Here is a 53,832-nt window from a genome sequence, read left to right on the forward strand (position 1 = left end):
GTCGTACAAGGAGGCCGCGTCCAACTCAAACAGAATCATGCTTGCTGCGGTGCCGAACGCCTTGGCGCCTGCAATGCACTTGGCTTCTTGTTCTGCGTCTGGCAAGCGATGAGCCGCTGCGAACGGCAGGATGTCCAAGGTCTTGCCACCGGAGTGGATATCCAGCGCGTAGTCGCACAGCGGAATCAAGCTGCGCTGGAAATAGTCGGCAATCCGCTCGGTCATGCTGCCGTAAGGATTGCCGGGGAAGGACCGATTCATATTGCCTTTGTCGATCGGCGAAGTGCGGCTGGCGTTTTGCACGGCAGGGTAGTTCATTGCCGGGACGATAATCACCCGGCCTTGCACGTCTTCGGCGCGCAGTTCGCTGGCCAGCTTTAGCAAGGCGGTGATGCCTTCGTATTCATCACCATGGTTGCCCCCGGTCATCAGCGCGGTCGGGCCTGTGCCATTCTTTACCACGGTAATCGGGATCATGATGCAGCCCCACGCCGACAAGTCGTGGGAGTAGGGCAGCTTGAGAAAACCGTGCTGTACGCCGTCCTGGTCAAAGTCAACGGTCACGCTGATAGTGCTCGCCGCGAGCGTTTTGGCCCCCGGCGTTCGGGTCGTTTGCAACTCAGCTTCGGGTGAAATGTTCATGGCTGCAATACTCATCTCAAGCCTTCACAAACAATTGACGTGAATAATCGCAAAGTGGATTGGCGCCGGTTTCGGTAATCAGAATGCTTTCTGTGGTCTCCAGCCCCCAGTCGTCGAGCCACAGGCCCGGCATGAAGTGAAAGGTCATGCCGGGTTGCAAGACCGTGGTGTCGCTTTCACGCAAGCTCATGGTGCGCTCGCCCCAGTCTGGCGGATAGCTCAGCCCGATTGGGTAACCACAGCGGTTGTCGCCACGGTCATAGCCGTAACGGCGCAGGGTGCTGTTTAGTTCGCGAGCGATGTCGCCGCAGGTATTGCCTGTTTTAGCCACCGCAAGGCCGGCTTCTAGCCCAGCATTGATAGCTTCTTCAGCCTTGCGAAATGCTGCCGAGGGTTCGCCCAGGTAAACCGTGCGTGACAACGGGCAGTGGTAGCGTTTGTGGCAACCGGCGATCTCAAAGAATGTGCCTTCGCCCTTTATAAATGGGCGGTCGTCCCAGGTCAGGTGCGGTGCCGAGGCGTCTTTGCCCGACGGCAGCATCGGCACTATTGCCGGGTAATCACCGAATTTCCCGTCGTGACCGGCGCAGGCTACGCGGTAGATTTCACCCACCAGGATGTTTTTCGGCAAGCCGGGTTCGATCATGTCGAAGATAGCTCGGTGCATGTTTTCAACAATACGCGCGGCCACGCTCATGTATTCGATTTCTTGATCGGACTTGATTGCCCGGCACCAGTTGACCAGCCCTGTGCTGTCGACCAGTTGCGCCTTTGCCAAGCCACGTTGCAGCGCCTGATGAGCGGTGGCGCTGTAGTAATAGTTGTCCATTTCCACGCCGATCACGCCGCTGGTCCAGCCGCGAGCGGGCAGCACCTGCTCGCACAGATAATCGAGTGCGTGATGCGGCGGGTTCATCACGTAGTTGTCGCTGTAGGAGGCGATGTTTTCTTCAGCCAGGTAAACCGTGCGTCGCGCACCGTTGGCGTCGATACCGCGGCCGAACCACAGCGGCTCACCTTGCTCGCCCACTACCACGCATTGCGGTGTGTAGAACGACCAGCCGTCATAGCCGGTGAGCCAGGCCATGTTTGATGGATCATGGACAATCAGGGTTGTGATCCCTTTTTCGGCCATGGCAGCGCGCACTTTGGCCAGACGCTGGGCGTACTCGGCACGGCTGAAATTCAACGCAATTTCACTCATGACAGCATCTCGATAACGAACGCAAGCGCATTCAGAACTCAATCAGCCCACTGCTAGTGTCAGTCGGGCACCCGTGCTGCGATCCATTGGTAGGCACTCCATGGATCCTCCCTGAGCGCTCAGCTTGTATTAGTTATGAGCGCTTGCTGGAGAAATTGTACTGAAGCCTGCTAAAGTAACCGTGACAAATACAGGTCAATACGTTTAGAGATCAATATCGTGACCATTACAATTATCGTCAAGGAATTTATTGACCTATGACAATTGACCTAATTCCATTTATGCGCCCCGGCCAGCCCAAATACCTAGCCATTGGCAATGCGCTCACCGAAGCAATCAGCACCGGTGTGTTGCTGCCTGGCAGCAAGCTGCCAACTCATCGCGAGTTGGCTGACACCCTCGGTGTTAGCGTGCAGACCGTAAGCAATGCCTACGCCCACGCAGAAAAGCAGGGCGCGATTTATGCGCAGGTCGGCAGCGGTACCTTTGTTCGTAGCCGGCATATCAGTCATGAGTCGGATTACCTCTCGACCGATGAGCATGATGACCCGAGTCGTGGTATCGACCTGTCAACTGCGCATCCGGTGTGCACCCCGCGTCACGTCAAGCTTTACCGCGAGAGCCTTGAGCGCGTCGCGCGTGAAGGGCGCGATGATTTCATCACTTCATTCCATCCGACTCAGGGCCTGACCCTGCACCGCGAGGTGGTCTGTGGCTGGCTGGCGCAGCAAAAATTACCGGTTAACCCGGACAATATGTTGTTCTGCAATGGTGCAGCTCACGCCCTGACTATTGCCATGTCAACGCTGCTCAAGCCCGGCGATACCGTGCTTTGCGAGCATGAAACCGGCATGTTGCTCATGGCATTGGCGCAGACCCTGCACTTCAATCTCAAGGGGCTGGCGACTGATGATCAGGGGCTTTTGCCTGATGCGTTGGAGGCCGCCTGCAAGCAGGGTGGCGCGCGCGTGCTGTTCTGTACGCCGACGATGAACAATCCAACCACCGACACCATGGGGCTTGAGCGGCGTCAGGCCATTGCTGATCTGGCGCGCAAATATGACCTGATCGTGGTTGAAGATGATGTCTATGGCGCCTTGCAGCCTGATCGTCACCCGCCGTTGTCGGCCTTCATTCCGGAGCGCAGTTTCTATGCGACCAGCCTGACCAAGATTTCCCTGCCCGGTATGCGCGCCGGTTACCTGGTGACTCCGCCCAATATGGTCCAGCAAGCGATCGGGCGGCTGCGCAGCACGACTTGGATGGCGACCCTGATGCCCTTCGAAATTGCCAGTTGGTGGATGCAGGATGGCACGCTCGATCGTATGGTGAGTTTCCAGCAGCAGGAGTTTGCTGTGCGCCAGGCCATGGCCCGCGAGCACTTGACGGCCTGTGAGTTCAAGGCCGACCCCAATGGCATGCACATCTGGGCTGAGCTACCGGGGCATTGGTCGCCAGAGAAGTTTGCACGGCGTGCCCGGCAGGAAGGTGTAATGATTTTTCCAGCAGAACCCTTTCTCGCTGCTGTTGACCGCAGTAATCAACACATCCGTATCAGTCTTGGGGCCGAGCAGAGTCGCTCTCGGATAGAAACGGGGCTGACCATCCTGAATGGACTGGTGCTTGAAACGCCGCCGCCGATGCATTTCGTGTTCTAAAACAGCGCAAAATCATTACATGCGCTCGATTGTTGAGCATTTGTAATGATTCAAATATTTAATTGACATGATTTTTTGTCAGCGATAAGGTTTGGCCTCCACAACAAGAACAGTGTCCGCTCATACGAGCCGGACTGGAGGTCGCTATGGCTTGGCTGCGTAAGTTGGATTGGATGCTGGAGAAGCTTGAAGCCTTCATCCTCGCAAGCGGCATCTTGCTCATGGCGCTCAATTCGGTCAGCAACGTATTCGGTCGATACCTGTTCAACCAGAGCATCTACTTTTCCGAAGAGCTCAACCAGTTCCTGATCATTTTTGTCACGTTCGTCGGTTGTAGCTATGCCGCGCGGCACAGTCGACACATCAGCATGAGTGCTTTTATCGAGCACCTCACCGGCAAGCCTGCAGCGCTAACCCTGTTAATCATTAATAGCTTCACCGCCGCCTTGATGCTTTGGCTGACATGGGCGTCGGTGGGGTATGTGGAGTCGGCTGCGCGCGTGGGGCGTTCTTCATCAGCGCTGCAAGTACCGCTGCATTACATCTATCTGGTGATTCCGTTGGGGCTGGGCATGACTGGGTTGCAATTCGTGCGCCACGCCTTTGTTCAGTTGCAGGTATTGCTGGGCCTTCGTGAGGCTCCAGCTCTGCACGTCGACGCCACCATTCCTTCGCAGCACTGAGCCCGTACCCATGGATATGACGACCACGCTACTGATCATCATGCTGGTACTGCTGCTGTGCGGCTTTCCGATGATGACGACTCTGCTGGCTGCATCGGCGGCGGGCTTTACCCTGTTTTTCACCATGGGCCCGGAGTTTATCGTCCAACAGATGATCGCCGGAATACGCCCGGCCGCGCTGGTGGCGGTTCCGATGTTTATCCTGGCGGCGGATATCATTACGCGTGGTGCCACGGCAAACCGCTTGCTTGATGTGGCCATGGCTTTTGTCGGGCATGTGCGTGGCGGCATGGCGGTGACCACGGCCTTGAGTTGCGCGCTGTTTGGCGCGTTGTCGGGCTCGACCCAGGCGACTGTGGTGGGGGTGGGGAGTATCATGCGCCCGAAAATGCTGCAGCAGGGCTACAAAGATAGCTTTGCCATGGCCCTGATCATCAACGCCTCGGATATTGCGCTGCTGATTCCACCCAGCATCGGCATGATCATTTACGGCGTGGTTTCAGGCACCTCGGTTGCAGAGTTGTTTATCGCCGGTATTGGCCCCGGTTTGTTGTTGATGTGCCTGCTTTGCGGCTATTGCTATATCTACGCGCGTATCACCGGCATTCCCTCGGGCGAGAAATTTAGCTGGAGGCAGCGATTGGTCACCTGCCGCCGCGCAATATTGCCCTTGCTGTTGCCGGTATTGACCATCGGCGGCATCTACACCGGGGTTTTTAGCCCGACGGAGGCCGCAGCGGTGTCGGTGCTCTATGCGCTGATTCTCGAGGTGCTGATTTTCCGGCGAGTCAAACTCAGTGAACTGTCATCGATTGCCCTGTCTACAGGCCTGATTACTGCGGTTGTATTTATTCTGGTGGCCGCTGGGTCGGCGTTTTCCTGGGTGATCTCATTTGCTCAGATCCCCCAGCAGATTCTCAGCGGCATTGGCATCATGAGCGCGTCTCCGACTGAGTTGCTGGTGATCATTTCGATCGCATTCTTTATCGGCTGCATGTTTGTCGACCCGATTGTGGTCATGCTGATTTTAGTCCCGATCTTTGCCCCGGCAGTTCGAGTGTCCGGTCTTGACCCTGTGCTGGTCGGTACCATCATCACCTTGCAGGCCGCTATCGGTTCAGCCACGCCGCCATTTGGCTGCGATATCTTCACGGCCATCGCGGTGTTCAGGCGGCCCTACCTCGAAGTCATTCGGGGCAGCCTGCCGTTCTTCGCGATCCTGCTGCTGATGTCGGTGTTGCTGATTATGTTCCCGCCCATCACCTTGTTCCTGCGCGACCTAGCGTTCCGCTAGAACAGGTAGGGTGCGACAACGAGAAGCTTATCCACCAAGGCTTTGCGGGTAGTCAGCTCAGTTGTTTGCAGCTGCAAATGGTGGGTGAAAAAAGCGTCACCCACTCCACGATCTTGGTTCATCTGCATTGCATGGACGCCCGCGCTATTCGGGCTTGGCGTTTACCTGTTTTTTGATGACTTGTGCGGTGCCAATGCCGCGTGGGTCGCTGGCCGCTTCAACCAGGTTGCTTTGCTTATGCCAAAACAGTACCTGTTGGTTGCCATACTCGCGGTTCAGTGCTTTGAGTTGATAGCCGCGAGCCTGTAAGGCTGCGATTTGCTTGGCGCTAAAGGTATGTGGCTCATGCTCAATTACATCAGGCAGATACTGGTGGTGATAGCGCGCCACGCTCGGCCAACTGGTGATGGGCTGTTTATTCAGGTACTGCAAGATCGCGAGCAGGACCATGCTTGGAATGCGGCTGCCGCCCGGTGTGCCGAAGCTGGCGAAGTCGTCTTGGCTCTCGATAAAGGTCGGGCTCATGCTCGACAGCGGACGCTTGCCTGCATCCACTGCATTGGCGCGGCTGCCAGTCAGTCCGTAAGCGTTTGAACCCTCAATGTCAGCGGCAAAATCGTCCATTTCATCGTTGAGCAATACGCCGGTTCCGGGGGCGACGAAGGCGGCGCCAAAAGGCAGGTTGATCGACAAGGTGGCAGAGACTGCGTTGCCATCGGCATCAAGCACGGTGAAGTGGGTAGTGTGGTTGCCTTCATGCAGCTTGCCAGCCGGAGGCAGGCTCGAACTCGGGGTGGCGCGTTGCGGGTCGATACTTTGCGCAAGCTTCTTCAGATAACCGCGATCAAGCAACTGTGGGGCTGGGTTGCTGACAAAATCAGGATCACCTATCAGGCCGCGATCACGGTATGCACGACGCAGCGCCTCGACAACATAGTGCGTACGCTGCACTGGCTCGGCTTTTTGCCACGGCAGTTGCTGCAGCATCGCCAGGCTCTGCGCGATGGCAATGCCTCCCGCTGAAGGCGGTGGCGCAGTGATTAGTTCACGGCCATCTGCGAGCTGGAAGCGTAGCGGAGTGCGCTCGACCACCTTGTATTCGCTGAGGTCGCGCAGGGTCCAGATACCGCCAGCTTTACGTACGCCATTAACCAGTTTGTCAGCGGTTTCGCCGCTGTAGAAACCGGCTTTGCCGTAACGGGCGATACGTTCTAGCGTGCGCGCCAGATCGGGTTGGCGCAACAGGCCAAACTCGCTTGGAACCTCACCCTTGTGCAGGAAGATTCGCGCTGTTTCTGGGTCGTCACGCATGGCTGCCAGACGCCAGCGGGCTCGCTCACGGTAGACCCGGTCATAGGAAACACCGTCGCGGGCCAAACGAATAGCAGGCAATAGCGAGTCTTTCAGAGGCAGGCGGCCGTAGCGCTGGGCAAGTTCGACCAGGGCAGCCGGCAGGCCGGGAATCGCAGCGGCAAGCGGGCCATCGAGTGACAGTTCGGGCTGGACCTTGCCCTGGCGCCGATACATGTCTGAATGCGCTGCCAGAGGCGCGCGCTCACGGGCGTCGAGAAAGCGATAACTGGGTTGTTCGCCGGCTTGGCGCAGGAGAAAGAAACCGCCGCCGCCTAAGCCTGAACTATAAGGCTCAACCACCGCCAGTGCGGCGCTGACCGCAACTGCTGCATCAAATGCATTGCCGCCATGGGCCAGGGTTTCTTCGCCAGCAACAGTGGCCGCTGGGTGGGCGCTGGCAACTGCAGCCTGACCCGGGCGGGTTGCTGCTTGCAGATTGAAGGTGTTGAGGAGCAGTAGTGCGCAGAGAAATAGCTGTCGAGTCATGGTAACCGTCGGTTGTTGTCGCAGCGAGGGTCTGACTGGAGTCCCAGGCATCATTACCTGTGATCAGCCGTTACAGGGCAGGGCGACAAGATACCGCGATTGATCACGCCTTACCGGTAATAATCATGTATTTCTGCATCAGTTCATCTTTGCTCTCGACGTTGTTTTCGTCCAGAGGAATGCAGTCCACCGGGCATACTTGCTGGCACTGTGGCTCATCGTAATGGCCGACGCATTCGGTACACAAATTCGGGTCGATAACGTAGATCTCTTCGCCTTGAGAGATGGCTGCGTTTGGGCACTCGGGTTCGCAGACGTCGCAATTAATGCAATCGTCGGTGATGATCAGGGACATGCGGTACGGCTCCTGTCGAAGCGCATGGCTTCGACGATTTCAAACTTCGAGGCGTGAATTGTGCCGGATTGTCGCGATATGCGCCATTGTTCACGTCAAGCCAGTGCTCTTTAGCGGCGCTGGCTTGGACCCCATCGGCCTACTCAAGTATAGCTGGACAGTGGCTTATTTCTTGAAGCGCTGGTTGAGGGCTTCGGCCACGGCAGGATGGACAAACTTGCTGATATCTCCATCCAGAGCAGCAATCTCGCGAACCAGTGTCGATGAGATGAATGAGTATTTTTCAGATGGCGTCAGAAACAGGCTTTCGACATCTGGAGCCAGTTGGCGATTCATGTTGGCCAGCTGGAACTCGTACTCAAAGTCCGACACCGCTCGCAGGCCGCGCAGGAATACATTGGCACCTTGCTCTTTGGCAAAGTGTGCGAGCAGGCTGGAAAAACCCACTACCTCGACATTGGGCAGATGTTTGGTAACTTCCTGCGCGAGAGCAACACGTTGCTCCAGCGGGAACAAGGGGTTTTTCTTCGGGCTGGCCGCTACTGCAATGATCACGCTGTCGAACAATTTCGAGGCGCGCTCAACCAGATCACCGTGTCCTTTGGTGATGGGGTCGAAGGTGCCCGGGTATAACACTCGATTCATCGTGAAATCCTGGCGAGTCCGTTAGGGACTCGGATGGTAGCGCAGCAGTCCGCAGCGGCCAAGTCTGTGTACAGGACTATTGCGATTAATCCCCGTCCTAGAGGGCCTGATGGGCTTAAAAACTTTCCTGGGCAGTTCTCCTGATGGGCTTTAAGCGGTTTTTAGACGCTCGGCAAGCAAGCTGGAGAGTTGTGCTGTGAGCCCGTAAACAGACAACTGTGGATTGGCGCCAATGCTGGTCGGGAACAAGGAACCGTCATGAATTGACACGTTGCTCAGTTGGTGATGACGACCGAGGCTGTCTGTCACCGCTAGCTTGGCGTCCTCGCCCATGGCACAACCGCCCATGACGTGTGCACTGCCCAAACGAGTGCGATAGAGCTCCATGCTCAGGCTATCGATCTGGCTGCGGACTTGCGCCAGGGAGGTCGCCGATTTGGCGTCGGCATGCATTGGCAGCACCGATTTTGCCCCGGCAGCAAATTGAATCTCGGCCATGCTGTGAAATGCACGACGAATCCCGTCCCAGGTGTAATCGGTCATTTTGTAGTCGAGTACCGGGCTGCCGTCATCGCGTAGCTCAACCGTACCTTCAGCGCTTTCGGGATGGAACCCATCACGCATTAACGCCAGCATCATATTGGTGTGCGGCAGTTGCTCCATGCGCAGGGCATTTTCGCGGCCAAATTCGCCCACCAGCGTACTGGTAAGGGCCGGGTGCAGCGGCGGTACTTCGAGTTTGTAGGACAGTGGCCCGGCGCTGCCTTGGTCCCACTGGAAATTATCGGAATAAATCGATTGCGGTGCGCCATAGAAGGGGTTGATGACTTTTTCAAATAACGCTGTGGAGAAGTTGACCAAATGGATAAAGGTCCGCTTGCCCGTGCGCTCATAGGGGTCTGGCGCTTCAGAGCGTTTAAGGATCGCCGGAGTGTTGATGCCGCCACCGGCGAGAATATAGTGGCGTGCTTTGATTTTTATTTTGCGTCCAGTTGGCGCGACACAGCGCTCGTCCATCGCGACGCATTCAAGTGAGCTGACCTGGTTGCCATCATGTATCAGGCGTTCGGCGCGCGCCAGGTAAAGCAGTTCACCACCTTTTTCCAGCGTGGCCGGGATAGTTGTCACCAGCATCGATTGCTTGGCATTGGTTGGGCAACCCATGCCGCAATAGCCCAGGTTCCAGCAGCCGCGGACGTTACGCGGGATAACTTTCCAGCTGTAGCCCAACTTTTCGCAACCACTGCGAATCACATCATTATTGGCGTTGGGTGGCACCGCCCATGGGGCCACACCCAGGCGTTGCTCCATCTGCTCGAACCATGGGGCCATTTCGGCCTCGCTATGACCTTTGACGTTGTGTTCCTTGGCCCAGTGTTCAAGGGTTTGGTGGGGCGTACGAAAACTTGATGTCCAGTTAACCAGCGTTGTGCCGCCGACTGCCCGGCCTTGCAGAATGACGATTGCGCCATCCTTGCTCATGCGTCCGATCCCTTCCTGATAGAGCGTCGGGTAGGCTTCGGCTTCCTGCATCTTGAAGTCGCTGCTGGTTTTCAGCGGTCCCTCTTCGACTAGCAGGACTTTATAGCCAGCGGCGCTGAGGATTTCGGCGCTGGTGCCACCACCCGCGCCGGTGCCGACAATCACAATATCGGCTTCTAGAGTCAGGTCTTGCTCAAGGCGCGAACCGTTGTAGGTTTTCCAGCCGCGGCTCAAGCCTTCGGCAAATAAATCAGGTACAGGCATGGCAGGCAGTTCTCTGGTTGATTCTTATTAGATGGGTAGCGGGCACATGATTAAACGGTTGGTGGCCCTGGGTAACCACAGCTGGCCCAGGATTCGGGGCGGCTGTACCAGCTCATTTGCACCAGTTTGAGCAGCGATTCGTGCCCCATTTTCAGCAGGCTAAGAGAGCTGTTCTGCCAGCGTTCTAGAAAGTGGCGAACATCTTCTGCGCTGGCGTTTTCCCAACTGCCCCAAACACCAGTTAGCGGGCCGCGGGTGACCGGCAGTGCCAGGACATCGAACAGCTGTACCGTGAGCTTGAGCAGCTCGGGTGAAAGGTGGTTGAGACTGTTGTCGAGGCTTTGCAGTGTGCCAGCTATGGCTTGTGGCATTTGCGCCGGGGGCACAGCGCCTTCGATTATCACCGGGATGATTGCCGTGAGCAGCGCTATGTCGGATGCGCGAATAACTTTAAAACCATTGGCGGGTGTGCTGGCCGAGCAACCGCTAAGCGTTGCCGTCAGTCCGGCGGTTGCCAGAAAGGCGGTGCCAATCAGGCCGGTTTTCAGGAAGCCCCGGCGGCTGATTTCGGCAGTATTGAGGGAGGTGTTTGTCATTTTTATTGTTACCGTCAGGATTGCATGCCGCTCACAGTGCTGCTGTGAGCGGCGATGGGTTAAGAAATCGCTGAAAAACTACTGAGCTAGATATTACTGCGTTAAAAAACTGCTCAAAATGCTCATTTAGGCCACTAAACTCTGCTTTTTCGCACTTTTTTGCCTTGTACTACCGTCGCTCGCTACCTTTTTCAGAGGATCCTTAACGCACGAATATCTTGTAAATCATTTTCTGGATCGACTTGCCATAAGGTGGGTAGATGGTTTTCGCGGCATTGAGGCGCTGCTTGATCAGAACACCCTTGGCTTTACTGAAGGTCAGGAAGCCTTCATGGCCGTGATAATGGCCCATGCCAGAGGGGCCAATGCCGCCAAACGGCATGTCGTCCTGAGCAACATGGAGCAGGGTGTCGTTGATGCATGCGCCGCCAGAGTGGGTTTCATGCAGGACGCGCTGCTGTTCGCCCTTGTTGTAGCCGAAGTAGTACAGGGCCAGCGGACGCGGCCTTTGATTGATATAGGCGAATGCGTCTTCGATACGCTCATACGGCACTATGGGCAGCAGAGGGCCGAAGATTTCGTCCTGCATGATTTTCATGTCGTCATTCACGTTGAGCAGCACGGTTTGCGGCACGCGCCTGCCTTGCGCGTTGGGATACAGCGGGATCAGCGTGGCGCCTTTGCTCTCTGCGTCGCTTAGGTAGCTATTCAGGCGGGCTTGCTGGCGCTCATTGATAATCGCGGTGTAGTCCGGGTTATCTTCGAGTTTCGGATAAAACCGCAGCACGACCTTGCGATAAGCCTCAATGAAGCCATCAACCCGGTCTTTAGGTACCAGCACGTAGTCAGGTGCCACGCAGGTCTGGCCAGCATTCATGGTTTTACCGAAGGCGATACGTTCGGCCGCATCATCCAGCGGGACGTCATTGGCGACGATCGCCGGTGATTTGCCACCCAGTTCAAGGGTTACCGGGGTCAGGTTTTCAGCGGCGGCGCGCATTACATGCTTGCCGATGCTGGTTGCGCCGGTGAACAGCAGGTGATCGAAAGGCAGCTTGGAGAAGGCCATGCCCACCTCGGCCTCGCCCAGCGCAACGCTGACCAGGTCTTCAGGGAAGATTCGGGCCAGCAGGTCCTTGACCAGTTGCGAGGTGACAGGGGTCGATTCGCTCATCTTGATCATCACCCGGTTGCCAGCAGCCAGGGCGCCAATCAATGGGCCGAAGGCCAGAAACAGCGGATAGTTCCATGGCACGATTACGCCGACTACGCCCAGCGGCTGGTAGATGACCTTGGCCGATGCGGGCATAAATTGCATGCCGACACTGCGCCGCGAAGGCTTCATCCACTTTTTGATGCGTTTGGTGGCGTAATGAATGTTATGCAGGCTGGGCATGATTTCAGCGAGCAGCGTTTCATCTGCGGAGCGATTGCTGAAGTCGGTTGAAACTGCCGTGATCAGGGCCTGTTGCTCAGTCTTAATCAGGTCACACAGTGCGTTTAGCCACTGGATACGCTGCTCGGCCGGTGGCATGGGGTTACCCTGATAGGCCTTGCGTTGCAGCGCGAGGGTGCTGTCCAACTGGTTAATTTGCTCTTGGTTTTGTTCTAGGTAAGCGACGTTGGCGACCATGATTAAGTTCTCTGCGGTTCTGCGTGGACCTTGTTCGAGTAGTAGCACAGGGCTAAAACTGTTGAATTGAGATTTTTAGAGCAATTGCTCTATATTGTCAAATAGCCTACCGACTTTGCTTGAGCCTGTAGCTCTGTAAAAAGTTGGGTATTGCTGCCTGGCTTGCCGGTAAAATCGGCCAGCGGTAACACCTTTGCAGTGTCTGCGTGTACCTTTTGCTCAAACCCTCTTGCTCTTTGGAGCATTCAGTCATCATTAATGCAGTGAGACTTTGTCGCTTATGGCAGCTGTGCCGAAAACCCGCGAACGTATTATTCAGGTTAGCCTTGAACTGTTTAACAGCCAGGGCGAACGCAGCGTTACGACTAACCATATCGCTGAGTTCATGGGCATTTCCCCCGGCAATCTGTATTACCACTTCCGCAATAAGCAGGCGATCATCGCTGAGCTGTTTATCCGTTACGAAGCGGACGTCGACAGTTTCTTGCGGCTGCCTGAGGGTCGTGAACTCAGTCTTGCAGACAAGAATTTCTATTTTGAGTCGCTGCTTGATGCGATGTGGCGCTATCGGTTTTTACACCGCGACCTTGAGCATTTACTCGACACTGATCCCCTTTTGGCCGAACGTTACCGGCTGTTCTCCCAACGCTGCCTGCAGGGGGCGCAGGCTATCTATGAAGGGTTCTGCGATGCCGGTATTTTGCTGATGACGGCCGAGCAGGTGGAGGCGCTTACCCTTAATAGCTGGATTATCCTGACCTCGTGGGTGCGTTTTTTGTGCACCTTGCACGGCACCTCGGGCGATCTCAGTGAAGGGGTGTTGCGGCGGGGGATTTATCAGGTGATGGCGCTGGAGATCGGTTTTACCGCCCCGAAAGTGCGTGCCAAGGTTGAGGCGCTGCATCAAGGTTACTGCGTGCCGCTCCAGGCTTTTGTATAGCGGCTATCCGCGCTTGGCGCGCAGGCTAAACCACTGCGGGATGCGCCGTTCAAGGTAGTAGCCAGGGCGTTTGGGCGAGCCGTCAATGAAGCCAACGTGACCGCCTTTGGCGTGCAGTTCGAATTCGATGCAAGTGGCCAGCTCATGCGGTTCCGGCAGGCTGTGTTCGAATACGAAGGGGTCGTCCTTAGCCTGGATTAACAGGGTCGGTGTGCTGATTTTTCCGAGAAAATAGCGGCTCGAAGAGCGTTTGTAGTAGTCCTGGGCGTCACTAAAACCATGGAGTGGGGCGGTGACCTTGCCGTCGAAGTCCCAGAAGGTACGCATGCCGTCGAGCGGGCCGAGCTTTTCAAGTATTGATAACTGGTCGGCCTGGCCGCTGTGGCTGAACAGGCGCTGCTTGTCTTTGATGTAGGCCACCATCTCGCGCATGAAATGGGCCTGGTACACCTTTGAAAACCCCATGCCGATGCGGTCCGCGCACTGGTCGAGGCGGAAGGGCACCGAAACCGCCACCGCGCCCTGCAACAGGCTGTTTTCACCGGTTTCCCCAAGGTACTTGAGCAGGACATTGCCGCCGAGCGAATAGCCAGCGGCATACAGCGGTGCGGTTGGGCGTTGGGCACGCAGGTGAGCGACCGTTTCAGCCAGGTCTTCGCTGGCGCCGGAATGGTAGCCGCGGGGTAACAGATTGGGCTCGCCCGAACAGCCTCGCCAGTTCAGGGCAACACTGGCCCAGCCTTGGGCAGCAAGCGATTGTTGCACGCCAAGGATGTACAGCGAGTTGGATGAGCCGGTCAATCCATGCAGCAGCAGAACCAGCGGGGCGTCGATCTGGTGTGGGCCGTACCAGTCCATATCCAGAAAATCGCCGTCTTCGAGCCACATGCGTTCACGACGACGTTCAAGCTTGGGTGGGGTACGGCACATTGAATTCCACAGCGTCTGCGAATGCGCGCCCGGAAGCCACCATGCTGGTTTGAATGAATTATTCATGCGTGTTGCCGGCGGATGGACCATGAGCGCCTGTATTCGAGTCCCGTAAACCTAAGGCGCCAAGGCTTAGGCACTGCGCTCCCATAACGAGTAATACACCTGTCCAGATTTTTTCTCGCGATGTAAGCGCCAGTTACTCGGCAAGCCCAGTCTTGACGGTGCATTTTCGCTCTCGCAATAGACCCAGGCATCATCGCTTAGCCAGCCGCGGGACTCAAGCAGTTCGCAGGTAGGGAGCAGCAGGTCTTGATGGAAGGGTGGGTCCAGGAATACCAGGTCGAATGCTGTTGCAGTCTGGTTTTGCAGATAATTAAGTGCATCGCTTTGCAAGAGCTGGCCATTGTCACAGCGCAGGGTTTGCAGGTGCCCGCGCAGCGATGCCACCGAATCAGGATTCAAATCGAGCGCTAATGCGCTGGAGGCCCCGCGAGAGAGGGCTTCCAGGAACAGGGCGCCGCTGCCGGTAAAGGGGTCGAGTACGCGAGCGCCTTCAATGTATGGCGCCAACCAGTTGAACAGGGTTTCACGCACTCGGTCAGGGGTTGGGCGCAGGCCCTGTGCGTCCGGAAACGTAAAGCGTCGTGAGCCCCACTCCCCGCCGATGATACGCACCTGACCCAGACCGCCGTGGGCGCCCGTTCTACTTGCTTGTTTACTCATTAATGCTCCGGAACGCCCAGCGGCTGCTCGGCAGGGGTGTCAGTGGGTGGCGGCAGTGGCTTTTGATCGACTGTCGGGCCAGCGGTCACTACGACCAGTGCATCTGGGTCCAGGTGTTTGGCCATGGCCACTTTGACCTGCTCGACGGTCAGCGCCTGCGTCTTCTTCATAAAGGTTTCGAGATAGTCGAGTGGCAGATTATAGAAGCCGATCGCACCCAGTTGGCCGACAATTGCCGAGTTGCTTGCTGTCGATAGCGGGAAGCTACCGGCCAGTTCGCGCTTGGCATTGTCCAGTTCTTTCTCGGTTGGGCCATTTTTCAGGTACTGGCGCAACAGGTCCTTGACTAGCTTCAGCGTGCCTTCGCTGAGTTCGGCACGGGTTTGCAGGTTGATCATGAACGGGCCGCGTACTTGCATGGCGGTGAAGGCGGAGTACACGCCGTAGGTCAGGCCACGTTTCTCACGGACTTCCTCCATCAGGCGCGTGCCGAAACCGCCACCACCGAAAATCTGGTTGCCCATGTACAGCGCTGCGTAATCCGGATCCGCTCGGTCAATTCCCAATTCAGCCAGCATCAGGTGAGTTTGCTTGGACGGGAACTCAATATGGTTGTTACTGGCAGCTGGGGTTTGTGGCTCGGCGATAGCCGCCAAGGCAGGGCCTTTTGGCAGCGCCGCGGAGACTTTGGCGGTAATCGCCTCGGCTTCGCTGCGGCTCAGGTCGCCAACCAGGGCAATCACTGTGTTTCCAGCGGTATAGGCTTTTTTATGGAAGGCTTTAAGCTGCTCGATCGTGATCCCGGGGATTGATTCCTCGGTGCCGTCACTTGGGTGCGCGTAGGGGTGCTGGCCGTACAGCTTCTCAAACAGTTCTATACCGGCAAGGCTGCCAGGGTTTTGCTTCTGGTATTCGAAGCCGGCCAGAACCTGGTTCTTGATGCGAATGAAAGAATCTTGCGGGAACGTCGGCTCGCCGATGACCTGATTGAACAGGGCCAAAGCTGGCTCGCGCTCCTTTTTTGCGCTCAGGCTGCGCAGGCCTGTAACCGCCATGTCACGGTATGAGCCATTGCTGAAGTCGGCGCCGAGGTCTTCAAAACCGGCTGCAATCTGGCTGACATCCTTGCCTGGCACGCCTTCGTTGAGCATGGCGTTGGTCAGCATCGCCAGACCGTGAGCGTCGCCATCCTGACTGCTGCCAGCGGCAAAGGTCAGGCGCAGGTCGAACATCGGCAACTCGTGAGCCTCGACGAACAACACCTTTGCGCCTTCGCTGGTTTTCCAGGTCTGGATGTCCAGCTTGCGGTGGCTGACCGTCTCGCTCATTTCGCTGAGCGATTGCAGTTTGCCGCCGCTTTTGACCTCGGCAGTTTCTGCGTTGGCAACGAGGCTGGCGAGCGAGAGAGTCGACAGCAGGGCCAGGCTCAACAGGCCAGGGCGCAGGTAATTGCGCTTATTCATCGCTCTTCTCCTCTGGTAGAACATAAGCGACGCTGAGGCGCTCGCGGGTAAAGAATTTCTTGGCAGCTGCCTGGATGTCCGCAGGGGTCACGGCTTCAAGTTCACTGAGTTCCTTATCCATTAGCGTCCAGGACAAGCCGACCGTTTCCAGTTGGCCAATCGAGGTAGCCTGGCTGGTTATCGAGTCGCGCTCGTAAACCAGGCCGGCGATCACCTGCGCACGTACGCGGGCAACTTCTTCAGCCGAGGGTGGGTTGTTTTGCAGGTCTTTCAATTCCTTCCACAGTCCTGCCTCGGTCTGCTCGATGGTTTTGCCTTTTTGCGTGTTTGGCGTGGCCGTGAGCATGAACAGGCTATCGCCACGCGGGTAGGGGTCATACCAGGCTGATGCGCCAGAAACCAACTCTTGCTCACGCTCAAGATGAGTCGGCAGGCGTGCGCTGTAGCCGCCGTCAAGCAGGGCCGCGATCAGGCGCAGGGCGTGAACGTTGCGGGGTTTTTCGGCTGTGGCCAGGCCCGGTACGTTAAACCCCATCATCAGGCTTGGCAGTTGGGTCTTGAGGTGCAGGGTCAGGCGGCGCTCGCCCGGCTCGTCGAGATCCTTGGGGATCTTGACCGCTGGCACGGCACGCTTGGGGATAGCGCCAAAGTACTTCTGTGCAAGTTTTTTGACTTCGGCTTCACTGACATCACCAACAACCACCAGCGTGGCATTGTTTGGTGCGTACCAGGCTTGATACCAGTCGCGCAGTTCATCGATGCTCATGCGCTGCAGATCCGCCATCCAACCGATGGTTGGGTTGTGGTAGCCGCTGGCGGGATAGGCCATTGCCTTGAAACGTTCGTAGGCCAGGCTGGTCGGTTTGTCGTCCGTGCGCAAGCGCCGTTCTTCTTTGATCACTTCGATTTCGCGCTTGAACTCCTCGGCAGGCAGCTTCAGCGTGGCCATGCGGTCGGCTTCGAGCTCCATCGCCACGCTCAGGCGGTCGCGGGCAAGCACCTGGTAGTAAGCGGTGTAGTCATCGCTGGTGAAGGCGTTTTCTTCAGCGCCGAGGTCGCGCAGTACATGCGATGCCTCGCCAGGCCCGAGTTTGCTGCTGCCTTTGAACATCATGTGTTCAAGGGCGTGGGAAAGGCCGGTGCGCCCTGGGGTTTCAAAGCTGGAGCCCACTTTGTACCAGAGCTGGGAAACCACCACGGGGGCGCGATGATCCTCACGGACAATGACCTTGAGGCCATTGTCGAGGCTGAACTCATGAGTAGCTTGGGGCTCGGCGGCGAATGCTGTAAGCGGAATGCAAAGCATGCCAATCAGCAGGCCGGTAGCGCGGCGGGCAATGGTATTCATAAGGAGGTGGTCACCGAAGATAAGGGTTCGCCAGGTAAGGGTGGTGGGGCGCAAATCGGCGCGCCTGAAGCGTTTGAGGTTGATAGGCCAACAAGTGATTCTTCTCCAGCTCAATCCGGCGTCTTGGCAGATCATCACATACGAAGCATTCATTAATACAGCCGCGAGCAGCGACTGGTCAGTCTGATGCGCGAGGGCTTAGCGTCTGCCGGTACTGAGATGCTAGGATACTCATCCGTTTTACTGACGACCATGCCTGTAAACGTGACTAAAAACTACCATCAGAAGGTTTGCTGCGACTATTTGTCCTGCGCCGCCTGGGTTTTTAGCGTGGATACTGGCATGTCGCTTCTTTGAGATAGCCGGCCTCCATGTTTGGTTCCAACGACGAAAAGAAGACCCCAGCAGCGTCTGACACGGATACGCCCGTGCAAACTGCTGATACAACTGCCGAGAAGAAAGGCCTGTTTGGCTGGTTGCGCAAGAAAGCGCCAGAACCAACAGCTGTTCCGGCCGAACCCCTTGCGCCCGCTGAGCCGAGCGCACCTGCCGCTAAGCCTGATGAGCTGCCGACTGTCAACGTGGTTGAAGCGCCGCAAGACGCAAGCCCTGAGCCCGCTGTTGCACCGGCCGCGCCTGTAGTTGCGCCAGCCCAGCCAAGTGCTGGCGCTGTCACTGAGGCGGTTGCCTCATCGCCTGTCGAGCAAGAAAAGCCCGGTAACCAGGGCGGTTGGTTTAATCGCCTCAAGCAAGGTTTGTCGAAGACCAGCGCTGGCCTCGGTGAAGGCATGGCCAGTTTGTTTCTCGGCCAGAAAACCATCGATGACGACCTGATCGACGAAATTGAAACACGATTGCTGGTGGCCGACGTTGGCGTCGAGGCGACTACGCTGATTATCGAGAACCTGACCCAGAAGGTCGCGCGCAAGCAACTGACCAACGTCAATGCGCTGTACAAGTCCTTGCAAGACGAGCTGGCGGCGCTGCTCAAGCCGGTCGAGCAGCCGCTGAAGATCGACAGCAGCAAGACCCCTTATGTAATCCTGGTGGTCGGGGTCAACGGCGCGGGCAAAACCACGACTATCGGTAAAATCGCGAAAAAACTGCAGCAAGATGGCAAGAAAGTCATGTTGGCTGCGGGCGACACCTTCCGCGCGGCGGCTGTTGAGCAATTGCAGGTCTGGGGAGAACGCAACAATATTCCGGTCATCGCCCAGCACACTGGCGCTGACTCGGCCTCGGTGATTTTTGATGCGGTACAAGCCGCCAAGTCCCGTGGCGTGGATGTATTGATCGCGGATACCGCTGGCCGCCTGCACACCAAAGACAACCTGATGGAAGAGCTGAAAAAAGTCCGTCGGGTCATGGGTAAGCTCGACGACACCGCTCCGCACGAGGTTCTGTTGGTGCTGGATGCTGGTACCGGGCAGAACGCGATCAACCAGGCTAAACAATTCAACCAGACGGTGAACTTGAGTGGTTTAGTCTTGACCAAGCTGGATGGTACCGCTAAAGGTGGCGTGATCTTCGCCCTGGCCAAGCAGTTTGGCTTGCCGATTCGCTATATCGGCGTTGGCGAGGGGATCGATGATTTGCGTACTTTTGTTGCAGATGACTTCGTCAAGGCACTGTTTGCCGAGCGTTAGTTTACTGCCTAGGATCTTTCGAAAAGCACAGTTGCGGTTCGAAAGGTTCTCACTTGTTTTTGATTAGGACACACCCTCGATGATTCGATTCGAGCAGGTCGGTAAGCGTTATCCGAATGGACATGTCGGGCTCCACGAACTCAGCTTTCGTGTGCGCCGGGGTGAATTTTTATTCGTCACCGGCCATTCCGGCGCGGGCAAAAGCACCTTGTTGCGCCTGATTTTGGCGATGGAACGACCAACCAGCGGCAAGTTGTTGCTGGCCGGGCAGGACCTGGGGCAAATCACCAATGCGCAGATTCCGTTCCTGCGTCGACAGATCGGGGTGGTGTTCCAGAATCATCAATTGCTGTTTGACCGCAGCGTTTTCGACAACGTGGCCTTGCCGCTGCAGATCCTTGGCTTGTCCAAGGCCGAGATCGGCGAGCGGGTTGGCTCGGCCCTTGAACGTGTGGCTTTGTCGGACAAGGCCGAGCAGTTCCCGGGCGACCTTTCCACGGGCCAGCAACAGCGTGTCGGCATTGCCCGCGCCATTGTCCACCGCCCGGCGTTGCTCTTGGCGGATGAGCCAACCGGCAACCTGGACCCACGCTTGGCCGCAGAAATCATGGGCGTGTTTGAAGACATTAACCGCCTGGGCACCAGCGTGCTGATTGCGAGTCACGATCTGGCGTTGATCGCGCGCATGCGTCATCGAATGCTGACATTGCAGCGCGGCCGTTTGATTGGTGATGGAGACGCTGTCTAATGAGTGCGACTCGTATGCCCCCACCGCAGCCTGCACAACGTGTTGGTGCTGCGCCGAAAAAAGCGGAACACAACAGCCTTGATGATGGCCCGGATTTCAAGACCCAGTTGCATTCCTGGTTGGAGAACCACCGCGCCAGCCTGGCTGACAGCATTCGTCGACTGGCCAAGCAGCCGATTGGCAGCTTCTTTACCTGCTTGGTGATGGCAGTTGCTCTGAGCTTGCCGATGGGTTTGTCATTGTTGCTCAATAATGTCGAACGCCTTGGCGGCTCATGGCAGCGTGCGGCGCAGATCTCATTGTTTCTGCAGATTGACGCAAGCGACGCGGATGGCCAGGCGCTGCGCGAACAAATCGGCAAGATGGATGATGTGGCAGAGACCGATTGGGTCAGCCGCGAGCAAGCTTTGGCAGAGTTCCAGGAGCAATCCGGCCTGGGCCAGGCGCTCAAAGAGTTGCCTGAAAACCCATTGCCTGGCGTGGTGCTGGTCACCCCAAAAGAGGTCGATAAGGTGGCGCTTGAGGCGCTGCGAACGCGGCTTGCGGCATTGCCCAAGGTGCAGCAGGCGCAACTGGACTTGCTTTGGGTTGAGCGGTTGACCGCCATTCTCAAACTGGGCGAGCGCTTTATCTTTGGTCTCACCTTGTTGCTGATCATGGCGCTGTTGCTGGTGATTGGTAATACCATCCGCTTGCACATTGAGAACCGGCGAACGGAAATCGAGGTTATCAAGCTGGTCGGCGGCACGGACAGCTACGTGCGCAGGCCTTTCCTGTACATGGGCGCACTCTATGGCCTGGGCGCTGGTGTCCTGGCTTGGCTGGTGCTCGCATACGGCCTGCACTGGCTCGATGGCGCTGTGGTGCGCCTGGCCGATTTGTATGGCAGCGACTTCAGTTTGGGCGGGGTTGCGGTAGCCGATGGTCTGTCACTACTACTCGGCGCGGTGCTGCTCGGTTATATTGGCGCTTGGCTAGCGGTAGCGCGACATTTGCGCGAGCTGGCTCCCAAGTGACAAGTTATTGATTTGATTGATATTGACTATTAGTAACGGAACTCGTAAAGACGTTATAAGTCATATTGAGCAGTGCTAGACTGCACCTGTTTAAGTCGTTCGGAGGATACAAATGTCCACTTCCTTGCAACCTGTTCATGCGTTAGTTCCAGGCGCCAACCTGGAGGCTTATGTGCATGCGGTCAACAGCATTCCGCTGCTGACTCCAGAGCAGGAGCGCGAGCTGGCCGAAAGCCTCTTCTACCAACAGAATTTAGAGTCTGCTCGGCAAATGGTGCTCGCTCACCTGCGCTTTGTCGTGCATATCGCGCGTAGCTATTCGGGTTATGGTCTTGCGCAAGCCGACCTGATCCAGGAAGGCAACGTCGGCCTGATGAAGGCGGTAAAACGATTCAACCCAGAAATGGGCGTGCGCTTGGTGTCGTTCGCGGTGCACTGGATTCGTGCAGAGATCCACGAGTTTATCCTGCGTAACTGGCGCATCGTCAAAGTGGCGACCACAAAAGCCCAGCGCAAGCTGTTCTTTAACCTGCGCAGCCAAAAGAAGCGTCTGGCCTGGTTGAACAATGACGAAGTCAACGCAGTGGCTGAAAGCCTTGGCGTCGAACCACGTGAAGTGCGTGAGATGGAGAGCCGTCTGACAGGTCACGACATGGCTTTCGACCCTGCAGCGGATGACGATGATGATCGTGCCTTCCAGACGCCAGCGCAGTACCTTGAGGATCACCGCTACGATCCTGCGGTGCAGCTTGAGGACGCTGACTGGAGCGACAGCTCTACGGCGAACCTGCATGAAGCGCTGGACGGCCTGGACGAACGCAGTCGCGACATTCTCTATCAGCGCTGGTTGTCTGAAGAGAAGGCTACGCTGCATGATCTGGCCGCCAAGTACAATGTCTCTGCTGAGCGAATCCGCCAGTTAGAGAAGAACGCAATGAGCAAGCTCAAAGGTTCGATTGCTGCCTGAGCGTAGCGATTCAAGAAGCCGCACTGATGTGCGGCTTTTTTCTGTCTGAGGAAAAGTATGAAGTTGCCGCCGTTGCGAGTTCAGCACTGGTTAATTTTTGCCGGTGTTGCGCTGATCTTTTTTAGCTGGGGCGCGTGGTTGATGCGCGGTCCGCAAGTGGTCGAGCCGCTGGCCTGGCTACAGAAGTGGCAGACCGATATCTTTGCCCCGCTGGCGGGCGACCAACTGACACTTGAGCGTCTGAGTGATCAGGTCGAGGAGGGCGGGGAATTATGGCTGCAACCGCGTCTTGACGGTTCTCGGTTGTTGTATCGGGGCGAGTTGCAGGCCGATGATCAAGTCTGGAGCGTCGAAGCCCGGATTTTCCTGGACGATGATGAGTTGGTCAGTCTGATGGCGGCAGCTGGTGTCGACGAGACAGGCGAGGAGCAGCCGCTGAGTGCGCAGTTGGTCAGGCAACTGGGGCATTATGAAATTATCTACCTGAGCCTCAAGCCATTGGACGATGTCAGCTCGGCGCAGATCATCAGCAGTCTGGGTCAGCCCAAGCTACGCCTGGAGCTCAAGGAAGGAGGCCAAGCCCTGGTCTTTCCCCAGTTCGGTTTGACCGCGCATACCCTTGATGACGACGTTGACCTGCTGTTTGTGGTGCCGCAGCGCTTGCTTGCACCCTAGTGCTGCGCGAGCTACTTGCCTAGCGCGGCGGCTAACCATTGCGGCTTTGATGGGCTGAGTTGATCCAGGTAATGACTGCCGCCAAGTTGGCGCATTTGCCGCCGAATCCAACTTGCTCGGCGGTTGATATAGGCGGTCGGTTTGCTGGCGCTCCATTTGCGAGGGTTGGGCAGCACTGCCGCCAGCAGACTCGCCTGATGGGCCGACAAATAAGGCGCGCCAACGCCGAAGTGGTGCTCTGCCGCAGCCTGTGCCCCGAATACGCCAACGCCCCATTCGACGCTGTTCAAATACACTTCGAGAATACGTTGTTTCGGCCAGAACAGCTCGATCAGGCCAGTGAACCAGACCTCGATGCCCTTGCGCAGCCAGCTACGTCCCGACCAGAGAAACAGGTTCTTGGCGACTTGCTGGCTAAGGGTGCTGGCGCCGCGCACGTTGCCGCCTTCTTGATTGTGCTCGATGGCTGCGCGGATCGCGGCAATATCAAAACCCCAGTGATCGGCAAACTTCTGGTCTTCACCGGCGATGACCGCGACTTTCAAATCGTCGGGCAACGCTGCCCATGGTCGCCAGGTACGCTGCAGGTCGATTGGCGTGCCATCCATCCAGGACTGCACCTTGCGCTCGACCATCAGCGCGCTGCCCGGCGGTGGCACCCAGCGTAAAACCAGGACCAGCAAGGCCGAACCGGCCATGAACCAGAGCAGGGATTTAATCAGGATGCGGCGGATGGTTTGCAACATGCGTGCTTGGCCCGGCGGAGTTTGCGAGCCATTATAACGATCGTACTGGCCTTGTCTGGAGTGATTGATGGCGCGTTTGTGGATAATCTTGTCAGCCGTTGCTGGATTCAGCGGCGTGGGTCTCGGTGCATTTGCTGCCCACGGCTTGAAGAAAACCCTCAGCAGCGACTATTTAGCGGTGTTTCAAACGGGCACCCATTACCAGCTGATCCATGCGTTGGCGCTGTTCGGGGTTGGGCTGCTTGCGCTTCATGTGCCGGGGCGCTGGGTCACTTTGGCGGGGGCATTCTTTACCGCAGGTATAGTGCTGTTTTCCGGTAGCTTGTATGCGTTGAGTCTGAGCGGAATTGGTAAGTTGGGAATTATCACTCCGTTTGGTGGCCTGGCTTTTCTGCTGGGTTGGCTGTGCTTGGGCGTAGCTGCCTGGCGCATAACGCCGAACTGAACGATTTGGGTTAGCCTCTAAATTGACTCGTGCGTCAGAAAACAGATCAAATGAAGCTGTTTAGCCTTGGTCATCGCGTTTGATCGGGCTAGAATGCTGGCCCCTCTAGATTTGTGACCGTTACGTCATGCGCATTCAATTGAATGGCGAGCCACTTGAGCTTGCCGATGGCCAAACCGTCGCCGGGCTGATTGCTCAGCTAGACCTGACGGGCCGCCGCGTTGCGGTCGAGCTCAACTTGGATATCGTGCCGCGCAGCCAGCACGCCAATACTGTGTTAGCTGATGGTGATCGGGTTGAAGTCGTCCATGCCATTGGTGGCGGCTGAGTTCGTCCCGCATCCTGTCGATTCATTTTTGCCAGGTGCTCTAAGTTACGCCGCCCATGCGCGGCGCTTGGCTTAAAGCGCGCAACCCGCACGAGGAGTTTTCGATGAGCCAAGTTCGTAACGACAAGCCTTTTACGCTCGCCGGTCGTACCTATCAATCACGTTTGCTGGTTGGTACCGGAAAGTACCAAGATATGGAGCAGACCCGGGTTGCCATTGAAGCTTCTGGCGCCGAGATCGTTACCGTAGCGGTGCGCCGCACTAACATCGGCCAGACGCCGGGTGAGCCAAACCTGCTTGATGTGATTTCGCCTGATCGCTACACCATCCTGCCCAACACTGCGGGCTGCTATGACGCTGCCGAGGCTGTGCGTACCTGTCGTCTGGCTCGCGAACTGCTTGATGGTCACAATCTGGTCAAGCTTGAAGTGTTGGCCGATCAGAAAACCCTGTTTCCCAACGTTATCGAAACCATCAAGGCAGCCGAAATCCTGATCAAGGATGGCTTTGATGTGATGGTTTATACCAGCGACGACCCGATTATCGCCCGCCAACTGGCCGAGATGGGCTGCATCGCGGTAATGCCACTGGCGGGTTTGATTGGTACTGGCCTGGGTATTTGCAACCCTTATAACCTGCGCATCATCCTCGAAGAGGCCACGGTGCCGGTGTTGGTTGATGCCGGTGTGGGTACTGCATCAGATGCCACCATCGCCATGGAACTGGGTTGCGAGGCGGTGCTGATGAACAGTGCCATTGCCCATGCGCAGAACCCGGTGATGATGGCTGAAGCCATGAAGTACGCCATTGAAGCTGGCCGTCTTGCCTATTTGGCAGGGCGTATGCCGAAGAAACTTTATGCCAGTGCATCGTCGCCGCTTGAGGGTATGATTCGCTGATTAATCACGGGAAAACTACTGCGCTAGGGTTTTCGTGTTTCATTTTCTTAATTATTTGTCATCCGGCATTGGCCAGATTCTTGGCCCCGGATGGCGTAGTACGATCGAATTAAAGAGTACGAAATGACTGATTCCCCACAGGCCACGCCTGAAACCTCGCCCAAGCTGCGCACCATCAAGAGCTTTGTTATGCGTGCTGGGCGCATGACTGAAGGGCAGCAGCGGGGGCTGGATCAGGGGCTGAGCAAGTTTGGCTTGAAGCTTGAGGACGGCCCGCAGGATTTTGATGCGGTGTTCGGTCGCCAGGCACCACGCACCTTCGAGATCGGTTTCGGCATGGGCCATTCCTTGCTTGAGATGGCTGCCGCGGCGCCTGAGCATGACTTTATCGGCGTCGAGGTGCACCGCCCCGGTGTGGGTGCCTTGCTCAATGGATTGCTCACCCAGAATCTCAGCAACGTGCGCGTTTATAGCTGCGATGCATTGGAAGTGCTGCGTAACTGTGTGGCCGACAACAGCCTTGACCGGCTGATGTTGTTTTTCCCTGATCCGTGGCACAAGGCCCGGCATCACAAGCGCCGCATTGTTCAACTCGAATTTGCCGAGCTTGTACGGCAAAAACTCAAAGTGGGCGGTGTGCTGCACATGGCAACCGACTGGCAGCCCTATGCCGAGTACATGCTGGAAGTGATGAGCGCGGCGCCTGGCTATCAAAACCTGGCTGCTGATGGCCAATACGTTCCACGCCCTGCCGAACGGCCCATTACCAAGTTTGAACGCCGTGGCGAACGACTTGGCCATGGCGTCTGGGATCTAAAGTTCGAACGCCAGAACTGAGTGCCTGAGGCTGGTGAGCTGACGACTCATCAGCCTCGACAAAACGTTCAACGTCCCCCGCTAAACCTTAGTGTTTACAAAAATTTGCAATTCCACTGGTTAGCGCCAGCCCTCGTGATTCAAGCCCTGTGTGCCATGCAGCTGCATTAGCTCCAGGGTGGCCCATGAATTTATGAGGTATCCAAAGCAAATGCTTGTTTGAACAGGTAAACTGCGCCCGGATTTTAGCCCTTGAGTCCCATGTGCCTGCCTTTAGCACTGGCGATTGGGGTTAATCAAACAGCTAAATCATCAACTTCAAGGATGGAGTGCTAGGCCGGGAAATCCGGCGCCAGGATGGCTTCTCACCAAGACTGACCAATAAAGCCAAGCCCTTGCTTGTGCATAAAAAAACAGCGGTGCATGAAAGAAGTCTGCGCTGTGGGAGAGAGTACTGTGTTGCGAAAACTTTCGATTCTGTTGTTGGCTGCTGGGGCGCTGCAGGCTCAAGCCAAGGTTGATGAGGCGCAAGCTGTCCGGCTCGGTCAGGACCTGACGCCTCTGGGTGGTGAAATGGCGGGCAATGCCGCAGGCACCATCCCGCGCTGGGAAGGCGGACTGGCAACGCCGCCAGCCAACTATTCACCGGGTATGCATCACCCGGATCCATACGCGGGCGAGAAGCCTCTGTATCAGGTCAACAGCCAAAACATGAGCCAGTACAAGGCCAAGCTGCCTGCGGGTTTGAAAGTTTTGCTGGAAAAGAATCCAGATTATCACCTGCGTGTGTTTCCGACCCATCGTAGCGCTGCTGCACCGCAACGTATCTACGACGCGACTCGCTACAATGCGCTCAACGCCCAGCTGATATCCGGTGGTAACGGTGTGGAAGGCGTGGCATCGGGCATTCCATTTCCGCTTCCGCAAAACGGCCAGGAAGCCATCTGGAACCACATCATGCGTTACCGTGGCGACCAGATCAGCTTTGTGACAAACCAGGCCGCCGTGCTCTCAAATGGCGCCTACAACCTGCTCAAGCTCGAGCGCGATGTGTACTTTCTGTATGGCCGTGAGGGGGTAACGCCGAAGGACCTGGATAACACCTTGTTCTATTACAAATACAAGGTGGTTGCACCGTCCAAGCTGGCGGGGTCGGCGCTGGTTGTGCAGGAGACGCTTGACCAAGTATTGGCAATTCGCAAGGCCTGGCGCTTCAACCGTGGTGAGCGCCGTGTGCGTCGTTTGCCAATGCTGGCGTACGACACCCTGCAGCCCGACACCAATGGCATGGCCACGGCGGACGTTGTCGACTCCTACAATGGTGCACCCAATCGCTATGAGTGGAAGTTGTTGGGCAAGCAGGAAATGCTAGTGCCTTACAACAGCTACGCAGTGCACCAGAAAGGTATTCCCTACGAGACCATTCTGAAGCGCAACACGGTCAACCCTGACTTGCTGCGCTACGAGTTGCACCGGGTGTGGATTGTCGAGGCGGATTTGCGCAAGGGCTTTAGCCATCCTTATGCTAAACGGCGCTTCTACATTGATGAAGACAGCTGGCAAATCCTTGCGGTTGATCTCTACAACAAGGATGGCGAGTTGAGTGGCCTGCAAGAAAGCCATCCGATCAGCTACTACGATGTGCCGATGTTTGGCAGCACCCTGGAAACGATCTACGACTTCAAGGGCGAACGTTATTTTGTCGATGGGCTGGATAACAATGAGCCGATGTACAACTTCAATGCGGGCCTGACCCCACGTGATTTCACGCCGCAAGCGCTGCGTCGTTCGGGCAACTAAGGCCGTAAATGCGCCATTCAGACGCGGAAAAGCCGCCTTAGGGCGGCTTTTTGTGTGTGACTGCTGATACAGTTCTAACACGTTACGCGGATGGAGCTACGGAGATACAGGTGAAACAGGGGCCGCTCATCACGGCTATAAGTCTTGCCTATGTGCTGTGCTCTGAATGCTTAGCAACGTTGTCATTCACAGTTCTGCAGTAGGTCCAACGGGTCTGAGCGCTGCCAACTCCAGATTTGCTGGTGGTCATCCGACCTATGCTGGTTTGCTGCTACAAACTGTTGGTGCTGAACCTTGAGCTGGCTACGCTACGTGGAGTTTCCAGGCCCAGTTGTCGGCTAACTTGAGGGTTTTGATACTCAACCAGTGGCAAGGTCGTTGGCCTCGTGTACCGGCTCTTGCTTGGCAAGGGCATAAGGTGCGTAGGATGTTCGGCCCGCTTTGTTGATGGTTCAGCTCAAAGCAGACAAGCTGCCGTAAAAACCGATTCCTTCATATAAAGCTCCTGTGCAACTGTTCATGGATTTAATCTACTCCAAGGCGGCGGGTGGCGTTAGATGGATTGGTCATAGCCAGCTGATTGATATTCCCTTAACAGCGGGTACTGATCTGAAGGCCAGAGCCCACGGGCGATGCGCTTGAGTTGATAGGGGTATTTGCAGTCGACCAATCGTCGTGACGGTGTTCACTGGCCCTTCAAGCTGTCACATTCCTGCCTGCTTAGACATCAAGCACGGCATCCACGAGGATAGATTGTTGATTTACGACAGCTTGCAACGCACCTTTGGCTACCAGCAATTTCGTCCTGGCCAGGAGGCCGCGATCAAGGCGGTGATGGCTGGTCGTTCGGTCGCGGCAATATTTCCGACCGGCTCCGGCAAGTCGATGTGTTATCAGTTGCCAGCCATGCACTTGCCCCACCTGACCTTGGTGGTCTCGCCGCTACTGGCCTTGATGCAGGACCAGTTGGCGTTTTTGCAGCGCCATTCGATCAAGGCGGCCAGTATCGATTCAGCCCAAAGTCGAGAGCAAACCGCCCAAGTGATGCGCGAGGCCAAGAGTGGCGAGCTCAAGGTCTTGATGATTTCGGTCGAGCGCTTGAAGAATGAGCGCTTTCGCAACTTTATCCAGCAAGTGCCGATCTCGCTGCTGGTGGTTGACGAGGCGCACTGCATCTCTGAATGGGGGCATAATTTCCGCCCCGACTACCTGAAACTGCCGGAGTATCGACGCCAGTTCAACATTGCCCAGGTCTTGCTGCTTACCGCGACGGCAACCCCGCCGGTCATCGCCGACATGCAGCAGAAATTCGAGATAGCCGAGGCGGATGTGGTGACCACCGGCTTTTATCGGCCCAATCTTAACTTGTGGGTCGAGCCCGTTGCCGGTTCTGACAAGCAGCGGCGCTTGGTCGAATGGTTATCGGCCAAGGCCGGGCAGCCCAGTATTGTCTATGTGACCCAGCAGAAAACCGCTGAGCAGGTGGCTGATTTGCTGGAGGCCAAAGGTTTTCCTGCCAGTGCTTATCATGCCGGAATGCCGCATGAGCGGCGTGAGTCGATCCAGTGCCAGTTTATGGGCGGTCAGTTGAACTGCATCGTCGCCACCATCGCCTTTGGCATGGGCATCGATAAAAGTGATATCCGCAATGTAGTGCATTACGACCTGCCAAAGTCGGTGGAGAACTACAGCCAGGAAATCGGCCGCGCCGGGCGTGATGGCCAGCCTTCGGATTGTTGGGTCATGGCCAACCGCGACAGCCTCAATGTGCTGGAAAACTTCGTCTACGGCGACACGCCCGAGCTGGAGGGCATTGCTCATGTGCTCGATGAGCTGCTCGCCAGTGGCGCGGACGGGCAGTGGGAACTGACATTCAATGCGCTCTCCGAGCAAAGCAATATCCGTTTGCTGGCCTTGAAAACACTGTTGGTGCAGTTGGAACTAAGAGGCATTATCGCGCCTAAATATGCCTATTTCGCCGAATATCGCTTCAAATATTCGATTGAGCCTGAACAGTTGATCGCCAAGTTCGACGGTGAGCGCCGAGCGTTTGTCGAGGCCTTGGTGGCGTCATCGAAACGCGCGCGAACCTGGTGCACTGTCGACTTCGATCAGCTTTACCAGCAGCACCAGGCTGAGCGTAACCGAGTGGTAAAAGCACTGGATTACTTTCAGGAAAATGCCTGGATCGAGCTTGAAAGCAAGCAAATGACCGAGGTCTACACTGTGCTAGATGCTGCGTTTGACCTCGCCCAGCTCAGCGCAGAACTGCATCGCTATTTCAAGCAACAAGAGCACAGTGAGATCAAACGTATTCACGCCATGCTCGACTTGTTTGCCAGTGATACCTGCCTGAGCCAGCGGCTAGCCCGTTACTTTGGTGATGAGCAGGCGCCGTTGCAGTGTGGGCATTGTTCGGTGTGCCGGGGGCAGGTTGCGCGCTTGCCCAGCCCGCCCGCCCTGGCGCCACTCAATCAGCAGTCGGTTAGCGCCTTGGGTGGCGAATTTATCCAGCGTTACCAAGGTTTAAAGGGGGGCAAGCCGAGTGACGAATGCCTGACCCGCTTCTTCTGCGGTATCAGCGTGCCGTTGCTGACCAAGTTAAAGGCGCGCAACCTGGCGGGATTCGCCGCCCTGCAGGATTACCCCTACGCCGAGGTGCGTGAGTGGGTCGAGGCGAGCGCATAACGGCTTAAGGTTGTCTGTGCGCCTGGCTTAGCGTCCATTGCAGCAGCTGGGCCGACAGACTATCGACCGCGCCACCGAAGGCTTCGACAACATGCTCCACAGAGGTGTCTGTTGCCGCTTGGCTGGCGCTGAAGCGTCTGCTGGCGATGATCTGTTGCTGGCTGTTGACGAGCTGCACATCGAGTTGAACCTGTGCCTGTGGTGCGCCATTACGGTATTCGCTCTGAAAGGCGCGCAGGCTGCTGACCAGCTGCAAGTCGGTTTGCAGGTGATTGTCATCACTGCTCACGGCGGCAAAGCTATTGGCATTGATAAAGCGGTCGATTAAACGATCACGGAGCATGGTCGGTGCCCGATCACTCCAGCGCACGCCTTGATAGGTGCTGATCTGGTTGCCATCGGGCAGCACAACAATCCGTGAGCTATCGAGAATCTGGCTGCTGCTCGGGCGGTTGACCTGCAAGGTCATAGAGCTGGGCGTTGCCTGTGTGCTGGCGCTCGGCGCAGTACTTGGCAAGCGATAGACATGCAACTGCTCGGGCTCGGGCAAGATCGAGCAGGCGCTGAGCACGAGCGCGCTGAATGCGAGGGCACTGATGCGGATAAACCGGCTCATGGCTGAAACTCCTTGATGGTATCGCTGCGCAGCAGGTAGGCCGGGTCGTCTTCAACGCGGCGTGAGAAAGAGCGAATAGTGCTCAGGGTGTCGCGCAGGTCATTGATTGCCGGACCCAGGTTGCTCACACCCTGCATGCCCTGGCGTAGCGCGTCTCGGTTCTCGTTGAGAATGCGCTCGATATTGCTGCTGCTGCGCTCCAGTGATGCGCTGATGCGCTCGATGTTGGCAAAGCTTTTGCGCCCGGAGTCATTGAGCAGGCTGTTGGCACTGCGCATCAGCTTGGCGGTTTCAGTGCTGGCGACGCTGATTTCCCTGGCGGTGTTGTTCAGCGTATCGCGCTGTTCGGCGACCATTGCAGTGACCGCTTTAAGATTTTTCAGCGTCTTGGAAACCTGTGTCAGGTTCTCGTCGTTGAGCAGGTGGTTGGCTTGGTTGATCAAGTGATTGACGTTGACCACCAAGTCATCGCCATTGGCGAGCAATTTGGACAGGGGAGAGCGATCAGCCAAGATTTTTGGCCGTTCGCCATCTTCGCTGAGCAGCGCCGGGCTTTTCGGTGTGCCGCCGTGCATCTGGATGACCGCAGTGCCGGTGATGCCGGTTATCGACAAGCGGGCGCGGGTGTCGGTTTTGATCGGTGTGCTGCTGGTAATACGAATCCAGGCGATGACCTTGCGCGGGTCCTTGGGGTCAAGGAACAGGCGCTGCACGTCGCCGATGGTGATGCCGCTGTACTGCACGGCGCTGCCCCGTGACAGGCCGCTCACGGTCTCGTTGAATACCACGCTGTATTCGTTGTATTGCTGGTCGGCGGAGTGCTTGCTCAACCAGATCGCAAAGACCAGCGCCGCGCTAACCACCAGCACGGTAAACAGGCCGATCAAAACATGATGTGCGCGAGGTTCCATTAAGCTCTCCGTGGCGCGTTGTCCGCTGCCTGCTTGGCCGCGCGTCCACGCGGGCCGTGAAAATACTGCTGAATCCATGGGTCGTCAGTTGCCGCGACCTTTTCCAGGGTGTCGGCCACCAGCACACGCTTCTGCGAGAGCACGGCAATGCGGTCACAAATGGTGTAGAGCGTGTCGAGGTCATGGGTGACCAAAAATACGCTGAGGCCGAGTGCGTCACGCAGGGTCAGAATCAGTTGGTCGAAATCAGCGGCGCCAATGGGGTCGAGACCTGCAGTGGGTTCGTCGAGAAACAGGATGTCGGGCTCCAGAGCCAAGGCGCGGGCCAGGGCTGCGCGCTTGATCATGCCGCCCGACAGCTCCGACGGGTATTTGTCGCCAGTCAGGCAGGGCAGCCCGACCAAGGCCAGCTTGACCCGTGCCAGACGTTCAGCCGAGGCGCGGCTAAGTTTGGCGTGCTCGATCAGTGGCAGCGCGATGTTCTCGGTCACGGTCAGCGACGAGAACAGCGCACCGCGCTGATAAAGCACACCAAAGCGGCGTTCGATCAATGAGCGCTGGTGTTCGTCCAGCTCCAGCAGGGTTTGCCCAAACACGTTGATGCGGCCTTCGTTGGGCGCGCGCAAGCCGACGATTGAGCGCAGTAGCACCGATTTGCCGGTACCAGAGCCGCCGACGACACCGAGCACTTCGCCACGGTATAAATCGAGGTCGAGATTTTCATGCACGCTCTGCGCGCCAAAGCGATTACAGAGCCCGCGCACTTCAATCACTGCATCCTTGGTCACCAGCCCATCTCCACCATGAATAACGCGAAAATGGCGTCGAGCAGGATCACCACGAAGATTGACTGGACCACGCTGGAGGTTGTGCGTTCACCCACCGACTGGGCGCTGCCGGTGACTTTGAAGCCTTCCAGGCAGCCGATGATTGCAATCAGGAAGGCAAAGATAGGTGCTTTGACCATGCCCACCAGAAAATGCTTCAGCTCGATGCTTTCGTGGAAGATGCTGATAAAGCTGGTGACCGAGATATCCAAGGTCAATGCACAGACCATGGCACCGCCGATGATGCCGCAAATCATTGCGATAAAGGTCAGCACGGGCAGGGCAATCAGCATGGCGTACACCCGCGGCACCACCAGCAGCTCAATCGGACTGAGGCCGAGGGTGCGGATGGCATCGATTTCTTCATTGGCCTTCATCGAGCCAATTTGCGCGGTGAAGGCGCTGGCTGTGCGCCCGGCCATCAAGATTGCCGTGAGCAGCACGCCAAACTCGCGAAGGAAGGAGAACGCGACCAGGTTGATGGTGTAGATGCTGGCGCCGAAGTCGGCCAGGATTGTGGCACCTAAAAACGCCACGACCGCGCCGACCAGAAAGGTCAGTAGCGCCACAATTGGCACCGCGTTGAGCCCGGTTTGTTGGAGGTGGGATGTCAGCGAGGTAATACGCCAGCGGCTGGGCTTGAACATGACGCTGAGCATGGTGCAGACGGTTAATCCAAAAAAACCGATCAGCTCGCGGGCCTTGCATAAGAAATCGTCAACAGCAATGCCGATGTGGCCAAAAAATTCAGTGATGGCGGAAGGGCGTGGCGCTGGGGGCGTTCTTCTCGATTCCGTGATGGCATGACCCACGCTTTGCAGCAGTTGGCGCCGCTCGGCGCTTAGCTGCGGTGAGCTGGCTTCAAGGGACTCGAGTCGCGCTTCGCCGAGTAGGTCGACAAGCAGGGCCGCGCCTGCGGTATCCAGTTGGTTGATATCGTTGAGTTCAATGGTCGCATCAGCAGCCACTGCTTCGCGTGCGCGCATGACTTGTGGCTCGAGCGTCGCGAAATGCGCCAATGTCCAATCGCCGCCAACGCGCAAGCCAGAACCTGCATCCTTGCGGTCTAATTGAAGCGCGTCAATAAAGGGGGCTGTCGTCATGGGTCCAGTCTAGCCTGCTCGCTTTGCTGGCAACAGTAGCAAACTTTGCACTGCTGTAACTGAATAAGGCTGTTTGTGCAGCGCCTTGGGCACTGGGCTAGAATCGCAGCCTCTACAAGGGACAGTCGCCAGGTGCGACACAACGCATGGACTGGAAATCGAGATGAAGAAACTTGCTTACCTGATTGTGGCGCTGGTGCTGGCTTACGGTTTTGCCAGGGAGCAGGGCATCTCGATCCCGGGGATCAGCGACACGGCCCCGGCTGCAAACTCCGAGCTCTTGCAGGCCTACAGCCGCCAGCAGAGTGATGTTCAGGTTCAAGGCTCTGGGGTTGTGGTCAAGGTGTTGCGTGATGATCTAAAAGGTTCGCGGCATCAGAAATTTATTCTCAAGATTGCAGGCGGTCCCAGCGTATTGGTCGCCCACAATATCGATCTTGCGCCACGCATTGATGGCTTGCGCGCCGGTGACAGCGTTGAGTTCTACGGCGAATACGAGTGGAACGCCAAAGGTGGCGTCGTGCACTGGACGCACCGTGACCCCGGACGCCGTCATGTTGATGGCTGGCTCAAGCATGACGGCAGGACGTTCGAGTAGCGGGGCTAGTCAATCATCTCGGCGCCGGAAATGACGGGGTCTGGTAGAGAGACCGGCGCCGGTGAGATTTGCAGGTACTTGATGCTCTCACGCGGAATCATCAGCAAGTCGCCATCGACTTCGATGGATAGAAAGGGTGACTCAAGTTGCTTGCGAATTCCCCGCGCAACCTCGACCGGATCCGAGCTTTGCTGGGGGAAGCGCATCGCCAGGCGCTGGCCGTCCTGGAAGTACAGATACAGATGTTTGATCGGTTTCATTCAGGTAGCTCCATTTACGGTGTGTCTGGCTGGGGCGTGGTTTTATCGGATTCTTTCAAAGCCTAGCCGCAGGGACTGGCTTGTGCGTAGCGATTATTCAGTTGTATTGAATGTTTGAAGCTGGCTAGTACGAGTCAGCGGCAATGCTCAGTAATTGCTCGATCAGCCATTGCAGTGCCGGGTCGCGTTGACGCTGGCTGAGGCTTACCACTTCGAGGTGGAAGGCTTCCAGCTCGAAGGGTAAATCAAACAATTGCAACGGTAGCAATGCTGCAAAGTGCCGCGCCAACTGGTCTGGCAGCACTGCGCCCAGGTCGCTGCTGGCAACAATATGCGCCGCTTGCAGATAATTGGGAGTGGTGTAGACCACTTCGCGCTGCAACCCTTGCTCATTGAGCCATTGATCGACCATGCCGCGAGTTTGCCCGCCGTGTACCCACAACTGGCGCAGCTTGAGGAACAGCTCAAGATCAACACCTTGGCTAACCAATGGGTGGTCTCTGCGCACCGCCAGTTGCAAGGTCTCGCTGGCCCAGTGCTGGCGGTTGAAGCGTGCAGGAATATCCAGGAAGCGACCCAGAACCAGGTCCAGATCACCATTATCCAGCGCCTCAATGGGTAAGCGTGGATTCAGGTGATGAATATCAATGCGGATGCCCGGCGCTGTGTCACTGAGCTTGCGCATCAGCTGTGGCATGCAAATCAATTCGACATAGTCGGTCAGCGCAATATTGAAGTGTTGGTTGCTGCTGGCGGGATCAAAGGTTTGTCCCGCGCTCAAGCTTTGCTCGATTTGCTGCAAGGCCATGCGAATTGGCCCTGCAAGTGCCTGTGCGCGGGGTGTTGGCTGCATGGTTCTACCCGTGCGGACCAATAGCGGATCATCAAGTAATACCCGCAAGCGATTAAGTGCATTGCTCACCGCTGGCTGGCTCAAGGCAAGGCGCTCAGCGGCGCGCGATACATTTTTTTCGCGCATGAGTGCATCAAGCACGCGCAGTAGATTGAGGTCGAAACTGAGTATATTCATCGGCTGAATAGTATGTATCACAATACTAAATTTCAATAATAGTAGCCGGTTGCTTATGGTGATGGGCGATCTTTTGCCCGCTCAATTACAAGAGGGATAACCATGAGCAGTGTTTTTGATATTCAGTGTGCCGCCGTTATTGGCGCCGGGACCATGGGCCGTGGGATTGTCATGAGCCTGGCCAATGCCGGCATCCAGGTTCTGTGGCTCGACAATAACGCGCAAATGCTGGAACAGGCGCTGGCTGTGGTCGCCAAGACCAACGAACACAACGTCAAATTGGAGCGCATTAGCGCTGAACAGTCGGCTGCGCGCTATGCCTGTATCACCCCGGTTGCAGATTACGCCGCGCTGGCCGATGCCGATCTGGTGATCGAGGCGGTGTACGAGAGCCTTGAGCTCAAACAGCAAATCTTTCGCACTCTGGATGCCACCCTCAAGCCGGGCGCGATTCTGGCGAGCAATACTTCGGCATTGGATATTGATGCAATCGCTGCTGTCACCCAACGCCCGGATCATGTGTTGGGCCTGCACTTTTTCAGCCCTGCGCACATCATGAAGCTGCTGGAAATCGTGCGCGGTGAAAAAACCTCGAAAGCTGTGCTGGATGCGGCCCTGGCGCTGGGCAAGCGCATTGGCAAAGTCAGTGTGGTGGCTGGAAACTGCAATGGATTTATTGGCAATCGCATGCTCCATACCTACGTGCGAGAAGCGCGGATGATGCTGCTTGAAGGCGCTTATCCGCATCAGGTCGACGCAGCCCTGCAAGGCTTTGGCTTTGCCATGGGGCCGTTCCGCATGTACGACGTGGTCGGTATTGATCTCGAATGGCGCGCCCGTGAGTTGGCGGGCAAGGGCCAGGATGCGCCAGAGGTGCAAGTGGACAATCGCCTTTGTGAACTGGGCCGTTTCGGGCAGAAGGCGGGCATGGGTTATTACCGTTACGCCGAAGGCAGCCGTCAGGCTGAGCATGATCCTGAAGTGGATGCATTGGTACTCGGCGTTTCCGAGCGACTTGGCTTCAGGCGCCGTGATATCGGTCCCGATGAAATCCTTGAGCGGTGCCTGCTGGCGCTGGTCAATGAAGGTGCGAAAATTCTTCAGGAAAATATCGCCGCCAACAGCCAAGACATCGACCTGGTCTATCTCAACGGTTATGGCTTCCCCGCTGATAAAGGCGGGCCAATGAGCTGGGCCGATAACCAGGGCGTGGCAGATATTCAGGCGCGTCTGCGCTATTTGCAGGAAAACCGTGGCGAGCATTGGCGGCCCGCACAGTTGATTTCGCAACTGGCTGCCAGCGGCAAAGGCTTCGCGGATGTGCAGGAGGGCTCGCTATGAGTTATCAGGCGCCGCTGCGTGATATGCGTTTTGTCATGCATGAGTTATTTGATATCAGCGCACACTGCCAAACTTTGGGTAACGGCCTTGATCGCGAGTTGATTGATGGTGTGCTTGAGGAAGCGGCGCGCTACGCCAGCGAGGTTGTTGCACCGCTCAATCGCAACAGTGACGAGCAGGGTGCAAGCCTGGTTGATGGCAAGGTGACTACGCCGGATGGCTTCAGTGAGGCTTACCAGCAATATGTGGATAACGGCTGGGCGAGCATGACCGGCCCAGCTGACTTTGGCGGGCAGGCGCTGCCGCAGCTGCTGGCCTGCAACTTTCATGAAATGTTGATGGGCGCGAGTTTATCGTTCCGGATTTATTCGGGGCTGACCGAGGGTGCGGTACTGGCGCTCAATGTGCACGGCAGTGACGAACTCAAGCAGGCCTATCTGCACAAGCTGGTCAGCGGTGAATGGACCGGCACCATGTGCCTGACCGAGCCGCAGGCGGGCACTGACCTGGCGTTGCTGCGGACCAAGGCCGAACCCCAGGCTGACGGTAGTTACCGGGTTAGCGGAAATAAGATTTTTATCAGCGGCGGTGAGCAGGATCTCAGCGAGAATATCGTCCATCTGGTCCTGGCCCGCCTGCCTGATGCGCCTGCTGGGGTCAAAGGCATCAGTTTGCTGTTGGTGCCCAAATTCATCGCTAATGCCGATGGCAGTCTTGGTCAGCGTAATGCGCTAAGCTGTGGCGCACTTGAGCACAAGATGGGGATCAAGGGCGCGGCCACCTGCGTGATGAATTTTGATGGCGCCACCGGCTGGTTGGTTGGTGAAGCCAATCAAGGTCTGGCGGGCATGTTCACCATGATGAATGACGCCCGTTTTCAGGTGGGTTTGCAGGGCCTGGGTGTTGCCGAAGCCGCTTATCAAGGGGCGCTGCGCTATGCCCGCGAGCGCTTGCAGTCACGCGCATTGACCGGCCCGGCTGCGCCTGAAAAGGCCGCTGACCCGATCATCGTGCATCCGGATGTAAGGCGCATGTTGTTGACCCAGAAGACCCTGGTCGAAGGCTCGCGCATGCTGGCCGCCTACACCGCGCGTTTGCTCGATCTGGAACATGCGCATCCGGATGCCACAGCACGCAAGGCTGCTGGCAAGCGCGTGGCGCTGCTGATTCCTATCGTTAAGGCATTCTTTACCGACATGGGCCAGGAGGTCGCCAGCCATGCCGTGCAGGTATACGGTGGGCACGGTTACATCCGTGAGTGGGGCATCGAGCAGTTGATGCGTGACAGTCGCATCACTCAACTCTATGAAGGCACCAACGGTATTCAGGCGCTGGATTACATTCGCCGCAAGCTGCTGGGTGATGGTGGTCAGCAGTTGACCGAGCTATGTGACGAGTTCAGCCAGTTGTGTGCTGCGCAGGCACAGCGCCCCGCCTTGCAAGCCATGGCCGCCACAGTGCAGTCGCGTGTTGTTGAGTGTGGTGAATTGACCGCGCAAGTCATAGCTGCATGCCAGCGTAACCCGCAGGAGATTGGCGCCTGCTCGGTGGACTTCTTGCAGTATTGCGCCTATGTGTTGTTGGCAGGCTTTTGGTTGCAGGCAGCCGCTCGCGCGCAAGACCAGCTTGATGCCGGTGATACGGATGCTGAGTTCTATCAGGCCAAATTGCACAGCGCGAACTTTTATCTGCAGCGTGTTTTGCCGCGCGCCAGCATGCACCGTGAAGCGATATTGGGTGGTGCCGACTGTCTGATGGCCATGCCTGAGAGCAGTTTTGCGTTTTAATGGCTAAAGCCGTGCAGCGTCGCCAATTGGCGCGGCATTGCACGCTAGAACAGATAATAAGAGGACATGGATCATGCGCCCATTCAGCTTTGCGACAACCGCACAGATTATCTGCGAGTCAGGCTCTTCCAATCGACTGGCAGCGCTCTGCCGCGAGCGTGGTGCCAGACGTGTGCTGATCGTCACCGATCCCGGTATCACCAAACTTGGCCTGTTGAGTCCGGTGCTGCCGGGGTTCGCCAGCGAACAGGTCGCCTTCGAGGTGTTTGATCAGGTTGTTGCCGACCCGCCAGAAGCAATAGTTGACGCAGCCCTTGCCCAGGCGCGTGAACTCAAGGCCGAATTGATTGTGGGCTTTGGTGGCGGCAGTTCGATGGATGTTGCCAAGCTGATTGCCTTGCTTGCTCATCCGCAAAGCACTCAACAGTTGGCGGATATCTATGGCGTTGGTAATGCGACTGGCCAGCGTTTGCCGCTGATTCAGGTGCCAACCACCGCTGGCACGGGTTCAGAAGTCACCCCCGTGGCGATTGTTACCACCGGTGAAACCACCAAGATGGGTGCTGTTTCGCCACTGTTGCTCCCGGATTTGGCCCTGCTTGATGCTGAGTTGACCTTGGGCTTACCGCCGGCAGTGACTGCAGCGACGGGCATTGACGCCATGGTGCATGCGATCGAAGCCTATACCAGCGTGCACAAGAAAAACCCGCTGTCGGATATGTTGGCGCGTGAAGCCCTGCGTCTGTTGGCGGCTAATCTCGATGAGGTGGTGCACAACGGCAGTAACCGCGAAGCGCGTCAGGCAATGTTGCTGGGGGCTTGTCTGGCTGGTCAGGCGTTCGCCAATTCGCCGGTTGCGGCGGTGCATGCGCTGGCGTATCCGCTGGGCGGGCACTTTCACATTCCCCACGGTTTGAGTAACGCATTGGTTCTGCCCCATGTGCTGGGCTTCAATGCCAGCGTTGCGGCGCCTTTGTATGCGGAGCTGGCGCCGCTGGTGCTGGGCGAAAAACTACGCACGGGCGCGGCGGTCGATCAAACCGAGCAGTTCATCATGGAGTTGGCAGATTTCAGCGAACGCAGTGGCCTGCCAACTCGACTGCGTGATGCCGGGGTTGGGCAAGATATGTTGGAGCAACTGGCGCGCGACGCGATGCTGCAACAGCGTTTGCTGGTCAATAACCCGCGTGAGATGACCGAGCAGCATGCCTTGGCGATTTATCAGTCGGCGTATTGATTGAGCGCCGCGCATGACCACTTCTGATTAGGAACTTGCATGAACCAAGCTCAACACCTGCGAAACGATTACCGGCATTTTCAAGCTGTCACCACGCGCTGGCACGACAATGACATCTATGGTCACGTCAACAACGTCACCTATTACAGCTACTTTGACAGCGCTGTGAATCGTTACCTGATTGAGGTGGGCGGCTTGGATATTCACAGTGGCGAAGTAGTCGGTTTCGTGGTCAGCTCAAGTTGCGATTACTTTGCCTCTATTGCCTTCCCAGACCAGATCGAGCTCGGGCTGCGCGTTGGCAAGCTGGGCAACAGCTCGGTGCAATACGAGCTGGCCGTGTTCAAGCAGGGTGAAGAGCTTGCCTGCGCGGCAGGGCGCTTTGTGCATGTATTTGTTGACCGCCAAAGTAATCGCCCGGTGCCCATTCCTGATCAGTTGCGCAGTGCCTTGGCTGGGCTTCTGGTCGAGCAATAAAGCAACTTTTGCTCGACCAAGGTCCAAACACACAAAAGCCCGCGATAATGCGGGCTTTGCTTTGCAGCCGTTAAGCGGGGTGCGGATTTCAGTGATGCTTTTTGTGCTTCTTGTGTTTGTGCTTGCCGTGGCCGTCATGGCCGTCGTTGTCGTCCGCCAGGTTATTACCCAGTGCGCCACCCGCTGCGCCGCCCAAGCCTGCGCCTATGGCTGAGCCGGTGCTGCCGCCGATCTGATTGCCCAGTACTGAGCCGCCAGCTGCGCCCAAGCCGCCACCCAGCGCCGACTCGGTTTTGTTACCGTCGCGTGAACTCATGGCACCACCGGCCGCGCCGCCTAGGCCAGCACCTACCGCTGCGCCAGTGCTACCGCCAACCTGCTGGCCGATAACGTTACCCAGTGCACCACCGACGCCACTGCCGACAGCAACTTTGCCATCATCGGCGAAAGCCATGGGGGTAGCCAGTGCGCCAATGGCAACTGCAATGATTAACTTGCGCATAAAAACCTCGTCATCCAGACGCCCCAAAAACGCAGGGCATTGGCTGTGACCACTCGCTTCAATGCGCTTGGACACAGCATCAGTGAGGTATTCGATGACTAAATGGCACTAAAGTTCCTGATGGCGAGACTTGCCTTGAGATGCTAGCGACGGCGCCAGCCGCGGTTCCAGTGCTTTTTATGGCGATGTTTGTCATGTTTCCAGCCGCGCCGATCGCGATCACGGTGATGATGGTCGCGACGATAGCCATCGTGGTCATCGGAGCGACTTTCGTTGCCGTAATAGTTGCCCAGCGCACCACCAGCTCCGCCACCCAAGGCAGCGCCAATCAGGCCGCCGCTACTGCCACCGACACTGCGTCCGGCAACGTTGCCACCTGCGCCGCCAAGGCCGCCGCCAATGGCTGCTTCGGTGCGGTTGCGTCGATCTGCACCGGCTGCACTGCCCGCTGCGCCGCCGACACCCGCGCCAATCGCGGCGCCGGTGCTGCCACCAAATTGTTCGCCGACTGCCGCGCCCAGCAAGCCGCCCAGTGCACCGCCGATTCCAGCTTCGGTGCCACCTGCGAAAGCGCTGGCACTGCTCATGCTCAGGGTCAGAAAAATAATTGAGGAGTACTTCATACGACAATCACTCAATGGATGTTGATGTCGCGATCCTCTTGCTGTGCAACTAACTGCGCAAGTTAAATCCGACCAATAACCTGTGTTTTGCACATATGATAAATATATGTTTTTTAAGGAGAACTTTTTGATTTTCGGAGTGGTCTGAGCCTGATTGCCCAGGCTCGATTTCTGCTGTTTTCAGCCTGTTTCGCAGGTCAATTTGCCACTATCGCGGGCTGGTTGCCTGCTTGCTCGTGCAGATTAGAAGTCTTCTTTATCAGGCGCTTTTAGCTTCGATCATGTGCTTATCGGCGGCGCTGGCAAACAAGCGGATGGCGATAAATTTCGAGGTCGGGGTGAAGCTGCCGCTGCCGTAGCTCTGCAACGGTACCAAGGGGTTGGCTTCCGGGTAATAGGCGGCAGCTTGGCCCGCAGGAATATCAAAAGCAAGCAGGGTGAAGCCCACAATCTTGCGTTCGATATTGTCATCCCAGAGCGTCATCGCATCGACTTTCTGCCCCGGCTTGAAGCCCAGGCGGATGATATCTGCTTGGTTGGCAAAGATGACTTTGCGTTGACCGCTGACGCCGCGATAGCGGTCATCCAGACCATAAATGGTGGTGTTGTACTGATCATGGGAGCGCAAGGTCTGCATGATCAGGTCAGCCTGCTGACCACTGCGCTTGGCTTGCTCTGGAATCAAATCCTCAAGTAACGGGTTGGCCTTGAAACTGGCTTTGCCCGAGGGCGTTTGCCATTGGCGCCGCGCCGCTGAGTTGCCCAGATAGAAGCCGCCAGGCTGTTGCAGGCGCTGATTGAAATCTGTGAAGCCGGGAATGGTGTCGGCGATCAACTTGCGAATTTCCCGGTAATCAGCAATCAGCTCATCCCAGTTGACGGGATTGTCACCCAGCGTGGCCTTGGCAATGCCCGCGATAATTGCGGGCTCCGAGCGCATCTGAGTCGATAAAGGGGTTAATTGTCCATAAGATGCATGGATCATGCTGAATGAGTCTTCGACCGTAACCGCCTGCGGGCCGCTGGTTTGTTGGTCGATATCGGTGCGGCCCAGGCACGGCAGAATCAGTGCCTGCTTGCCAATGGTCAGGTGGCTGCGGTTGAGCTTGGTGCTGATTTGCACGGTCAACTCGCAGTTTTGCAGGGCTTTGTGGCTCTGCGGGCTGTCGGGCGTTGCCTGGGCAAAGTTACCGCCCAGGGCGATAAATACTCGCGTCTCGCCTGCGAGCATGGCGTTGATTGCGGCAACCACGTTATGACCTTCTTCACGGGGCGCGCTGAACTTGAAGCGCTGCTCCAATGCATCAAGCAGCGCGGCGGACGGGCGCTCGTCGATGCCCATGGTGCGGTCGCCTTGAACGTTGCTGTGGCCGCGTACCGGGCATAACCCCGCGCCAGGACGGCCAATGTTGCCGCGCAGCAGTTGCAGGTTGGTGATTTCCTGAATGATTGCAACCGAATGACGGTGCTGAGTGATGCCCATGGCCCAGCACATAATCACCCGGTCAGCCTGACGGTAAAGGCGCGCTGCGTGTTCCAGCTCTTGCAGGCTCAAGCCAGACTGCGCAACCAATGATGGCCAGGCGCTAGCGTCGAGCAGCGCAATATAGTCTTCAATTCCTTGGGTATGCGCTTCGATGAAGGCATGGTCGAAGACTGCTGGCAAATTGTTGTCTGCGGCTTCGCGCTCCCACTGCAACAGGAATTTGGCAATGGCGCGCAGGGCTGCCATGTCGCCGCCAAGCGCAGGGCGGAAGAAGCTGGTATTCAGCGGCTCAGAGCCGTTGGTGAGCATCTCGATGGGATGCTGCGGGTGCTGAAACCGCTCAAGCCCGCGTTCCTTCAACGGGTTAAAGCAAACCACTTGGGCGCCGCGCTTGACTGCCTCACGTAGCGGTTCGAGCATGCGTGGGTGATTGGTGCCTGGGTTCTGGCCCAACACGAAAATGGCATCGGCCTTGTCAAAATCATCAAAGGTGACTGTGCCTTTGCCAATACCGATACTTTGGCCCAAGGCAACGCCGCTGGCCTCGTGGCACATGTTCGAGCAGTCGGGGAAATTGTTGGTGCCGAACGCGCGGCCAAACAGTTGATAAAGAAAGGCGGCCTCGTTGCTGGCGCGGCCCGAGGTGTAGAAGTCAGCCTGGTTCGGGGTGTCGAGTCCATTGAGGTGCTTGGCAACCAACTTGAAGGCATCGTCCCAGGCAATGGGCACGTAGTGATCGGTGGCGGCGTCGTAACGCATCGGTTCGGTCAGGCGGCCTTGGTATTCCAGCCAATAGTCACTTTGTTCACGCAGTTGGCTGAGGCTGTAGCGCTTGAAGAATGCGGCGTTGACCGCGCGGCTGGTGGCTTCCCAGTTAACCGCCTTGGCGCCGTTTTCGCAGAACTTCACCGCGCCGCTTTCCGGGGAGTCGCCCCAGGCGCAGCCAGGGCAATCGAAGCCACCGTTCTGGTTGGTCTTGAGCAGGGCGCGCAGGTTCTTCAGCGGTTGCTTACTGTCCAGCCAGAAGCGTGTCACGCTGCGCAATGCGCCCCAGCCCGCTGCGGGGCCTGTGTAAGGTTTGTAGCGTGGCGGGGCAACATGCATATTCATTGGCTGGATGACCTTGTCGGTGCTGGGCTGAAAACCCTTGGGGCACTGTGGTGCGGCAGGTGGATAAGATTGAGGTTGTGCTGTCGCGCCCACTGCACGCTGAGTGCGGTCGGGGCCGAGAGGCTGACCAGCGTTTGCAGGCCAGCGCGAATGGCTTTCTGGATAAGTTCCAGGCTGCAGCGGCTGGTGATTACCGCGAAGCCGTGATGCCCATCAGCCGTGTTGTTATGCAAGGCACCGATCAGTTTATCCAGCGCATTGTGGCGGCCGATATCTTCGCGGCACAGGCTTATTGCGCCCTGGGTATCAACCAGCAAGGCTGCATGCAGTGCGCCGCTGGTGCGAGCCAGTTGCTGTTGCTCGCTGATGCGCTGGCGTAGCTCAAAAAGGTGCTCGGCTGGCGGTAATGGACTTACAGGCAATGGCTTGAGTGCGGGGAGTGCCTGATCCAATGCTTCTACGCCACACAGGCCGCAACCGCTGGTGCCGGCCAGTTGCCGGCGCTGCTCTTTCAGCGCCCAAAATGCACGATTACTCAGGGTTACTTGGGCGTTTAGGGCGTCACCTGTGCGTTCAAGCTGGATGTCATAAATTTCGTCAACGCTGTCTATGAGCGCATTGCTCAGGCTGAAGCCTGCAATAAAGTCTTCAACGAAGGATGGGGAAACCATCATCACCGCATGGTTGATGCCGTTGTAACTGATGGCCAGCGCGCACTCGTCGGCCAGGGTCACCGCATCGCTGGCGCAGGCGGCGGTCAGTTCGGTGTAGCTGTAGTCGGTGTGCTGGGCAGGCTTTACCCTGTCAGGACGGGGCATGGGGGTTCCCCTGATGCGCGTTGGTTTAAGCCAAGCCTATTGTTTTAAGCAGGATGAGTCTAATCGCTATGGCCAATGCCGTGATCGATGCGCTCTATCATGCGCTTGTAAATCGAGTTTATATCTTAGATAACAAGTCTTTAGCTTCATCAAAGCAGGCTTGAGCCAAGGCTGATCGCTGCCCGTTGGCGCGCATTATCAGGCCAAGAGGAGCAAGGGTATGGGCGCCCTCTATCGGTGTTAAGGCCAGGTTTTCAGTGAAATCACTCAAGCCGCTATTGAGTGGCATTACCGCGCAGCAGATACCCGCGCTGACTGCGTGCAGCAACTGGTGGACGGCGTCTGTTTCGAGTCGTGGATGCGGGGTGATCCCGCGTGAGCGCAGATTGTGGTCGATGGACTGGCGAAAGTGCATGCCGCTCGACAGCAGGCCCAGAGGCAGCTCCGCCAGTGCTTCCCATTTCAACTGTTGATCTGGCAGTTGAAAGTGGCGACGGTCATACAGCAGTCCCATGCGCGACTCGGCAAGTTCGAGGCTCTGGTAATGCTCGCGATCGAGGCGTTCGACATACGACAGGCCCAGGTCAATCTGGTTGCTGCTCAAGCGCTCCAGTATCTGTTCGCTGCTCAGTGAAAACAGTTGGAAGCGCAAGCCAGGATGCTGTTTGGCGAAGAGTTTGATCAGGCGCATCGGGTCAAAGCCTGCAAGCGGCACCACTCCCAGGCGAAGCGTACCGACCAACTGGCCGCGACAGGCAGCGGCTTCTGCATAGAGCCCGTCATGGGCGGCAATGACTGTGCGAGCCCAGGCCAGAATCCGCTTGCCATCCTCGCTGAAGCCCTCAAAGCGTTGGCCGCGCTGCACCAGTTCAAGGCCCAGTTCTTGCTCCAGGTTGCGCAGGCGCATGGATAGGGTCGGCTGGGTGATGTGGCAGCGTGCAGCGGCCTGGCCAAAGTGCCGGGTCTCATCCAGGGCGATAAGGAATTTGAGTTGTTTTATATCCATGCGCAGGCCTCTGTCTGGCTTTCGATTCTGTGCGTTGGCGTGGCGTTCAATCAAACCGCATTCGCAGTGCCGGCGGTTGGGCAAGCTTCATAATTCTTCAGATCAGCGGGTCATGTCCGTGCTGATTTCAGGCTAGACTGGAGCTTCTGGGCATTTTTAGCTCGGAAATTTTCCAAGGAATTAAGAGGAATAGCGATGAGTATTTTCAGTTTCGTCAAAGAAGCCGGGGTAAAACTCTGGGAATCAGTGGTCGGCCAGGAGGCGCAAGCTGCTGAGTCGTTGCAAGCGCATGTGGCAAAGGTTGGTTTGGGCAATCCCGCGATTCAACTGAGTGTTGAAGGGGAAAAGGTCATTGCCAGCGGTGAAGTTGCCAGTCAGGAAGAGAAAGAAAAAATTCTCTTGGCTCTGGGCAACGTTGAAGGCGTTTCTGAAGTTGAAGACAAGATCACTGTTGCTACGCCAGCGCCTGAAGCACGCTTTGTGACGGTCAAGAAAGGCGACACGCTCAGTGCCATTGCCAAAGCTGAATACGGCAATGCCAACGCCTACAACAAGATTTTTGAGGCTAACAAGCCAATGCTCAGCCATCCGGACAAAATCTATCCGGGTCAGGTGCTGCGTATTCCTCAGGAATAACAGGCATCGACGGCCAGATTATTATGCCTGGCCGCTCTAGTTTGTGCGTTTGAGCCTTAAAGCGCAGGGTCGGTTCTGACCAGTCATCAGGCCCCTCCCTGCGCGCTAGGCTGTAAACCCTGCAATATCGTCCGGTAATCCTCTACAGCGGCAAACTCCCCGGTATCTCGTGGCCCTTGACGGCTGTCTGGCTCGCGGACGGCGAGTAGGTGGGCGATGCCAAACTGGGCGGCGCTGCGCAGCACTGACAAGCTGTCGTCAATAAACAGGCTACGTGCCGGGTCAAATATCAGATCTTGCTTGAGGGCGAACCAGAACTGTTGGTTCTCTTTGGCAAACCCATAATCGTGGGAGCTGATCATGCGCTCGAAATAGCCTGCCAATTCGATGCGCTCAAGCTTCAGCGATAATGAATCACGGTGGGCGTTGGTGATCAGCACCACTCTTTTACCGGCTGCACGAACGGCTTCCAAGAACGTATCGGCGTCCGGACGCAGGGCGATCAGATCGGCAACCTCGCGTTTAAGATCGCGAATCGACAGCTTCAGCTCACGGCTCCAAAAATCGGTGCAATACCAGTTAAGTTGCCCGGCATGTTCCTTGAACAGCGGCATCAACTCGGCATCGGCAAGCTCACGACTGATCTTGTGATGCTCGGCGTACCGTTGTGGCAGGTGTTCCAGCCAGAAGTGGTTGTCGAAATGCAGGTCGAGCAGGGTGCCGTCCATATCCAGCAGGACGGTGTCGATTTCGCGCCAAGGCAGTGCAGTCATATGCGGTTTATCGTCGGTCGGTGAGTTTGGGATGGCCGGGGTCGTAATTGCGCAATCTTCGCGGCTGATAATCCGGGCAAGCGCGGTATGATAACTTGCAAGAATAGTTAAGGAGCTGTCTTCATGCGTCAGAAGCCTACCGTACTCGCCAGTGAAATCGTCGCCAGCAGTCGCTTGTTCCGTGTTGAAGAACTGCAACTGCGTTTCAGTAATGGCGTCGAGCGTACCTACGAGCGGCTGGTCGGCAAAGGCGTGGGTTATGGCGCGGTGATGATTGTGGCCATGCTTGATAACGAGCATGCGGTGTTGGTCGAGGAATATTGCGGCGGCACCGATGATTATCAGGTGTCGCTGCCCAAAGGCTTGATTGAGCCTGGTGAAGATGTGCTGGATGCCGCCAATCGTGAGCTTAAAGAGGAAGCCGGTTATGGTGCACGAAAGCTTGAGTTGCTTGCCGAGCTCAGCCTGTCGCCTGGCTACATGAGCCAGAAAATCCAGGTGGTGCTGGCCAGCGACCTCTATGAAGAGCGCCTACCCGGTGATGAGCCCGAGCCCATGCGGGTGGATAAAGTCAGCCTGCGCGAGCTGTCGAGTTTGATCCAGCATCCGCTGTTCAGCGAAGGGCGGGCACTGGCTGCGTTGTATCTGGCGCGCGATATTCTAAGTCAGCGCGGGGACTTTACCCAATGAATGATGCGTTGATTGCAGCGGTGGTTAAGCTGGTGCGTGAGGCTGGAAAGGCGACCTTGCCGCATTGGCGCGCAGGTGTCGAGGTCACTGAAAAGGCCGATGCTTCGCCAGTCACTGCGGCGGACCTGGCTGCTCACCATATTCTCAATGATGGTTTGCAGGCGCTGGAACCAAACATCCCCGTGCTGTCAGAGGAAGCGGCGAATATCGCCCTTGGCGAGCGTTCGCAGTGGACCCGTTGGTGGCTGGTTGATCCGCTTGATGGCACCAAGGAATTTATTGCTGGTAGTGAAGAGTTTACGGTTAACGTCGCCCTGATTGAAAAGGGTGAAGTGGTGTTTGGCGTGGTCGGCATGCCGGTCAACGACACTTGTTTATACGGCGGTTCGGGGCTTGGCGCCTGGCGCGAAGATGCTCGGGGCGAGGCCCAAGCCATCCATGTGCGCGTGGCGCCAGTCAGCGCCTTTACTGTAGTTGCCAGTCGCCGCCACTCCAGTCCGGAGCAAGAAAGCCTGCTGGCCGGTCTGGCTGAGCAGGTTGGTGATTTGCAGTTGGTGAATGTCGGCAGCTCGCTGAAGTTTTGCCAGCTGGCCGAAGGGCTTGCCGATTGTTATCCACGGCTGGCACCAACCTCGCAGTGGGATACCGCAGCCGCTCAGGGCGTACTCGAAGGTGCCGGTGGCGAGGTGTTGACCCTGCAAGGCGATGCGCTGACTTACGAGGCGCGCGAGTCGCTGCTCAACCCGTTCTTTCTCGCCTTGCCTGCTTCTGCGCAGTGGCGCGGCCAATTGCTGAGCCTGGCCCGTAAGCTGAGCTGAGCCTGCGCATAGCGCTACAAACGGGTGGATGAAAATCATCCGCCCGTTGGCTGCCTAGTCGAGCATATCGCTGTAGCGATCGTCTTTTTTGAAGGTCAGCGGCTGTTCGAAGCCGGGAATGATGATTTGCTCGGTGCCGATCTCAATTTCGCTGTCGTCGATCAGGTCTTTGCCGAAGTTGTAGATGATATCCAGTTGGCCAAGCAGGGCGTTGCGGTCGTAATCGGCAGCGGCAGCGCGGGTTTTTTCGCGACGCTGCAAGTAGGCATTGAACGCTGCTTCGCCATGACGCTTACGCATCATGCGCTCGGCAACATGGGGCGCCAACAGCACACCGCTGGCGTTGTTGCCGCCAAAACCCTTGGAGTTGATAAAGCACACATCCATCGACTCTTGGCCCAGATCGCGGTCTTGGGTGGCGATGCTCAGGTGCTGCTGATGTACATCCTCAGCCACTTCGTCGATGGTTTTGATGCCTGGCAAAATTCCATACTTGAAGGTGCCCAGTGCTGAAATCACCTGGTCGCCGCTGGCGGTTGCCAGCGAGTGGCCAACAAAGGCTTTGACTGCAGTGATCGGCCAGCTTTCGATGCCGAAGGCGGTGGCGATGCGGTTGAGCAAGTCGGACTCGGTGGTGCGGTTGGCGGGTGTGCTGGAGCCGTGCGCATGGACGAAGCTGCGCTTTTGCACTGCCTCGCTACCGAGCAACTGGCTGGCGCTGGCGACAGCCTTGGCCATGGTCAGGTAATTGCCTGGGCCAGGTGCTGAAATGGATTTCTTGAAGCCGTCGGCATTGATAAAAACGTCCGGCACGGCGCCGTGAATGTCGGCGCCCAACTCCAGCGCCAACTCATCATCCATCAGCATGACGTACTGGCACGACTCCGCGAGGGTGAAACCACAGTTCTTGCCAAAAGGTCGGCTGGCACGCTGGAAGTCGACATCGTCAGTGCCTTGGATCTGGCGCAGGCCTTCTTCGGTAGCCAATGCGCCCATGGCGCCGTAGCCTTCGATGCATTCTTGGGTAATGGGGGCTTCGCTGTTGCCGATCAACGCGACTCGCGCCTTGCCCGACTGGATGTGTTCAATGCCTTTTTGCAAGTTGTAGAGGAAAGTTGCACAGGCGCCGGTGATGCTGCCGGTGGTGCCAACGCTGCCCAATACGTAGGCGTTGATAAAGTCGGTCGGCATGCTATTGAAGCCCAGCGGCAGCTGTTTGGCGGTCACTCGGCCGCCCTTGAGGCGGGACTGCATCAGGCCACCGTAACCGTTTTCATCGAGTTGGCTCATGATGCTGCCAGAAAACACTGCGACTTCGTCAGGCGCGACATGCTGGCTGATGATTTTCCAATCAATGCCGGTCGAGCGCAGCGCATCGGTTGCGCCGACGACAGTCATCGCCAGCCCGCGCGGATGAAAACGTGCGTTGTAGAGTTCGCTTGGCTCGAAGCCATTGGGTAATTGACCGGCCGATTTCACGGGCAAGGCGCGGTAGCTGTCGATTTTAAAATCACAGCTATCGTAAAGCGTGACTCGCACTTCACTTGGACTCAGGTCTTCAACTGCCCAGTCCGACGGCAGCGGCTCGGGCAATTGCTTGCGCAAGGTGATGAAGCTCAACGGGTTGCCGGCGGTGGCATCAATGGTGATGCTTTTTTGCCAATGGGCGGCATCGACATCGAGGTACTTTTTCTCGATGCGGCGCACCAATGTCGAGGCAAAGATGTACGTCGAGAATTGCTCGTCAATCTGACCAAGGCTCAACTCTTCACCTTCAAGGGATTGGTATTGGCCGTCAACCACCTTGATCAGCTTCATCAATACCGCCAGTCCGGCAATGGTCGCCTGGCGGCTGGCAAGGTCCATCGACTCGATCACCGTGCGGCGGAAACCGTGGTGGAACGAGCTGCGTCCTGCTGCGTTATAACCACCAAAACCAACAATAACGGGTAAGCGAGACATGGCGCAGATAACTCCTTGAATAGGTAAATCAAGACCGGCATAGCTGAATCAATGAAGCCTGTCTTGAATGCGCGGAGAACGCGCAGCCGTACTTAAAATTTTCGGATGCCTATGCTGACGCATTTGGTGACTTGTAAGTCACTGTTTCGACCAAGGTCGCGGTTCACCAGCGACTTGCCCCTGCTAGGGTTAAGGTTTTCATACTACGGGAATTCTGAAAAGCACTGCGCTAGATGTTAGGGGCCTGGCTTGGCTGTTACTGGCGTTGGTTGTCCTGTGGTCGCTTGCTGGCTTTTTCAGAGGGTTCGTACAGGCAATGGTATGGGTGCCGCACGCCTTTGTGATAGACACTATTTCTGGTTTCGCTGGAGAACAATAATGAACAGCAGCAATCCTTATGAGTTCGGCATGCCGCGCGATGCGGCCAATTTTCAAGCATTGAGTCCGTTGAGTTTTCTTGAGCGTGCCGCTTTCGTGTACCCGAACAAGCTCGCCTTGATTAATGGCGCACTGCGTCAAACCTGGGGTGAAACTTACAATCGCTGCGTGCGTTTTGCCTCCGCATTGGCGCAGCGTGGCGTTGGCCTGGGTGATACGGTCGCGGTTATTGCACCTAACGGCCAAGCCATGTTCGAGGCGCATTTTGCGGTGCCTATGTGCGGCGCCGTGCTCAATGCGATCAACACCCGGCTCGATGCTGAAACCATAGCGTTCATCCTCCAGCATGGCGAGGCAAAAGTGCTGCTGGTCGATAAAGAGTTCAGCGAGACGGTACAGCGTGCGCTGGGTCAAATGGCTGAACGCCCCTTGGTTATAGGCATTGATGACGCCGAATATCTTGAGGGCTCGTTGATTGGCGAGCTCGATTACCAAGCCCTGCTGGCTGAGGGCGACCCGGACTATGCCTGGAGCCTGCCAGCGGATGAGTGGCAAGCCATTGCCCTCAATTACACCTCGGGCACCACGGGCAATCCCAAGGGTGTGGTTTATCATCACCGTGGCGCGCACCTCAATGCGCTGTCGAACGCCATGTGCTGGGACATGACCCGTTTTCCGGTGTACCTGTGGACGCTGCCGATGTTCCATTGCAATGGCTGGTGTTTTCCCTGGGCGTTGGCCGCCTATATCGGTACCAGCGTATGTTTGCGTCATGTTCGTGCCGATGCCATCTACCCGGCGCTCGCCGAACATGGGGTTGATCATTTTTGTGGTGCGCCGATTGTGTTGAACATGCTCGCCAATGCATCGGCTGAACTGAAGGCGTTGAAGACACGGCCAGTGAAAGTCTTGACTGCTGGCGCAGCACCTCCGGCGGCGGTGATTGAGGCCATGGAGGCGCTCGATTTCAAGGTCACCCACGTATACGGCCTGACTGAAACCTATGGCCCAAGCGTTGCCTGTGAGTGGAAATCCGAGTGGGACGAGGCGTCGCCTGAGGAGCGCGCCAAGCTGAAATCGCGCCAGGGCGTGCGTGCGCCATTGCTGGATGAATTAATGGTGGCCGACCCCGAAACCCTGCAACCGGTGCCCAAAGATGGTGAAACCATCGGCGAAATCTTCATGCGCGGTAATGTGGTGATGAAGGGCTACCTGAAAAACCCTACTGCAACAGCTGAAGCCTTTGCCGGTGGCTGGTTTCATTCCGGGGACTTGGCTGTGTGGCACGCGGATGGCTATGTCGAGATCAAGGATCGCTCAAAAGACATCATCATCTCCGGCGGTGAGAACATCTCATCGATTGAACTCGAAGGCATCTTGTATCGCCACCCCCATGTGCTGGAGGCGGCGGTGGTCGCCATGGACAGTGAGAAATGGGGCGAGACGCCTTGCGCCTTTATCACCTTGAAGCCGGGCATGGAATCAACCGAGGAGTCTATGCTGCGGTTTTGCCAGGCCCATATGGCGCGCTTCAAGGTGCCGGGCAAAGTGGTGTTCTGTGAACTGCCAAAAACCTCCACCGGCAAGGTGCAGAAATTTGTGCTGCGCGAACAAGCACGCAACTTGCCGAAATCGGTTTAGTTGCATGTTTCAGGTTGTTGAGGGGATAAAAAAGCCCGGCGCGAGGCCGGGCTGAAGAGTTGCAATCGATACGTTTGACCTAGTTCATCCCCAACCAGTTTGGCAGTGCCATTGAAACGGCTGGGATGTAGGTAATCACCATCAGGAAGCCGAGCAGCAGCATCAGCCAAGGCCAGGCGGCGCGGATTACCTGGGTCAGCGGCATGCCGGTCACCGCCGAGGTGACGAACAGGTTCAGGCCAACCGGTGGGGTTATCAAGCCGATCTCCATGTTGACCACCATGATGATGCCCAAATGGATCGGGTCGATGCCGAGTTGCACCGCGATCGGGAACAGGATCGGCGCCAGAATCAGGATGATGGCCGAGGGCTCCATGAATGCACCAGCGACCAGCAGCACGATGTTCACCACCAGCAGGAACTGCCAAGGCTGCAGGCCAGCTTCGATCACCCAGGCGGTGATGGTCTGCGGGATCTGCTCGGTGGTCAGTACATGGGCGAACAACATGGCGTTGGCGATGATGAACATCAGCATGATGGTCAGCTTGCCGGAGTCGAGCAGCACTTTCGGGCAGTCACGGAAAGTCAGGTCTTTGTAAACGAACAGCGCGACAAAACCGGCGTACACCGCAGCCACCGCAGCAGCTTCAGTCGGGGTGAACATGCCCGAGTAGATACCGCCGAGAATCACCACCATCAGCAGCAGGCCCCAAACGGCTTTGCGTG

At 57.0% G+C, this 53,832-nt stretch carries 51 protein-coding genes (1 of these 51 running past the window's edge); 24 read left to right on the top strand and 27 right to left on the bottom strand.

Annotation, left to right across the window (positions count from 1 at the left end; all coding sequences use genetic code 11):
* Nucleotides 1–642, bottom strand: partial view of a N(2)-acetyl-L-2,4-diaminobutanoate deacetylase DoeB gene (doeB, locus tag AACY26_RS11270; protein ID WP_339514006.1) — the 5' portion only. The gene continues 417 nt to the left of window position 1, outside the view; the window shows 642 of its 1,059 coding nt (coding positions 1–642); its start codon is at nucleotides 640–642; the stop codon falls past the left edge of the window.
* A gap of 16 nt (nucleotides 643–658) precedes the next feature.
* Nucleotides 659–1,846 (bottom strand): ectoine hydrolase DoeA, encoded by a 1,188-nt coding sequence (doeA, locus tag AACY26_RS11275; protein WP_339514008.1) that lies wholly within the window; start codon nucleotides 1,844–1,846, stop codon nucleotides 659–661.
* Between the two features lie 257 nt (nucleotides 1,847–2,103).
* Here doeA and ehuR point away from each other — a divergent pair, with 257 nt between their 5' ends.
* The 3 genes from ehuR to AACY26_RS11290 all read left to right on the top strand — a co-directional run bounded on the left by ehuR (nucleotide 2,104) and on the right by AACY26_RS11290 (nucleotide 5,481).
* The gene (gene ehuR / locus AACY26_RS11280; RefSeq protein WP_339514010.1) at nucleotides 2,104–3,504 is read left to right on the top strand and encodes a MocR-like ectoine utilization transcription factor EhuR; all 1,401 of its coding nucleotides are present in this window, start codon (nucleotides 2,104–2,106) and stop codon (nucleotides 3,502–3,504) included.
* A 146-nt stretch (nucleotides 3,505–3,650) separates the two neighbouring features.
* The gene (locus AACY26_RS11285) at nucleotides 3,651–4,187 is read left to right on the top strand and encodes a TRAP transporter small permease (protein WP_339514012.1); all 537 of its coding nucleotides are present in this window, start codon (nucleotides 3,651–3,653) and stop codon (nucleotides 4,185–4,187) included.
* Between the two features lie 16 nt (nucleotides 4,188–4,203).
* Nucleotides 4,204–5,481 carry a TRAP transporter large permease gene (locus tag AACY26_RS11290; RefSeq protein WP_339514117.1) on the top strand — a complete coding sequence of 426 codons (1,278 nt, stop codon included), beginning with the start codon at nucleotides 4,204–4,206 and terminating at the stop codon, nucleotides 5,479–5,481.
* Nucleotides 5,482–5,625: 144 nt separating this feature from the next.
* Here the strand turns inward: AACY26_RS11290 and ggt are convergent, their stop codons facing one another.
* The 6 genes from ggt to AACY26_RS11320 all read right to left on the bottom strand — a co-directional run bounded on the left by ggt (nucleotide 5,626) and on the right by AACY26_RS11320 (nucleotide 12,295).
* Nucleotides 5,626–7,320, bottom strand: coding sequence for a gamma-glutamyltransferase (gene ggt, locus AACY26_RS11295; protein ID WP_339514014.1), 1,695 nt, complete (start codon nucleotides 7,318–7,320; stop codon nucleotides 5,626–5,628).
* Nucleotides 7,321–7,423: 103 nt separating this feature from the next.
* Entirely contained in the window at nucleotides 7,424–7,675 is a 252-nt protein-coding gene (locus tag AACY26_RS11300) for a YfhL family 4Fe-4S dicluster ferredoxin (RefSeq protein ID WP_010489479.1), read from the bottom strand.
* Between the two features lie 165 nt (nucleotides 7,676–7,840).
* A complete protein-coding gene (coaD, locus tag AACY26_RS11305) occupies nucleotides 7,841–8,320 on the bottom strand; it encodes a pantetheine-phosphate adenylyltransferase (protein WP_339514016.1) in 480 nt (159 codons plus the stop codon).
* 150 nt (nucleotides 8,321–8,470) lie between these two features.
* The gene (locus tag AACY26_RS11310) at nucleotides 8,471–10,066 is read right to left on the bottom strand and encodes a GMC family oxidoreductase (RefSeq protein WP_339514017.1); all 1,596 of its coding nucleotides are present in this window, start codon (nucleotides 10,064–10,066) and stop codon (nucleotides 8,471–8,473) included.
* A gap of 50 nt (nucleotides 10,067–10,116) precedes the next feature.
* Nucleotides 10,117–10,662, bottom strand: a complete 546-nt coding sequence (locus AACY26_RS11315) for a twin-arginine translocation pathway signal protein (protein WP_339514019.1) — start codon at nucleotides 10,660–10,662, stop codon at nucleotides 10,117–10,119.
* A gap of 202 nt (nucleotides 10,663–10,864) precedes the next feature.
* Nucleotides 10,865–12,295 (bottom strand): coniferyl aldehyde dehydrogenase, encoded by a 1,431-nt coding sequence (locus AACY26_RS11320; protein WP_339514021.1) that lies wholly within the window; start codon nucleotides 12,293–12,295, stop codon nucleotides 10,865–10,867.
* A 280-nt stretch (nucleotides 12,296–12,575) separates the two neighbouring features.
* Here AACY26_RS11320 and AACY26_RS11325 point away from each other — a divergent pair, with 280 nt between their 5' ends.
* Nucleotides 12,576–13,235: a TetR/AcrR family transcriptional regulator gene (locus AACY26_RS11325; protein WP_339514119.1), complete on the top strand. Its 660-nt coding sequence runs from the start codon at nucleotides 12,576–12,578 to the stop codon at nucleotides 13,233–13,235.
* A 3-nt stretch (nucleotides 13,236–13,238) separates the two neighbouring features.
* Here AACY26_RS11325 and AACY26_RS11330 read toward each other — a convergent pair whose 3' ends face one another.
* The 4 genes from AACY26_RS11330 to AACY26_RS11345 form a co-directional block, all read right to left on the bottom strand.
* Complete coding sequence (locus tag AACY26_RS11330) at nucleotides 13,239–14,231, bottom strand: hydrolase (RefSeq protein ID WP_339514023.1); 993 nt, start codon at nucleotides 14,229–14,231, stop codon at nucleotides 13,239–13,241.
* Nucleotides 14,232–14,297: 66 nt separating this feature from the next.
* Nucleotides 14,298–14,891 (bottom strand): 16S rRNA (guanine(966)-N(2))-methyltransferase RsmD, encoded by a 594-nt coding sequence (rsmD, locus tag AACY26_RS11335; protein WP_339514025.1) that lies wholly within the window; start codon nucleotides 14,889–14,891, stop codon nucleotides 14,298–14,300.
* Nucleotides 14,891–16,354 carry a M16 family metallopeptidase gene (locus AACY26_RS11340; RefSeq protein ID WP_339514027.1) on the bottom strand — a complete coding sequence of 488 codons (1,464 nt, stop codon included), beginning with the start codon at nucleotides 16,352–16,354 and terminating at the stop codon, nucleotides 14,891–14,893. The genes rsmD and AACY26_RS11340 overlap by 1 nt, the downstream gene beginning before the upstream one ends.
* Nucleotides 16,347–17,702, bottom strand: a complete 1,356-nt coding sequence (locus AACY26_RS11345; RefSeq protein ID WP_339514029.1) for a M16 family metallopeptidase — start codon at nucleotides 17,700–17,702, stop codon at nucleotides 16,347–16,349. The genes AACY26_RS11340 and AACY26_RS11345 overlap by 8 nt, the downstream gene beginning before the upstream one ends.
* A 371-nt stretch (nucleotides 17,703–18,073) precedes the next feature.
* Here AACY26_RS11345 and ftsY point away from each other — a divergent pair, with 371 nt between their 5' ends.
* The 5 genes from ftsY to AACY26_RS11370 all read left to right on the top strand — a co-directional run bounded on the left by ftsY (nucleotide 18,074) and on the right by AACY26_RS11370 (nucleotide 22,754).
* Nucleotides 18,074–19,348: a signal recognition particle-docking protein FtsY gene (gene ftsY, locus AACY26_RS11350; protein WP_339514031.1), complete on the top strand. Its 1,275-nt coding sequence runs from the start codon at nucleotides 18,074–18,076 to the stop codon at nucleotides 19,346–19,348.
* Between the two features lie 79 nt (nucleotides 19,349–19,427).
* Entirely contained in the window at nucleotides 19,428–20,096 is a 669-nt protein-coding gene (ftsE, locus tag AACY26_RS11355) for a cell division ATP-binding protein FtsE (protein ID WP_010489490.1), read from the top strand.
* Complete coding sequence (gene ftsX, locus AACY26_RS11360; RefSeq protein ID WP_445261294.1) at nucleotides 20,096–21,112, top strand: permease-like cell division protein FtsX; 1,017 nt, start codon at nucleotides 20,096–20,098, stop codon at nucleotides 21,110–21,112. Before ftsE ends, ftsX begins: the two co-directional genes overlap by 1 nt.
* Nucleotides 21,113–21,224: 112 nt before the next feature.
* Nucleotides 21,225–22,079 carry an RNA polymerase sigma factor RpoH gene (rpoH, locus tag AACY26_RS11365; protein ID WP_010489491.1) on the top strand — a complete coding sequence of 285 codons (855 nt, stop codon included), beginning with the start codon at nucleotides 21,225–21,227 and terminating at the stop codon, nucleotides 22,077–22,079.
* Between the two features lie 57 nt (nucleotides 22,080–22,136).
* On the top strand, nucleotides 22,137–22,754 hold the full coding sequence (locus AACY26_RS11370) for a hypothetical protein (protein ID WP_339514033.1): 618 nt from the start codon (nucleotides 22,137–22,139) through the stop codon (nucleotides 22,752–22,754).
* An 11-nt stretch (nucleotides 22,755–22,765) separates the two neighbouring features.
* Here the strand turns inward: AACY26_RS11370 and mtgA are convergent, their stop codons facing one another.
* Nucleotides 22,766–23,500: a monofunctional biosynthetic peptidoglycan transglycosylase gene (gene mtgA / locus AACY26_RS11375; protein ID WP_339514035.1), complete on the bottom strand. Its 735-nt coding sequence runs from the start codon at nucleotides 23,498–23,500 to the stop codon at nucleotides 22,766–22,768.
* Nucleotides 23,501–23,567: 67 nt separating this feature from the next.
* Between mtgA and AACY26_RS11380 the strand changes: the two genes are divergently transcribed.
* The 6 genes from AACY26_RS11380 (at nucleotide 23,568) to AACY26_RS11405 (ending at nucleotide 30,476) form a co-directional block, all read left to right on the top strand.
* Nucleotides 23,568–23,945 carry a DUF423 domain-containing protein gene (locus AACY26_RS11380; RefSeq protein WP_339514037.1) on the top strand — a complete coding sequence of 126 codons (378 nt, stop codon included), beginning with the start codon at nucleotides 23,568–23,570 and terminating at the stop codon, nucleotides 23,943–23,945.
* A 127-nt stretch (nucleotides 23,946–24,072) separates the two neighbouring features.
* Complete coding sequence (gene thiS / locus AACY26_RS11385; RefSeq protein ID WP_339514039.1) at nucleotides 24,073–24,273, top strand: sulfur carrier protein ThiS; 201 nt, start codon at nucleotides 24,073–24,075, stop codon at nucleotides 24,271–24,273.
* A gap of 104 nt (nucleotides 24,274–24,377) precedes the next feature.
* Nucleotides 24,378–25,172 carry a thiazole synthase gene (locus AACY26_RS11390; protein ID WP_339514041.1) on the top strand — a complete coding sequence of 265 codons (795 nt, stop codon included), beginning with the start codon at nucleotides 24,378–24,380 and terminating at the stop codon, nucleotides 25,170–25,172.
* 165 nt (nucleotides 25,173–25,337) lie between these two features.
* Nucleotides 25,338–26,009, top strand: coding sequence for a tRNA (guanosine(46)-N7)-methyltransferase TrmB (gene trmB / locus AACY26_RS11395; RefSeq protein WP_339514123.1), 672 nt, complete (start codon nucleotides 25,338–25,340; stop codon nucleotides 26,007–26,009).
* Nucleotides 26,010–26,444: 435 nt separating this feature from the next.
* Nucleotides 26,445–27,788, top strand: coding sequence for a DUF1329 domain-containing protein (locus tag AACY26_RS11400; RefSeq protein ID WP_339514043.1), 1,344 nt, complete (start codon nucleotides 26,445–26,447; stop codon nucleotides 27,786–27,788).
* A 756-nt stretch (nucleotides 27,789–28,544) separates the two neighbouring features.
* Nucleotides 28,545–30,476 (top strand): RecQ family ATP-dependent DNA helicase, encoded by a 1,932-nt coding sequence (locus AACY26_RS11405; protein WP_339514045.1) that lies wholly within the window; start codon nucleotides 28,545–28,547, stop codon nucleotides 30,474–30,476.
* 4 nt (nucleotides 30,477–30,480) lie between these two features.
* On the opposite strand, the gene AACY26_RS11410 is transcribed toward AACY26_RS11405, so the two are convergent.
* From AACY26_RS11410 to AACY26_RS11425, 4 genes are read right to left on the bottom strand one after another with little or no spacing between them, the layout of a single operon-like run.
* Nucleotides 30,481–31,092, bottom strand: a complete 612-nt coding sequence (locus AACY26_RS11410) for an ABC-type transport auxiliary lipoprotein family protein (RefSeq protein WP_339514047.1) — start codon at nucleotides 31,090–31,092, stop codon at nucleotides 30,481–30,483.
* Nucleotides 31,089–32,003, bottom strand: a complete 915-nt coding sequence (locus AACY26_RS11415) for an MlaD family protein (protein ID WP_339514049.1) — start codon at nucleotides 32,001–32,003, stop codon at nucleotides 31,089–31,091. The genes AACY26_RS11410 and AACY26_RS11415 overlap by 4 nt, the downstream gene beginning before the upstream one ends.
* The gene (locus AACY26_RS11420) at nucleotides 32,003–32,791 is read right to left on the bottom strand and encodes an ABC transporter ATP-binding protein (RefSeq protein ID WP_445261295.1); all 789 of its coding nucleotides are present in this window, start codon (nucleotides 32,789–32,791) and stop codon (nucleotides 32,003–32,005) included. The genes AACY26_RS11415 and AACY26_RS11420 overlap by 1 nt, the downstream gene beginning before the upstream one ends.
* Nucleotides 32,788–33,933, bottom strand: coding sequence for an ABC transporter permease (locus tag AACY26_RS11425; RefSeq protein ID WP_339514051.1), 1,146 nt, complete (start codon nucleotides 33,931–33,933; stop codon nucleotides 32,788–32,790). Before AACY26_RS11425 ends, AACY26_RS11420 begins: the two co-directional genes overlap by 4 nt.
* Before the next feature lie 163 nt (nucleotides 33,934–34,096).
* Between AACY26_RS11425 and AACY26_RS11430 the strand changes: the two genes are divergently transcribed.
* A complete protein-coding gene (locus AACY26_RS11430) occupies nucleotides 34,097–34,531 on the top strand; it encodes a DUF3465 domain-containing protein (RefSeq protein WP_339514053.1) in 435 nt (144 codons plus the stop codon).
* 5 nt (nucleotides 34,532–34,536) lie between these two features.
* Here AACY26_RS11430 and AACY26_RS11435 read toward each other — a convergent pair whose 3' ends face one another.
* Nucleotides 34,537–34,791 carry a hypothetical protein gene (locus AACY26_RS11435; RefSeq protein WP_087518586.1) on the bottom strand — a complete coding sequence of 85 codons (255 nt, stop codon included), beginning with the start codon at nucleotides 34,789–34,791 and terminating at the stop codon, nucleotides 34,537–34,539.
* A 124-nt stretch (nucleotides 34,792–34,915) separates the two neighbouring features.
* On the bottom strand, nucleotides 34,916–35,821 hold the full coding sequence (locus tag AACY26_RS11440) for a LysR family transcriptional regulator (RefSeq protein ID WP_339514057.1): 906 nt from the start codon (nucleotides 35,819–35,821) through the stop codon (nucleotides 34,916–34,918).
* Nucleotides 35,822–35,923: 102 nt separating this feature from the next.
* Between AACY26_RS11440 and AACY26_RS11445 the strand changes: the two genes are divergently transcribed.
* From AACY26_RS11445 to AACY26_RS11460, 4 genes are all read left to right on the top strand, one after another.
* The gene (locus tag AACY26_RS11445) at nucleotides 35,924–37,162 is read left to right on the top strand and encodes a 3-hydroxyacyl-CoA dehydrogenase (RefSeq protein WP_339514059.1); all 1,239 of its coding nucleotides are present in this window, start codon (nucleotides 35,924–35,926) and stop codon (nucleotides 37,160–37,162) included.
* Nucleotides 37,159–38,949, top strand: a complete 1,791-nt coding sequence (locus AACY26_RS11450; RefSeq protein WP_339514061.1) for an acyl-CoA dehydrogenase C-terminal domain-containing protein — start codon at nucleotides 37,159–37,161, stop codon at nucleotides 38,947–38,949. Before AACY26_RS11445 ends, AACY26_RS11450 begins: the two co-directional genes overlap by 4 nt.
* A gap of 73 nt (nucleotides 38,950–39,022) precedes the next feature.
* Nucleotides 39,023–40,186: an iron-containing alcohol dehydrogenase gene (locus AACY26_RS11455; protein ID WP_339514063.1), complete on the top strand. Its 1,164-nt coding sequence runs from the start codon at nucleotides 39,023–39,025 to the stop codon at nucleotides 40,184–40,186.
* Nucleotides 40,187–40,225: 39 nt separating this feature from the next.
* Nucleotides 40,226–40,663 (top strand): acyl-CoA thioesterase, encoded by a 438-nt coding sequence (locus tag AACY26_RS11460; protein ID WP_339514065.1) that lies wholly within the window; start codon nucleotides 40,226–40,228, stop codon nucleotides 40,661–40,663.
* Nucleotides 40,664–40,751: 88 nt separating this feature from the next.
* On the opposite strand, the gene AACY26_RS11465 is transcribed toward AACY26_RS11460, so the two are convergent.
* From AACY26_RS11465 to AACY26_RS11485, 5 genes are all read right to left on the bottom strand, one after another.
* Nucleotides 40,752–41,165 (bottom strand): glycine zipper domain-containing protein, encoded by a 414-nt coding sequence (locus AACY26_RS11465; protein ID WP_339514067.1) that lies wholly within the window; start codon nucleotides 41,163–41,165, stop codon nucleotides 40,752–40,754.
* A gap of 143 nt (nucleotides 41,166–41,308) precedes the next feature.
* A complete protein-coding gene (locus AACY26_RS11470; protein WP_339514069.1) occupies nucleotides 41,309–41,788 on the bottom strand; it encodes a hypothetical protein in 480 nt (159 codons plus the stop codon).
* Nucleotides 41,789–42,047: 259 nt separating this feature from the next.
* Entirely contained in the window at nucleotides 42,048–44,384 is a 2,337-nt protein-coding gene (locus AACY26_RS11475) for an FdhF/YdeP family oxidoreductase (protein WP_339514071.1), read from the bottom strand.
* The gene (fdhD, locus tag AACY26_RS11480) at nucleotides 44,381–45,202 is read right to left on the bottom strand and encodes a formate dehydrogenase accessory sulfurtransferase FdhD (protein ID WP_339514073.1); all 822 of its coding nucleotides are present in this window, start codon (nucleotides 45,200–45,202) and stop codon (nucleotides 44,381–44,383) included. The genes AACY26_RS11475 and fdhD overlap by 4 nt, the downstream gene beginning before the upstream one ends.
* A gap of 118 nt (nucleotides 45,203–45,320) precedes the next feature.
* Nucleotides 45,321–46,208 carry a LysR family transcriptional regulator gene (locus AACY26_RS11485; protein WP_339514075.1) on the bottom strand — a complete coding sequence of 296 codons (888 nt, stop codon included), beginning with the start codon at nucleotides 46,206–46,208 and terminating at the stop codon, nucleotides 45,321–45,323.
* Nucleotides 46,209–46,403: 195 nt separating this feature from the next.
* Here AACY26_RS11485 and lysM point away from each other — a divergent pair, with 195 nt between their 5' ends.
* Nucleotides 46,404–46,844: a peptidoglycan-binding protein LysM gene (gene lysM, locus AACY26_RS11490; protein ID WP_089360338.1), complete on the top strand. Its 441-nt coding sequence runs from the start codon at nucleotides 46,404–46,406 to the stop codon at nucleotides 46,842–46,844.
* Between the two features lie 86 nt (nucleotides 46,845–46,930).
* On the opposite strand, the gene yrfG is transcribed toward lysM, so the two are convergent.
* Nucleotides 46,931–47,617, bottom strand: coding sequence for a GMP/IMP nucleotidase (gene yrfG, locus AACY26_RS11495; protein ID WP_339514078.1), 687 nt, complete (start codon nucleotides 47,615–47,617; stop codon nucleotides 46,931–46,933).
* 123 nt (nucleotides 47,618–47,740) lie between these two features.
* Here yrfG and nudE point away from each other — a divergent pair, with 123 nt between their 5' ends.
* Entirely contained in the window at nucleotides 47,741–48,307 is a 567-nt protein-coding gene (gene nudE / locus AACY26_RS11500; protein WP_339514080.1) for an ADP compounds hydrolase NudE, read from the top strand.
* Nucleotides 48,304–49,125, top strand: a complete 822-nt coding sequence (gene cysQ / locus AACY26_RS11505) for a 3'(2'),5'-bisphosphate nucleotidase CysQ (RefSeq protein ID WP_339514082.1) — start codon at nucleotides 48,304–48,306, stop codon at nucleotides 49,123–49,125. The genes nudE and cysQ overlap by 4 nt, the downstream gene beginning before the upstream one ends.
* 54 nt (nucleotides 49,126–49,179) lie before the next feature.
* Here cysQ and AACY26_RS11510 read toward each other — a convergent pair whose 3' ends face one another.
* Entirely contained in the window at nucleotides 49,180–51,087 is a 1,908-nt protein-coding gene (locus AACY26_RS11510) for a beta-ketoacyl synthase (RefSeq protein WP_339514084.1), read from the bottom strand.
* Between the two features lie 378 nt (nucleotides 51,088–51,465).
* Between AACY26_RS11510 and AACY26_RS11515 the strand changes: the two genes are divergently transcribed.
* On the top strand, nucleotides 51,466–53,106 hold the full coding sequence (locus AACY26_RS11515; protein WP_339514086.1) for an acyl-CoA synthetase: 1,641 nt from the start codon (nucleotides 51,466–51,468) through the stop codon (nucleotides 53,104–53,106).
* A gap of 79 nt (nucleotides 53,107–53,185) precedes the next feature.
* Here the strand turns inward: AACY26_RS11515 and AACY26_RS11520 are convergent.
* The coding region (locus tag AACY26_RS11520) for a TRAP transporter large permease (protein WP_339511763.1) at nucleotides 53,186–53,832 on the bottom strand (647 nt) is incomplete at its 5' end.

The sequence above is a fragment of the Pseudomonas sp. RL_15y_Pfl2_60 genome (assembly GCF_963970595.1).
Taxonomy (GTDB): Bacteria; Pseudomonadota; Gammaproteobacteria; order Pseudomonadales; family Pseudomonadaceae; genus Aquipseudomonas.

Excerpts from the sequence above, each read along its gene's own strand:
- AACY26_RS11515 (WP_339514086.1), top strand. The coding sequence starts at position 51,466 with ATGAACAGCAGCAATCCTTATGAGTTCGGCATGCCGCGCGATGCGGCC.
- ftsE (WP_010489490.1), top strand. The coding sequence starts at position 19,428 with ATGATTCGATTCGAGCAGGTCGGTAAGCGTTATCCGAATGGACATGTC.
- mtgA (WP_339514035.1), bottom strand. The coding sequence starts at position 23,500 with ATGTTGCAAACCATCCGCCGCATCCTGATTAAATCCCTGCTCTGGTTC.
- rpoH (WP_010489491.1), top strand. The coding sequence starts at position 21,225 with ATGTCCACTTCCTTGCAACCTGTTCATGCGTTAGTTCCAGGCGCCAAC.
- lysM (WP_089360338.1), top strand. The coding sequence starts at position 46,404 with ATGAGTATTTTCAGTTTCGTCAAAGAAGCCGGGGTAAAACTCTGGGAA.
- AACY26_RS11285 (WP_339514012.1), top strand. The coding sequence starts at position 3,651 with ATGGCTTGGCTGCGTAAGTTGGATTGGATGCTGGAGAAGCTTGAAGCC.
- AACY26_RS11380 (WP_339514037.1), top strand. The coding sequence starts at position 23,568 with ATGGCGCGTTTGTGGATAATCTTGTCAGCCGTTGCTGGATTCAGCGGC.
- AACY26_RS11330 (WP_339514023.1), bottom strand. The coding sequence starts at position 14,231 with ATGAATAATTCATTCAAACCAGCATGGTGGCTTCCGGGCGCGCATTCG.
- yrfG (WP_339514078.1), bottom strand. The coding sequence starts at position 47,617 with ATGACTGCACTGCCTTGGCGCGAAATCGACACCGTCCTGCTGGATATG.
- AACY26_RS11485 (WP_339514075.1), bottom strand. The coding sequence starts at position 46,208 with ATGGATATAAAACAACTCAAATTCCTTATCGCCCTGGATGAGACCCGG.
- AACY26_RS11315 (WP_339514019.1), bottom strand. The coding sequence starts at position 10,662 with ATGACAAACACCTCCCTCAATACTGCCGAAATCAGCCGCCGGGGCTTC.
- AACY26_RS11310 (WP_339514017.1), bottom strand. The coding sequence starts at position 10,066 with ATGCCTGTACCTGATTTATTTGCCGAAGGCTTGAGCCGCGGCTGGAAA.
- AACY26_RS11450 (WP_339514061.1), top strand. The coding sequence starts at position 37,159 with ATGAGTTATCAGGCGCCGCTGCGTGATATGCGTTTTGTCATGCATGAG.
- AACY26_RS11340 (WP_339514027.1), bottom strand. The coding sequence starts at position 16,354 with ATGAATAAGCGCAATTACCTGCGCCCTGGCCTGTTGAGCCTGGCCCTG.
- AACY26_RS11300 (WP_010489479.1), bottom strand. The coding sequence starts at position 7,675 with ATGTCCCTGATCATCACCGACGATTGCATTAATTGCGACGTCTGCGAA.
- ggt (WP_339514014.1), bottom strand. The coding sequence starts at position 7,320 with ATGACTCGACAGCTATTTCTCTGCGCACTACTGCTCCTCAACACCTTC.
- AACY26_RS11445 (WP_339514059.1), top strand. The coding sequence starts at position 35,924 with ATGAGCAGTGTTTTTGATATTCAGTGTGCCGCCGTTATTGGCGCCGGG.
- ftsY (WP_339514031.1), top strand. The coding sequence starts at position 18,074 with ATGTTTGGTTCCAACGACGAAAAGAAGACCCCAGCAGCGTCTGACACG.
- AACY26_RS11390 (WP_339514041.1), top strand. The coding sequence starts at position 24,378 with ATGAGCCAAGTTCGTAACGACAAGCCTTTTACGCTCGCCGGTCGTACC.
- thiS (WP_339514039.1), top strand. The coding sequence starts at position 24,073 with ATGCGCATTCAATTGAATGGCGAGCCACTTGAGCTTGCCGATGGCCAA.
- AACY26_RS11465 (WP_339514067.1), bottom strand. The coding sequence starts at position 41,165 with ATGCGCAAGTTAATCATTGCAGTTGCCATTGGCGCACTGGCTACCCCC.
- AACY26_RS11510 (WP_339514084.1), bottom strand. The coding sequence starts at position 51,087 with ATGTCTCGCTTACCCGTTATTGTTGGTTTTGGTGGTTATAACGCAGCA.
- AACY26_RS11425 (WP_339514051.1), bottom strand. The coding sequence starts at position 33,933 with ATGACGACAGCCCCCTTTATTGACGCGCTTCAATTAGACCGCAAGGAT.
- AACY26_RS11410 (WP_339514047.1), bottom strand. The coding sequence starts at position 31,092 with ATGAGCCGGTTTATCCGCATCAGTGCCCTCGCATTCAGCGCGCTCGTG.
- AACY26_RS11470 (WP_339514069.1), bottom strand. The coding sequence starts at position 41,788 with ATGAAGTACTCCTCAATTATTTTTCTGACCCTGAGCATGAGCAGTGCC.
- AACY26_RS11435 (WP_087518586.1), bottom strand. The coding sequence starts at position 34,791 with ATGAAACCGATCAAACATCTGTATCTGTACTTCCAGGACGGCCAGCGC.
- AACY26_RS11430 (WP_339514053.1), top strand. The coding sequence starts at position 34,097 with ATGAAGAAACTTGCTTACCTGATTGTGGCGCTGGTGCTGGCTTACGGT.
- AACY26_RS11455 (WP_339514063.1), top strand. The coding sequence starts at position 39,023 with ATGCGCCCATTCAGCTTTGCGACAACCGCACAGATTATCTGCGAGTCA.
- AACY26_RS11370 (WP_339514033.1), top strand. The coding sequence starts at position 22,137 with ATGAAGTTGCCGCCGTTGCGAGTTCAGCACTGGTTAATTTTTGCCGGT.
- AACY26_RS11460 (WP_339514065.1), top strand. The coding sequence starts at position 40,226 with ATGAACCAAGCTCAACACCTGCGAAACGATTACCGGCATTTTCAAGCT.
- AACY26_RS11345 (WP_339514029.1), bottom strand. The coding sequence starts at position 17,702 with ATGAATACCATTGCCCGCCGCGCTACCGGCCTGCTGATTGGCATGCTT.
- coaD (WP_339514016.1), bottom strand. The coding sequence starts at position 8,320 with ATGAATCGAGTGTTATACCCGGGCACCTTCGACCCCATCACCAAAGGA.
- cysQ (WP_339514082.1), top strand. The coding sequence starts at position 48,304 with ATGAATGATGCGTTGATTGCAGCGGTGGTTAAGCTGGTGCGTGAGGCT.
- AACY26_RS11475 (WP_339514071.1), bottom strand. The coding sequence starts at position 44,384 with ATGAATATGCATGTTGCCCCGCCACGCTACAAACCTTACACAGGCCCC.
- ehuR (WP_339514010.1), top strand. The coding sequence starts at position 2,104 with ATGACAATTGACCTAATTCCATTTATGCGCCCCGGCCAGCCCAAATAC.
- ftsX (WP_445261294.1), top strand. The coding sequence starts at position 20,096 with ATGAGTGCGACTCGTATGCCCCCACCGCAGCCTGCACAACGTGTTGGT.
- doeA (WP_339514008.1), bottom strand. The coding sequence starts at position 1,846 with ATGAGTGAAATTGCGTTGAATTTCAGCCGTGCCGAGTACGCCCAGCGT.
- AACY26_RS11325 (WP_339514119.1), top strand. The coding sequence starts at position 12,576 with ATGGCAGCTGTGCCGAAAACCCGCGAACGTATTATTCAGGTTAGCCTT.
- rsmD (WP_339514025.1), bottom strand. The coding sequence starts at position 14,891 with ATGAGTAAACAAGCAAGTAGAACGGGCGCCCACGGCGGTCTGGGTCAG.
- nudE (WP_339514080.1), top strand. The coding sequence starts at position 47,741 with ATGCGTCAGAAGCCTACCGTACTCGCCAGTGAAATCGTCGCCAGCAGT.
- AACY26_RS11415 (WP_339514049.1), bottom strand. The coding sequence starts at position 32,003 with ATGGAACCTCGCGCACATCATGTTTTGATCGGCCTGTTTACCGTGCTG.
- AACY26_RS11320 (WP_339514021.1), bottom strand. The coding sequence starts at position 12,295 with ATGGTCGCCAACGTCGCTTACCTAGAACAAAACCAAGAGCAAATTAAC.
- fdhD (WP_339514073.1), bottom strand. The coding sequence starts at position 45,202 with ATGCCCCGTCCTGACAGGGTAAAGCCTGCCCAGCACACCGACTACAGC.
- AACY26_RS11290 (WP_339514117.1), top strand. The coding sequence starts at position 4,204 with ATGACGACCACGCTACTGATCATCATGCTGGTACTGCTGCTGTGCGGC.
- AACY26_RS11440 (WP_339514057.1), bottom strand. The coding sequence starts at position 35,821 with ATGAATATACTCAGTTTCGACCTCAATCTACTGCGCGTGCTTGATGCA.